Annotated in this window: 38 protein-coding genes and 1 pseudogene; 13 read left to right on the top strand and 26 right to left on the bottom strand. The window is 61.2% G+C overall.

The features are described from left to right. From Q0288_RS12875 to tsaE, 3 genes are all read right to left on the bottom strand, one after another. Positions 1-1,330, bottom strand: a 1,330-nt coding sequence (locus tag Q0288_RS12875; protein ID WP_299431044.1) for a metal-independent alpha-mannosidase, incomplete at its 3' end; no start/stop codon positions are given. A gap of 36 nt (positions 1,331-1,366) precedes the next feature. Next, on the bottom strand, positions 1,367-1,558 hold the full coding sequence (locus Q0288_RS12880; RefSeq protein WP_299431046.1) for a hypothetical protein: 192 nt from the start codon (positions 1,556-1,558) through the stop codon (positions 1,367-1,369). Between the two features lie 66 nt (positions 1,559-1,624). Next, positions 1,625-2,059 (bottom strand): tRNA (adenosine(37)-N6)-threonylcarbamoyltransferase complex ATPase subunit type 1 TsaE, encoded by a 435-nt coding sequence (tsaE, locus tag Q0288_RS12885; RefSeq protein ID WP_299431048.1) that lies wholly within the window; start codon positions 2,057-2,059, stop codon positions 1,625-1,627. An 80-nt stretch (positions 2,060-2,139) separates the two neighbouring features. Here tsaE and Q0288_RS12890 point away from each other — a divergent pair, with 80 nt between their 5' ends. Continuing rightward, positions 2,140-3,366 carry a TCR/Tet family MFS transporter gene (locus tag Q0288_RS12890; protein ID WP_299431050.1) on the top strand — a complete coding sequence of 409 codons (1,227 nt, stop codon included), beginning with the start codon at positions 2,140-2,142 and terminating at the stop codon, positions 3,364-3,366. Positions 3,367-3,577: 211 nt separating this feature from the next. Here Q0288_RS12890 and Q0288_RS12895 read toward each other — a convergent pair whose 3' ends face one another. Continuing rightward, positions 3,578-4,672 (bottom strand): C45 family peptidase, encoded by a 1,095-nt coding sequence (locus Q0288_RS12895; protein ID WP_299431052.1) that lies wholly within the window; start codon positions 4,670-4,672, stop codon positions 3,578-3,580. 497 nt (positions 4,673-5,169) lie between these two features. On the opposite strand from Q0288_RS12895, the gene Q0288_RS12900 reads away from it, so the two are divergent. Together Q0288_RS12900 and Q0288_RS12905 are read left to right on the top strand one after the other, a co-directional pair. Next, entirely contained in the window at positions 5,170-7,056 is a 1,887-nt protein-coding gene (locus Q0288_RS12900) for a S8 family serine peptidase (RefSeq protein ID WP_299431054.1), read from the top strand. 12 nt (positions 7,057-7,068) lie between these two features. Next, positions 7,069-7,437 carry a hypothetical protein gene (locus Q0288_RS12905; protein ID WP_299431056.1) on the top strand — a complete coding sequence of 123 codons (369 nt, stop codon included), beginning with the start codon at positions 7,069-7,071 and terminating at the stop codon, positions 7,435-7,437. A gap of 222 nt (positions 7,438-7,659) precedes the next feature. Here the strand turns inward: Q0288_RS12905 and Q0288_RS12910 are convergent, their stop codons facing one another. Further along, positions 7,660-8,451: a metallophosphoesterase family protein gene (locus Q0288_RS12910; RefSeq protein ID WP_299431058.1), complete on the bottom strand. Its 792-nt coding sequence runs from the start codon at positions 8,449-8,451 to the stop codon at positions 7,660-7,662. Positions 8,452-8,476: 25 nt separating this feature from the next. Here Q0288_RS12910 and Q0288_RS12915 point away from each other — a divergent pair, with 25 nt between their 5' ends. Together Q0288_RS12915 and Q0288_RS12920 are read left to right on the top strand one after the other, a co-directional pair. Next, positions 8,477-9,082 (top strand): chromate transporter, encoded by a 606-nt coding sequence (locus Q0288_RS12915; RefSeq protein ID WP_299431060.1) that lies wholly within the window; start codon positions 8,477-8,479, stop codon positions 9,080-9,082. After that, positions 9,075-9,596, top strand: coding sequence for a chromate transporter (locus Q0288_RS12920; protein ID WP_299431062.1), 522 nt, complete (start codon positions 9,075-9,077; stop codon positions 9,594-9,596). Before Q0288_RS12915 ends, Q0288_RS12920 begins: the two co-directional genes overlap by 8 nt. A gap of 29 nt (positions 9,597-9,625) precedes the next feature. Here Q0288_RS12920 and Q0288_RS12925 read toward each other — a convergent pair whose 3' ends face one another. The 6 genes from Q0288_RS12925 to Q0288_RS12950 are packed head-to-tail and all read right to left on the bottom strand — an operon-like array spanning position 9,626 to position 14,986. Next, a complete protein-coding gene (locus Q0288_RS12925) occupies positions 9,626-10,153 on the bottom strand; it encodes a hypothetical protein (RefSeq protein WP_299431064.1) in 528 nt (175 codons plus the stop codon). Between the two features lie 54 nt (positions 10,154-10,207). Beyond that, positions 10,208-11,173: a GNAT family N-acetyltransferase gene (locus Q0288_RS12930; protein ID WP_299431066.1), complete on the bottom strand. Its 966-nt coding sequence runs from the start codon at positions 11,171-11,173 to the stop codon at positions 10,208-10,210. Then, the gene (locus tag Q0288_RS12935; RefSeq protein ID WP_299431068.1) at positions 11,170-12,177 is read right to left on the bottom strand and encodes a GNAT family N-acetyltransferase; all 1,008 of its coding nucleotides are present in this window, start codon (positions 12,175-12,177) and stop codon (positions 11,170-11,172) included. Before Q0288_RS12935 ends, Q0288_RS12930 begins: the two co-directional genes overlap by 4 nt. Before the next feature lie 33 nt (positions 12,178-12,210). Further along, positions 12,211-13,146: a GNAT family N-acetyltransferase gene (locus Q0288_RS12940; RefSeq protein ID WP_299431070.1), complete on the bottom strand. Its 936-nt coding sequence runs from the start codon at positions 13,144-13,146 to the stop codon at positions 12,211-12,213. A gap of 2 nt (positions 13,147-13,148) precedes the next feature. Beyond that, positions 13,149-13,889: a class I SAM-dependent methyltransferase gene (locus Q0288_RS12945; protein ID WP_299431072.1), complete on the bottom strand. Its 741-nt coding sequence runs from the start codon at positions 13,887-13,889 to the stop codon at positions 13,149-13,151. Further along, positions 13,886-14,986: an RIO1 family regulatory kinase/ATPase gene (locus Q0288_RS12950; RefSeq protein ID WP_299431074.1), complete on the bottom strand. Its 1,101-nt coding sequence runs from the start codon at positions 14,984-14,986 to the stop codon at positions 13,886-13,888. The genes Q0288_RS12945 and Q0288_RS12950 overlap by 4 nt, the downstream gene beginning before the upstream one ends. 443 nt (positions 14,987-15,429) lie before the next feature. Here Q0288_RS12950 and Q0288_RS12955 point away from each other — a divergent pair, with 443 nt between their 5' ends. From Q0288_RS12955 to Q0288_RS12965, 3 genes are all read left to right on the top strand, one after another. Further along, entirely contained in the window at positions 15,430-16,149 is a 720-nt protein-coding gene (locus Q0288_RS12955) for an SDR family NAD(P)-dependent oxidoreductase (RefSeq protein WP_299431076.1), read from the top strand. Positions 16,150-16,217: 68 nt separating this feature from the next. Then, positions 16,218-16,742 (top strand): transcriptional regulator NrdR, encoded by a 525-nt coding sequence (gene nrdR / locus Q0288_RS12960; RefSeq protein ID WP_299431078.1) that lies wholly within the window; start codon positions 16,218-16,220, stop codon positions 16,740-16,742. Between the two features lie 202 nt (positions 16,743-16,944). After that, on the top strand, positions 16,945-18,309 hold the full coding sequence (locus tag Q0288_RS12965) for an FAD-dependent oxidoreductase (protein WP_299431080.1): 1,365 nt from the start codon (positions 16,945-16,947) through the stop codon (positions 18,307-18,309). Positions 18,310-18,337: 28 nt separating this feature from the next. Here the strand turns inward: Q0288_RS12965 and Q0288_RS12970 are convergent, their stop codons facing one another. The 3 genes from Q0288_RS12970 to Q0288_RS12980 form a co-directional block, all read right to left on the bottom strand. Further along, complete coding sequence (locus Q0288_RS12970; RefSeq protein ID WP_299431082.1) at positions 18,338-18,745, bottom strand: hypothetical protein; 408 nt, start codon at positions 18,743-18,745, stop codon at positions 18,338-18,340. 291 nt (positions 18,746-19,036) lie between these two features. Next, the gene (locus Q0288_RS12975; protein ID WP_299431083.1) at positions 19,037-23,485 is read right to left on the bottom strand and encodes an MG2 domain-containing protein; all 4,449 of its coding nucleotides are present in this window, start codon (positions 23,483-23,485) and stop codon (positions 19,037-19,039) included. A gap of 22 nt (positions 23,486-23,507) precedes the next feature. Beyond that, a complete protein-coding gene (locus Q0288_RS12980) occupies positions 23,508-24,275 on the bottom strand; it encodes a DUF1175 family protein (protein WP_299431085.1) in 768 nt (255 codons plus the stop codon). Between the two features lie 76 nt (positions 24,276-24,351). Here Q0288_RS12980 and Q0288_RS12985 point away from each other — a divergent pair, with 76 nt between their 5' ends. Further along, the gene (locus Q0288_RS12985) at positions 24,352-24,963 is read left to right on the top strand and encodes a lysoplasmalogenase (protein ID WP_299431087.1); all 612 of its coding nucleotides are present in this window, start codon (positions 24,352-24,354) and stop codon (positions 24,961-24,963) included. Positions 24,964-25,123: 160 nt separating this feature from the next. Continuing rightward, the gene (xylA, locus tag Q0288_RS12990) at positions 25,124-26,290 is read left to right on the top strand and encodes a xylose isomerase (RefSeq protein ID WP_299431089.1); all 1,167 of its coding nucleotides are present in this window, start codon (positions 25,124-25,126) and stop codon (positions 26,288-26,290) included. Between the two features lie 96 nt (positions 26,291-26,386). Here the strand turns inward: xylA and Q0288_RS12995 are convergent, their stop codons facing one another. From Q0288_RS12995 to Q0288_RS13040, 10 genes are all read right to left on the bottom strand, one after another. Beyond that, a complete protein-coding gene (locus tag Q0288_RS12995; protein WP_299431091.1) occupies positions 26,387-28,246 on the bottom strand; it encodes a glycoside hydrolase family 36 protein in 1,860 nt (619 codons plus the stop codon). Continuing rightward, positions 28,243-29,232, bottom strand: coding sequence for a Gfo/Idh/MocA family oxidoreductase (locus Q0288_RS13000; RefSeq protein WP_299431093.1), 990 nt, complete (start codon positions 29,230-29,232; stop codon positions 28,243-28,245). Before Q0288_RS13000 ends, Q0288_RS12995 begins: the two co-directional genes overlap by 4 nt. After that, on the bottom strand, positions 29,229-30,266 hold the full coding sequence (locus tag Q0288_RS13005) for a zinc-binding dehydrogenase (RefSeq protein WP_299431095.1): 1,038 nt from the start codon (positions 30,264-30,266) through the stop codon (positions 29,229-29,231). Before Q0288_RS13005 ends, Q0288_RS13000 begins: the two co-directional genes overlap by 4 nt. 10 nt (positions 30,267-30,276) lie before the next feature. Continuing rightward, complete coding sequence (locus Q0288_RS13010; RefSeq protein ID WP_299431097.1) at positions 30,277-31,947, bottom strand: sugar phosphorylase; 1,671 nt, start codon at positions 31,945-31,947, stop codon at positions 30,277-30,279. A 40-nt stretch (positions 31,948-31,987) separates the two neighbouring features. Then, on the bottom strand, positions 31,988-33,274 hold the full coding sequence (locus Q0288_RS13015; RefSeq protein WP_299431099.1) for a trehalase family glycosidase: 1,287 nt from the start codon (positions 33,272-33,274) through the stop codon (positions 31,988-31,990). Between the two features lie 2 nt (positions 33,275-33,276). Next, a complete protein-coding gene (locus Q0288_RS13020) occupies positions 33,277-34,338 on the bottom strand; it encodes an ABC transporter ATP-binding protein (RefSeq protein WP_299431101.1) in 1,062 nt (353 codons plus the stop codon). A 159-nt stretch (positions 34,339-34,497) separates the two neighbouring features. Next, positions 34,498-35,298 (bottom strand): carbohydrate ABC transporter permease, encoded by an 801-nt coding sequence (locus tag Q0288_RS13025; protein ID WP_299431103.1) that lies wholly within the window; start codon positions 35,296-35,298, stop codon positions 34,498-34,500. Next, positions 35,295-36,146, bottom strand: coding sequence for a carbohydrate ABC transporter permease (locus Q0288_RS13030; protein WP_299431105.1), 852 nt, complete (start codon positions 36,144-36,146; stop codon positions 35,295-35,297). Before Q0288_RS13030 ends, Q0288_RS13025 begins: the two co-directional genes overlap by 4 nt. A 183-nt stretch (positions 36,147-36,329) precedes the next feature. Further along, complete coding sequence (locus Q0288_RS13035; protein WP_299431107.1) at positions 36,330-37,619, bottom strand: ABC transporter substrate-binding protein; 1,290 nt, start codon at positions 37,617-37,619, stop codon at positions 36,330-36,332. 12 nt (positions 37,620-37,631) lie between these two features. After that, entirely contained in the window at positions 37,632-38,678 is a 1,047-nt protein-coding gene (locus tag Q0288_RS13040; protein ID WP_299431110.1) for a LacI family DNA-binding transcriptional regulator, read from the bottom strand. 222 nt (positions 38,679-38,900) lie between these two features. Here Q0288_RS13040 and Q0288_RS13045 point away from each other — a divergent pair, with 222 nt between their 5' ends. The 3 genes from Q0288_RS13045 to Q0288_RS13055 are packed head-to-tail and all read left to right on the top strand — an operon-like array spanning position 38,901 to position 40,994. Further along, positions 38,901-39,926: an aldo/keto reductase gene (locus Q0288_RS13045; RefSeq protein WP_299431112.1), complete on the top strand. Its 1,026-nt coding sequence runs from the start codon at positions 38,901-38,903 to the stop codon at positions 39,924-39,926. Positions 39,927-39,928: 2 nt separating this feature from the next. Beyond that, entirely contained in the window at positions 39,929-40,240 is a 312-nt protein-coding gene (locus tag Q0288_RS13050) for a hypothetical protein (RefSeq protein ID WP_299431114.1), read from the top strand. Between the two features lie 55 nt (positions 40,241-40,295). After that, positions 40,296-40,994, top strand: coding sequence for a DUF5995 family protein (locus Q0288_RS13055; RefSeq protein ID WP_299431116.1), 699 nt, complete (start codon positions 40,296-40,298; stop codon positions 40,992-40,994). A gap of 233 nt (positions 40,995-41,227) precedes the next feature. On the opposite strand, the gene Q0288_RS13060 is transcribed toward Q0288_RS13055, so the two are convergent. Continuing rightward, a complete protein-coding gene (locus Q0288_RS13060; RefSeq protein WP_299431118.1) occupies positions 41,228-41,503 on the bottom strand; it encodes a metal-sensitive transcriptional regulator in 276 nt (91 codons plus the stop codon). Positions 41,504-41,589: 86 nt separating this feature from the next. After that, positions 41,590-41,953 (bottom strand): annotated as a pseudogene (locus Q0288_RS13065) (DNA polymerase III subunit gamma/tau); the annotation flags it as partial.

Here is a 41,953-nt window from a genome sequence, read left to right on the forward strand (position 1 = left end):
CGGAGAAGGTATAACCGCCCCCTGGCTCAAAGCTGAAGACAAAACGCCCGTTGCGCTGGGCCTGGCGGTAGAGGGTCTCGCGCACCATGCGGGCCTCGAGCTTGAGGCTTTCGGGCTGGGGCCAGTAGGGTGCCAGGCGCTCGAGGGCCACACCCCACAGGGCGTTGTCGTAGGTCAGGTAGGGCTCTTTGACCGGGTCGTCGGTGGGGGAGAGGAAGGTGCGGTAGAGCGAGAGCGAAGGGTGTTTTTCCTCGGCAACCCGGGCAAACACCTCCTCCAGCAGATCGCGCAGCTCGGCCACTAGCTCGGGGTTGGGGCCGGTGGCCTCCAGATAACGGGCCAGGGCCAGCGGATAGGCGGCGGCCTGATCGAGCTCGAAGCCTGGATACAGGGGTGGCCCATTCAGGTACTGAGCGTGTTCCCCCGGCCAGCGGGCATGGCGGTGGAACACGGCCTTGAGCACTGCTTTGGCCCGCCTGTGGTCGGCTTTAAGCAGGGCCGGGAAAAACCACAAAAGCGCGTCGCGCGCCCAGTAGGCCCCCGAGACATAATAGTGCGGGCTGCGTGAGGTAAGCAGCACCGGTGGGCCTTCGAGGGTATCGGCCTGGGCGTAGAAGTAGCTGAAAATCAGGTGTCGCCGATAAACCTCGTAGAGCGGGCCAGTATAGTTGGTGGCAAGCAGGGCCAGCTTGTGCAACGTTTTTCGCAGCAGGTTTTCCCAACCCACCCGCCGCAGATGCAGGGCAGTAGTACGGGCGCCATCGCCTTCGGGGGCTAGCCCCAGGTACAGCGTGACTGGGCCAGCCGCCCACTCCAGCACAAACTGCTGGCCCCAGTCTATGCGGGTGGGTGGGGGGTCGGCCTGCCAGCCCAGGGCCAGCAGGGTGCGTTCGGCGCGGGCCTCGAGCACGTAGCTGCCAGTCCAGGCATCGTGGGCGGTGCGAAAACTGGCCTCGAGCCTCTCTTCCTTAAAACGCCGCAGGCCCAGGTATTCCAGATTGCCTGCTACTTGAATTGGCCCGGGTGCGCGGGGCTCGAGGCGCAGGGCCAGCCCCCGTTCACCGTAGGGGGCCAGCAGCGTGACCGTGAGGCGGTCGTTCTCCCAGACCGGAATCCAGTCCGAGAGGCGTGAAACCTTCCAGCCCTGGCCCGACACCTCCAGCAGCGGCTCACCCACCCAGTCCAGCAACCCATTCAGGGTAAGAGAGGCTACCCCAATACGTGAGATCGAGGGGGCCCTGGGGCTGGTTTCCACGTGAATATCGAGGTTCCCGGTGGGCAGGTGTTCTGGTGGGGAGTCCAGGATGGGGGCGGGGGTCATGAGTTCCATAATCGTGAGGTGAAAGAGGAAGCAAAGAGCCTGCTGCTACTGTTTCTTGAGGTTATCGAAGGAAATCCAGATGAAGTACATCGCAAATACCACCCCGGCAACCCCCAGTAGCGTTACCATACTCCGCAGCCAGTGGGCAAACATCACCCCCACCACGACCCCGGCGAAAAACCAGACCAAATGCCAGCGGTACTGCCGCCACACCAGGCTGCCCATGGTTTTGTTCACCAGGACAGCGTACCGCCTTTCTGGTTTTTAACCCAGTAAGCCCAGGGTTTTGTCCTTCCGATTCCATCAGTCCCGGTCCCGGTCGTTTAGAGGGGCGATACTGCGGTGGGGAATCATCTCCACGACGCGCCCTCGCTCGCTCGGGGTGAGGCGGATCTCCAGGCTATCGGGAAAAACTGCCGGCTGGCCCCACTCAATCAGCACCAGCCGGGCCTCGGGCAGGTAGTCTTCCAGGCCCAGGTGGTATAGCTCCTCCTGGTCGGCCATCCGGTAGGCATCAATGTGCACGATCAGGCCCTGCTCGGTAGGGTACTCGTGGATCAGGGTATAGGTGGGGCTGGTCACTTCACCGGCAAATCCCAGCGCCCCGACCAGGAACTTCACCAGGGTGGTTTTGCCCGCGCCCATCGGCCCGGTGAGCAGAACCAGGCTGCCCTGGGGGAGCGTCTGGGCTAGTTTTTGGGCGAAGCGACGGGTGGCCTCGAGGTCGGGTAGCAGCACGGATATAGCATACCGATCCCGAAAACCGCCCCCTCGAGGTTGCTTTTGCTTCGGGCGTATAGTGTCATAATGGCGCGGTTATGGCCTCTGCCAGAACTGCTTCCCTGGCTTTCATCCTGATCTCGGTGCTGATCAACGTGATGGGTCTGGGACTGATAATTCCGGTGCTGCCCAAACTGATCGCAACCCTGGCGGGAAGCGTGGAAGCCGGGGCCCAGATCAACGGCATCTTCTTTGCGGTCTATGCGCTGATGCAGTTTGTGTTTGGCCCCATTCTGGGCCTGCTCTCCGACCGCTACGGGCGTCGCCCGGTTCTGCTGGCCTCGAGCCTGGGAACCGCCCTTGATTATCTGATTGCGGCCCTGACGCAGTCCATCTGGATTTTGTTTCTGGCTCGAGTGGTCGCCGGAGCGCTGGGAGCCAGCCTTTCCACCGCCAATGCCTACATTGCCGATATCTCTAAACCCAACGAACGCGCCCGCAACTTTGGCCTGATCGGGGCCACCTTCGGGATGGGCTTCGTGCTGGGGCCAGTGGTGGGAGGGGTGCTGGGCAACATAGATCTGCGCCTACCCTTCTTTTTTGCGGCGGGACTGGCTTTTCTCAACTTTCTATACGGCTACTTTGTGTTGCCCGAGTCGCTCAGACCAGAAAACCGCAACCACAATGCCAGGTCGCTCAATCCCTTTACCGCCCTCAAAATTCTGGGCCAGACCCCCCTTCTGCGTGGACTGACCTCGAGCCTGGCCTTGATTTTTCTGGCCTTCGGGGTTTTGCAGAGCGTCTGGGTCTTGTATACCGCCTACAAGTTTGACTGGAAACCGCTCGAGGTCGGCTTTTCGCTATTCCTGGTGGGGCTCGGTGGGGTGGTGGTGCAGGCCGTGCTGATCCGACCGGTGGTAGCAGGCCTGGGCGAGCGTAGGGCCCTGATTCTGGGACAGAGTGTATCCATTTTCTCCTTCACCCTTTATGGGCTGGCCACCCAGGGCTGGATGATGTACGCCATCATTGTTCTGGCGGCCTTTAGCAACCTGGGCCAACCCCTGATTCAATCGTTTTTAACCCGCGAGGTCTCGCCCCAGGAACAAGGTGCTTTGCAGGGCGCCCTGGCAGGGGCCCAGAGTCTCACGGTAGCTGCGGGGGGCTTGCTGGGTGGCTTCATTTTTGCGATGGTGGTTGGGCTGGAACATGCCGAGTGGCTGGTGGGACTTCCCTTTTTTGTGGGGGCCTTGATGTATCTGCTGGCCGCCATCAATACCACCCGGCTGTTCCGTCGGACAGCCGAAGCCACGACGCGACCCAGCTGAAACGTGGAGACCCACGGCCGGTGCAGTGGCGGTATGCCCATCAAAAACCACGTTAATACCGGATTCAAAAAGATCATCCTCCAACCCGGAGACCCCGAGGCTCTCTTTTTGAATCCGGGAGCATACCCCTCCCGGACGGTCGGCGAAAAAAGCGTCTCCCTTCGGTCGGGTTCCGAGTCTGGTATAACCGGCCCAGGCTCGAGGTCAACCTTCATAACGGGTAGTGCGCATAAGGGTTCTGGTGGGGTGGGCCGTCGGAAACCCACAGTTCTAGCGTCCCCAAGTTCATAATTACCGAGGCCAGGGTGCGGTAGGGTTCGCCCAGTTCGTACTCTTCCTGGCTGGCGGTGCGGCAGACCGCATAGGGCGCACCCTCCCGGTCGGAGAGGGCGGCTTTCAGGTCTTCCAGGCCGGGTTTTTCTACTGCGCCCAGCCGGAGACTGAGGCGTCTGGCCCGGTGGTGGGAGCGATCCAGCCATTCGATGGGCGGAACCTCGATTCCAAAGCGCTCGGGTGCGATGTAGTGGTTGGCATGCACCAGCAGACGCGGGTCTTCCCAGACTCCAATTCCAGCAGGCGAGACCTCCAGATCCACCGCCTGCTCCCCCTGCCCAATCAGGAAGTTGCCCGAGGCGGTGCGCGGGCTTTCGACAATGGCTGCCCGGGCCTCCGGCAGGGTTTTCTGCCGCAGGGCTTCGTAGGTACGCAGATGGAAAGGTTTGCCCAGGCCCGCCCAGTCGTCGCCGACCGAGACCAGCCCGTTGATGCAGAGTCCCAGTCCGTGGGAGTTGAGGCCCATCTTCCCGCCGAAGATGCCGGCCTCGGTAAAGGCCAGCACCCGGGTTCCGTCGGGTTCGGTGATGTGTTGCAAAGCTCCCTGCACCCCTTCCATCCAGTCCCAGTTCTGGCCCATCCAGAGGTGGCCGTCGGAGCTATGGCCTGGCAACAGCGCAAAAGCTGTGCAGCCGTTGGGGGCCTCGCGGGCCAGATAAACCGGGGCGGTGTCCTGGGCGAACTGGTAGTAGACGATTTCGTAGCGCACGTTGAGGGTGGCGATGTCCACCAGGGGTTGCCCCGACCCTGCCGCGATGCCCTCGATCCCCAGAGCATAGGCTGGATTTTGTTGCTGGATGGCCCCAAAATACCGCTCGCCCCGGCTGCGGGCCTCGGCTGGGGACAGTTTGCACTCGACCTCGAAGCGATGGAAATAGACCTCGAGGTTATGGGCAATGCGGTCAGCCAGGGCGACTCCTTGCTCGAGGCCCTGGTCAAAGGGAGAACCCGAAAGTTGCAGGTAGGGCAGCATGTCTGCCCATTATGGCCTATGGCCGGAGCCTCTTCTACGGTCTCGCACCAGGACTGGCCCCTATCGTGAAATCGGAAAATGCGCGGCGCCACCTCGAACCCTTCGACTAAGCTCGGGGCAAGACTCAGGGCAGACTCAACAACGCTGAAAGTTTGAAGCGCCGTACTACGCCGAATTCGACGAACCGGAGCGCAGCCGTTGCTTCGCCTGGCGGCCTCAGCATGACCTTCGATAATTTTTGTACGGCCCCAGAGGCCAGCTCCACTTTTGTGATAAGAGCCAGCACCAGGATCTCGAAGCTGCAAACGGCGGGTCGAGCCCTTAATACAAGCCTGTATTTTGCTTAACAGCCATAACGGTAGCCGCAGAAATTGCGTCCAGGCGCCACATTCTACTTATGGCGTTACGGGCAGTTCTACGTAACGGTTCTATTCGCACTTGACGTGGGCGTTTTTGCCTAGGCTGGGAGTCGGCAGGAACACTACGGAGCATCCCATATGCCCAAAAAACGCCATTCCATTCCCATCTGGCTTCACCGAATCGTCGCATTGTCCATCGTTGTTTTGTTGGTGGCCTGCGGTGGCGTGAACAGGCCCGCCACCCTCCCGCCGAGCGACCAGGGCTACCTGCTCACGGTTCCCCTGACTTCCAGCGATACCCAGGAAAGCCTGGCCCAGCGATACGGCGGTGAGGTGATTGCCTGGCTGGACGGCCAGGCCATCCTGAAGTTGAGCAGCCAGGCGGCTGCGGCCTTGCAGGGCCGGGGGGTCTCGCTGCAAAACACTACCCTGGAGCCCAACTCCACTGTGCGTAGCCCGGCCATGGCCCTGAGCTTCCACACCTGGGCTGGGGGCTTCGGCTCCTGGGCAGGCGGCTGGAGTCACTGGGTAGGTGGTACCAGTACCATCCCAACCCTCCCCAGCGAGAACCGCTTCCAGTTTATGCTCACCAGAGTTCCGCAGGCCCAGGCCCTCAGCCGTAACTTTGGGCAGGGCATCAAGGTGGCGGTAATTGATACTGGCATTGACCTCAATCACCCCCAGTTCACCAACCGCCTGGCCCCTGCTGGTGAGCACTTTGACTTTGTGGGCATGGATGCCATTCCTCAGGAGGTAGCCGGCAGCATGTATGGGCACGGCACCGGGGTGGCCAGCCTGATCCTGCAAGTAGCCCCTCGGGCCACCATCCTGCCGATCCGGGTCTTGAACGGGGATGGGGCTGGTACGGTAGCCGACGTGGTCTCGGCCATCCAATGGGCCATGAACATGAATGCCCAGATTATCAACCTCTCGCTGGGCACCACCGTCAGCGATACGGCCCTACGAACCATCATCAATAGCGCGACCAACCAGGGCCGCTACATCGTCGCCTCAGCGGGCAACACCGGCAATGGCAACATCACCTTCCCGGCAGCCTGGGCCAACAACACCGTCAGCAATCACCAGTTCCTCATCAGCGTGGGCAGCGTCAGCAGTGCCCTGGCCCTATCAACCTTCTCCAGCAGGGGTACCGCGCTAGAATATGTGGCCCCCGGGGCCTCGATTGCGGGGGCCTATCCCGATCTTCGTTTCGCTTTCTACACCGGGACCTCCTTCGCGGCTCCACAGCTTGCGGGGGCGGTGGCCCTGGCGTTGGCCGATACGGAGAATGAAGGCAGCATCGGCGAGTACCTCAAGCTCTCTGCCATCAACCTGGGCATCTCGGGGGTGGAGTGGGGCCTGCTCAACGTGGCCGGCATGCTGCAACAGCCGGGAGATTTCCAGCGTAAGAGAGCCCTGCTGGTTGCTCGCTTAACTGGTGGTGTGCTGTCTAGCGCAGACAGTGTCCTCAGAACCCGTCTGGAAAGCCTGGGCTACACCGTGACCGTCCGGGGGGATGCAGCCAGCACAAGCTCCGATGCAAACCATCAGGATGTGGTGGTGATTTCGGGTAGCATCAGCCCCAGCAGCGTAAACACCAAGTTTAACAGCGTAGCCGTGCCGGTGGTGGTGATGCACTGGGATCTGTTCGACGAGATGCGGATGACGGGTGGTAGCTCGGGAAATCGCAGTGTGCAGACCAGCCAGACCCAGGTCAGGGTGCTGAACAACACCCATCCCCTGGCCGGTGGCCTGCCCGCCTTCCTCAACACCACGGTCTATAGCAGTTCGGACTCGCTCAACTGGGGCAGGGTGGGCTCGGGGGCAGTCAGTGTGGCCAGCCTGACTTCCGACACTGCCCGCTCTACCTTATTTGGCTACAACACTGGGGCCGCATTGCAGAGCGGGACCGCCCCCGCCCGCCGGGTAGGCTTCTTCCCGAATAGTTCGGGTACTGCCCGCCTTACTGCCAGTGGAATGCATTTGCTCGAGGCCGCCATCACCTGGGCTGCATCAGGAAACTAAGGAGCTGCCAAGATGGTTGAACCCAAGAAACCCAACCTCCAGGCCATCCTGGTCATGGACTCCCGCAAGACCTCGCTGGCAGTACGGCAGCAGAACTTCACCGGAGCCTGGTCGCAGCTCTACAAAGCCGGGGATTTCTATCTCGACCTGAGCCTGAAACCCGACACCCACAAAGCCTACCTGCAAGGCTATATCGTGGCCGATCCCAGTCTGCTTTCCTCAATCCAGGGCACCACTTTGCTGCACAACGACCAGACCCAATTGAGCACCCCGATTGGACGGATCGGTTCTTTCCGGCTGGAAGTGCCCGCCACCGGGGCCTACCGGCTGGAGATTGCCCTGCCAGATCAGGTCATTCGGCTGGATAGCATCGAAATCTAGCCCGGTTCCACCCAAGCCAAACCCCCAGGAATTTACCTGGGGGCTTTGGGGTCATGTGGCTTACCAGGGAAAACGCACGATGCTTGCCCGAGAATGGCCCCACTCGTCCTTTGGGAATACCTTTGTGCGGTTTTGCCAAGCCTGACAGAAGGAGCAGTGCTAGGCACCGACGCGTTTTCCAAGTCTGCCCTCGAGCCCAACCGTAACTTATACAAAATTGTACTACTGGCCTTCAGACAGACCAAACACAAACCCCGGCCCCCCGTTCCACAGGCAGTGATCCACGTTGAAGCAGAGGCCATCGTTATATTCCAGCGGGTAGAGCACCATCTGGGGTGCGTAGCCAATCAGGCTGTAGATGGGGGTGTGACCGTGCACCAAACGATTGGCCCCCAACTGTCGTAAAAATTCTTCGGTCAGGCCAGTGCCCCCATTGAGGAAAGAAAACCGGCTAGCGAATTGCTCGGCCAGTCCATCCCAGGATTCGACGTGGTCCGAGCGCAGGATATCGCGCAGGTTGTGGTTGATTTGCTCGAGGCCGTCACCCCATTCCAGGTAGAACAAACTATCGGCATGCATCAACAGGGTGCCTTCGACCAGGGCCAGGGCGGGGCGGTTTTGCAGCCAGCGAACGTGCGCATCGTTCAAGCGCTCAAAGTCGTGTTCTTTTCCTCCCACCCGCTGCCAGATTTCGTAGAAGGTCACGCTTTGCCCCTGGCGTTTAAAGCTGGGGATTTCTATATCGGTAAAACGATGCGCGGCCAGCAACATGGTGTCGTGGTTGCCCAGGAGCGCATGCACGGCGCCACCGGCAGCCTGTGCCGCGTGCTCGAGGCGCATCAAAAGCTCAATCACCCCAATGCCATTGGGGCCCCGGTCGGTATAGTCGCCCAGAAACCAGAGCTGGGCCTGTCCTCCTGTCCACTCGAGTCTATCGCCCACAAAACCCTCGCGCTGCAAGAGCCGGATGAGGGATTGAAGACAGCCGTGGGTATCACCGATGGCGTAATGCACCGCCGGACAGTGTATCATCCAGAACGTGAAAGTACCGCTTGGCAAGCTGTTTTCGGCCTTCGTTCACATCGGGTTGGTGGCTTTTGGCGGGGGCGGCAGTGCCCAGCTCTACCAGGCCATTGTGCTGAAGCGGCGCTGGATGGAGGAGCGGGAGTTTCTGGAAACCACCGCGCTGTGCCGTATCTTGCCGGGGCCAGTGTTTGCCAACACCGCAGCCCACATCGGGATGCGGCTGGGTGGGGTCGCGGGTGGGGCTCTGGCCCTGCTGGGGGTTTTGACCCCTGGGGCCATCCTGATGTTGTTGTTGAGCTTTGCGTATGTTCGCTTCGGAGCGGTTCCCGGCTCACTGGCCGAGAGTGCACTGAACGGCGTTGCGGCAGCCGCCATCGGGTTAATACTGGCCACCATGCTTCGCCAGGCTCCCATTGCGCTGGACTCGCTCAAGGCGGTGGGCCTGGCCCTGGTGGTGTTTGTGACCTATGGCCTGCTGCACTGGCAGTTGTTGCTGGTACTGCTGCTCTCGGTTCCGGTGGGGATGGGTCTGTACTGGCAGGAGGCGGCAATAATGCCCGCCGGAGAACCGACAAGTAGCCCGTCAGGCCAGGGGATGGAGGCCGTTGGTCGTGGGTGAAACCCTCGAGGTCTTCCTGGCCTTTTTGCGCTTTGGGGTACTCAGCTTTGGTGGGGGTATGGCCAACCTGCCCGAGATGGCCCGGGTGATCATCGGCAACGGCTGGGTCACCCGCCAGGAGTTTGCCGATGGGTTTGCGCTGGGGCAGTTTGTACCGGGACCAAACATGCTGGCGGTACTGTTCTACGGACTCGGCGCCGCCGGTCTGCCGGGGGCTTTGGCGGCCATGCTGGGCATGTTTTTGCCGGGTGCGGTAGGGGCCATGCTGCTGGTGCGGGGCTGGGAATGGATGGCAAAAGCCCAGTGGAGCCGGGCCCTGCGCAAGGCGCTGGTGCCCATCAGCATGGGCCTGAGCGCCAGCATGGTGCTGGTTTTGATACAACTGAGCGTGGACTCGCTCTTTTGGGGCGGGGTGCTGGTACTGGCCGGTCTGCTGATTTATCGCGGTGCGAGCGTGGTACTGGTGATTGCCGGTGGGGCCTTGCTGGGGCTCTTGATCGCTTTGGGTTCCTGAGCAACTTATTGCCATGCCTAAAGCAGTATTCAGGCCATTAGCCACAGCACCAGGGCAGCGCGGGGCGCCAACAGCACCAGTACCAGGAGAGCCGTCGGCAGCTTGGTAAGAAACCACATCCCAGAGAAATCTCCCCAGGCGTGACCCGTCCTCAGGGCCATGACCATATCCACCAGCAAATAGGAGGCATCCATTACCAGAGACAGGCTTAGAACTGCGAGGGCAAGTCCAGTCCAACCAAGCTGCACCAACGATACCGCTACTATGATGGTGAAAACTGTTTCCAGGAGTAGCCCACCGGCCACGAAAAGGTACACCCGCCGGGTAGTAGTCAGGTGCTTCCACACCGTCTCGGCATAGGGGTCATAATCGGTTGGGGAAACCCAGCGATCACCATACCGTAGCGCAACGTGCTGGGGAAAGGTAAACAAGCGAATCTGCATCTGATGCGCAGGAATTCCCAGTGCCAAACCTGCTAAATAGTGGCCAGACTCGTGTACAGCAATGAGCACGAAGATACACACGGCGTAGAAAAGAAAAGTGGCCAGGAACTCCATTATTAGAACGCTCCTTGCGACCCAGAATACCAGAGCGCCGCGTCGCTCCCGGGCTCATCCTCCGGCCCTGAGGACTTTTGCCAGGTCAATCCAGGCCGGCATCTTCTCGAAGCCGAGGGCCTCGTTGATGGCCAGCATCGAGCGGTTGACCTGGGCGTTCTCGGTACGCACTGCTGTCTTGCCCAGTTGCCTGGCGTGGGTGAGGGCGGTCACTTTGAGCGCCAGCGCCAGGCCCCGGTGGCGGTGTTCGCGCCGCACGGTAGTAAAGCCGGTGTTGAGGTCGTTGTCGGCGGGCCGCTTGAAGAGCATCGAGACCCCTGCATACTCACCGTCCTTGACTGCCAGAAACCACAGCGCAGGGTCGAAGTCGGGGTTGGAGCGGGTGTTCTCCCAGTAGCGTTCCTGGGTAGGAAAGGTAAACTGCTCTCCCGGCGGCAGCGGTACGTCGTGGCTGCCCGCGTGGTCAAGCTCATACATTTTGCGCTCGTAGTCGGGGTCGTCCAGCAAATCTGCCAGACTTTGGATCTGGTAGCCCAGATCCCGCACCTTTTGCAGATCACTGGCCCAGCGCACGGGCTCGAACCGGCTCAGTTCAACCCTGGACTCCCAGACCCGAAACTCCTCGTGATAGCCGCGTTTCTCGGCAAAGCGCAGCGCCTCTGGCTTGTCGGCACGGGTCGAGGCCAGCAGCTTGATGGGGTTGTGGGAGTGTAGCTCGATCATCATGTGCTCATACAGGGCCGCGCCGATTCCCTGTCTCTGGTGCTCGGGATGAACGGTCAGGCCCACCCAGAACTTCTGCGGGTGATAGAGCCACTCCATCTGAGAAAACAGCGCGTTTCCCAGCATCTCGCCGTTCTGCTCGGCCACCAGCCGGCGCAAGACCAGCCCAGGCTTGAGGCGCCGGTCACCCGCCTCGAGGGTCTCGGGCAGCACGGGGTTGTCGGGCCAGACGGCGTTGCGAACTCGAGCCAGCTCGGGATAATCGGCAGGGGTAAAGGCTCGAATGGTAAAACTCATGATTCCTCCCGTGCAGTAGCAAGTGTTGCTGCGGGCATCGCAGCTTCCTCCTTGATAGTCAGCACATAGTCGGCCCAGATGGGCTGCTTCACAAAACCCATGGCCTCGTTGATGGAAAGCATGGCCCGGTTGTTGGACTCGTTGCCGGTGCGAATTTCCTTGACCCCGCGTTCCCTGGCAAAGCGTATGCCCTTGAGTTTGAGGGCCAGGGCCAGGCCCAGGCGGCGGTAGGCCCGGCGGGTGCCGGTCAGACCGGTGCCCAGGTAGTCGCCATCGCTCTTCCAGAGGGTGCTCATGGCCACGTACTGGCCGGTCTTGGTGTCTACCGCAACAAAGTATGCTTCCGGCAGGTAGTAACTGCTGCCAAACACCCATTTGCAGTAGTCTTCGAAGCCAACCTCGCTAATGGCGTCGGGGCGGGGCACGTCCAGCCGGGCCTCGAGCCAGAGGTCGTAGGATTTCTGCTGGTACTCGGGGTCGCTTTCCAGTTCCTTCAGGCACTTAAGCTCGAAACCCGCCGCCTCCGCCGCCTCGATTTTTCCGGCATAGGGGGCAAAATCAAAAGCCTGCACATCCAGGCGCGACTCCCAGTATTTCATCTTCTCGAGGTAGCCGAGCTTGTGCAGCCAGGCGATAGCCGCAGTCTGATCCTCACGGGTGCTGCTCAAAATCGAAATAGGGTCGTGGGGTTCAAGGGCCGCCACCACCTGCCGGTAGAGCGCCTTGCCAATCCCCTGGCTGCGGAACTCCGGCCTCACCGTCACCCAGGCTGCAAACCTTTGGGGGTGATACATGCCCTCAAACTGGGTGTACTCGCCCACCCCCACGATCCGGTGGTCAATTTCAGCCACAAAGCGCCCCCACTTGATCTGGGGGGCATGATCGTCGTCTTCACGCAGGGCGGTTTCGGTATGCGCCTGGTCGGGCCAGGCGGCGTTGAACACCTCGGCAATTGCGGCATAGTCACGTTCTTCAAATGGGCGAACTACAAGGTTGATGGTCATAGGCTCCTCCCGAACGTTTGAGGGATACTGGACTTAGCACATAAACTCCCTGCGCAAGAATACGGTGGCGGCTTCTCTGACAAAGCCCAGTGATTCGTTGATGGAAAGCATGGGCCGGTTGATCTGGTGGTTGCTGGTACGGATGTAGCGGGCCCCATAGGCCCTGGCAAATTTCGCGGCTCGCAACTTGAGCGCCAGCGCAATTCCCTGGCGGCGGTGGCCTGGCAGAACGCCGGTTAGCCCGGTTTGCAGGGTTTGGGGGCGGCTGGACTTGAACAGCATGGTCAGGCCCAGCATTTTTTCCCCCTCGAGCGCCATAAAGTAGCCCTCGGGCAGCAGGTTGGGGTCTTCCACATGGCGCTGCTGCCAGACCTCAAAGGCCCAGGGCACCAGGGGCTCACTAAAGGGCACATCGCGCAGCAGTTTTAGCTCGAGGTCGTACCAGGCCCGCTGAAAGATGTCCTGGGTATAGGGCAGTTCGCTCAAAGGTTTGAGCTCGATGCCCCTGGCCAGTGGGCGGCTGAGGGGAGTCGGGTCGAAGTCTGCCAGATCCAGCACCGAGTCCCACCTGCGGTCTACCTCGACAAAGCCCTGGCTCAGATAAAAGCCATACTCGGGCCAGTTCTCACGGGCCTGGGTCTGCAATTCTTTGGGTTTTAGCCGGGACACTTGTTCCATCAACAAGGCCCAGAGCGCCGGAACCATACCCTCGAGGCCGGGTTGCACACCGTAGCGCACTTCGTAGGCATGGGCCTTGGGAGCGTTGCGCGGGCTTTCATACTCCGCCACCCCCACTGCCTGCCCCTCCAGTTCAACCATGAACCTTCCCAGCACTTCGTCCCTGGCCCGGGTCTTGTCCAGGTGCTGCACCTCGCCTACCGACCGCAAAACCTCGGGATGGGTTTGGTTGAGCACCTCCACATAAGCCTGGTAGTCGGCCTCGGAAAAGTCGAATGGGCGGAAATTCATCTCTACTCCTTGCGGGCTACAGCCATGTACTCGGTCTCGTCCAGCTCAATCGGGCGTTTACCCCAGTTGCCCGCCGTGCCGCCCCAGACGTGAAGTTGTTTGAGCCCTACCTCGCGCATCAGCCACTTGAGTTCGCTGGGAAAGAGGCGGCGGTCTCTGTACTGAAGCCGCATGGTCTTGCCCCCGGCAACCTCCATCGTTTCGTCTTCTATCTCGACCATGCTTACCGGGTCAAAGCGCCCGCGGTGTATGTCGTCCTGGGTGTACTGGCGGATTTTCGAGTAGGGGTTGAGGGTGGTGAGCACCAACAGCGCACCCGGCTTTAGCGCGGCACTCACGTTGGCAAGGATGGCGCGGCTGTGTTCCTCGGGGTCGTCGCCCAGGTTGAACAGACCCAAAGCACCTTCGCACAAGCAGATTGCCGCGTCGAAGGTTTTATTGGCTCTGAACAGCGTTGCATCGCTATGCACCCACTCAACTTCTACACCTGCCGCCTTGGCGTTTTTGCGGGCCTGGGCCAACATTCCCGACGAAATATCCACGCCGGTCACCTGGTGGCCGCGCCTGGCGAGTTCAATCGCATGCCGCCCGACGCCGCAGCCAGTGTCGAGGATGGTAGAAGCTGGAGGGAGCTGGAACAGCTCGAGTAAAAAATCTACTTCTGCCACGGTGTTCCGGGTAAAACCGTTGTTCAGGTATTCGGGTGCGTGTTGGTCGAAGAATTCCTGCCAGATGTGACTCATAACAACTCTCCCATGGGGGTGAACGGGGTAGCGTTTTCGCGGGCAGTCTGCCAGACCCTGCGCAGTACCTCAGAGCCTTTAGGGTGTAAGCCCAGGTGACCAAAGGTGCGGCAGAGGCCGTTCACATCGCGCTCCAGAATCTCCTTGGCGCGGGGGTTCTTATCCCATTCCACCACCTGCGGGAAGTCAATCACAACTGCCTTGCCTTCCCACCACAACAGGTTGAAGGTGGAGTAGTCGCCATGCACTTTGCCGTGGGCCAGCATTAAGCCCAGGTTGTGGATGGCCTGCTCCAGTGCATCCTGGGCCTCTTCTTTGTTCAGCCCAGCTTCACTCAGGCGGGGTGCAGGGCCTTCATCATCGCCAATAAACTCCATCAAGATCACGTTGCCAGCATGGGCGATGGGTCTGGGCACGGCCATGCCAGCCTGGTGCAGGGCGTGCAGTTGGCGGTATTCCTCCTCTACCCACAGGATGTTCTGCGCACTGACGCCGAACTGGCTGCGCTGGTCAATGGCCTTCTCGACGCGCTTGTCGCTGATGTAGCGGCCCTGGCGGTAAAGGGCGTCGTTTTTGAAGCTGCGAACGCGGCTATCCACGTAGAGCTTGGCCGCCAACAGGGGAAAACCCTCAACCACCCCCTCTCCCTTTTGGGGGAGGGGGCCGGGGGGTAGGGGAAGACTCTCAGCCGCTCGCCCCTCCCCTGGCGGGAGATGGCAGTAGTTGGAGGGGCGGGGGCGAACCAGAGGAGCTGTCTTGGCCGAGGCCCGCACTACGTACAGGGTGGCTTCCTTCCCGCTGCGCAGTTGCCACAGCAACTCGCTAAAGTACTCCTTCTCGTACAGCTCTTGCAGGCCGGGGTCGCCAAAGGCGCGGCCCTGTTCCTGGCCGGACTCGAGCAGTTTCTTAACCGACTGGCGGCGCGGGGGCTTGCGGGCCTTGCGGTGGGCGCGGTCGGCGAAATACTCGTGGTTATCGGCTTCATTCGAAAGCCAGTCGAAGCTGGAAGCTCTCAGCTCCTCGTCGAACCAGGTTGCGGCCTCGGAATCGGAAGGGGGTGCCTGGAGAGGGTGCAGACGGGGATTGTTGATAGACATTGGAACCTCAGAAATACCAGTAAAGGGGGGCCTGGGATCGGAAGCATGGTTGGTTGAGTTCTGGGCAATTCCCATTGCAGACTCCTTTCGGAAGCCAACCAGAAAGCCGGGGGCTTTTTGGTTGCCCCCAGCTCGGATATACGTCGGCGCTTTATGGCATTAACGTAACCGTATGGCGGCAAACCACCGATGCGACTCCAAGGGCGGGCAGAAAGTGGGAGATCATCATGGGTTCACCTCCTTTACGGCGGACACTTCAACTGGAGGAGTCTAGCATATCCGGGGTCGGCCCCGCAAGAAGGGTCGCGTTTCTAAAGGCCGATCGCGATCTGGTCTAAAACAGCGACCGGGCGTACCCTGCAGGCCGGACGACTAGAAGGGCAAAAACCATACTGGTCGACGCATTACGCCCCACACGGCTTTTTGCGCTATGATGGGATTCAATGGTCGATTTTTCACGAGATTTGCTGGGCCTGGAGCAGCGCATCGTCATGGTAACGGGGGCCGGACGGGGGTTTGGGCGTTCGATGGCCCGCTCCTACGCCCGCAATGGGGCCACCGTCATCACCGTAGACCCCGATGTGGAAATGGCCACCGCGATTGCCTCCGAGGTCGAACAACTGGGGGCCACCGCCATCCCCATCCGGGGCGACATGTCGGTGGTGCTGGACGTGATGAACACCTTCGAGAAGATCGAAGAGTTGTTTGGGATGCTCGACGGGATTGTGCATGTCACCAGTGCCGAGAGCAAGACCCCCTTTGTTGAGTTGCTCGAGGGGGAGTGGTACGACCTGCTCAACGCCGATGTGAAGTCCAGCCTGTACGTGTTGCAGCAGGGCCTGCGCTACCTGAGCGGGGGCGGCTTCGTGACCCTGGTGTTGCCGCCCTTGCAGCGCGACCAGCCCCATGTGGCCTCCGTACGTGGAGCGGTGGCGGGTCTGATAGAGGGCGCGACCCGTATCTTCCCCACCAATGTGCGCGTCAATGGGGTTATCCCCAGCCGTGATCCGACGAGCGAGGAGCACGACCGGCCTCTGGTGCGGGTAGCGGTAGCCCTGGGTTCGATGGTCTCGGAGGGTGTGCGGGGACAGTTGCTCGAGGTTCTGCTCCCCGAGCCACCGAACCAACCGGAAATCTACGACTTGCTGAGGGAGTTACCATGAAAGGAGCGTCTAAGGTCGAAAGAGATCTCCAGGCCCTCGGCCTTCTTCCTTAGACCTTCGACCAAATTATGAACTGCCCCTTCTGCGGAAACCCCGACAGCCGTGTGCTGGATTCTCGCCCTTCGGACGAGGGCTCGGTGATTCGCCGTCGTCGGGAGTGCCCAGGCTGCAAGCGTCGTTTTACCACCTACGAGCGGGCCCAGGTGGAGCCCTTGCTGGTGGTCAAGCGCTCGGGGCGCAAGGAGACTTTCGATCCCAACAAGCTGTTGCGCGGTCTCAGCCTGGCAGCCCAGAAGCGCCCGATAGACCCCGAAGAGTTGCAGGATTTTGCTTTTGGCTTCGAGGACACCGTCAAGGAAATGGAGATCACCTCCGAGGAAATTGGCTTACGCTCGCTGGCTTTCCTGAAGAACCTCGACCCGGTGGCCTATATCCGCTTTGCCTCGGTCTACCGCGAGTTCGACAGCCTGGAAAACTTTATCGAGGAAGTGCGCAAGCTTGACCGCAAACCCGGCAAGGGCAGAAGAGCCCCAAAGGCGGAGGAAGAGGACGAGCTCAGTCTGGCCGACGAAGCTCGCCTGGGCACGGTTTGAGCAGTGGACACCCGGCAGGAAGAAAGCCTGGCCGGCATGTTCTCGTCCCCGACCTTCCCAGGCTGGTTTGGCCATTACAGCCACAGAAGTAAAAACCTCCCGATAGGTACGCTCATCCCTCCGGTCATGGGATATGATTTGCGCTGTCTGTGCGCGGCTGACCCGCGACCGTATTCCCAAAACAGGCTGGAGGATGTTGAAAATGGCAAACCAGTTTGACACAAACCGCCCCCTGCGGGTAGCAGTCATCGGCTCGGGGCCTTCAGGCATCTATGCTGCCGAAGCCCTGATCAAACAGAGTGCGACCGTGGTCTCGGTGGATGTGTTTGACCGGCTGCCCACCCCCTATGGGCTGGTGCGCTATGGGGTGGCGCCCGATCACCAGACCATCAAGTCGGTCACTAAGGTCATGCAGAAGGTGTTGCAAGACCCACGGGTGCGGTTTCTGGGCAGCGTCGAGTATGGCCGTGACCTGACCCGCGCCGACCTGCGATACCACTATGATGCCGTGGTCTACGCGGTGGGGGCTTCCAGCGACCGCAACCTGGGCATCCCTGGCGAAGACCTGCCCGGTAGCCTCTCGGCCACCGAGTTTGTGGCCTGGTACAATGGCCACCCCGATTACGAAACCCACCAGATGAACCTCGATATGCGCGGGGTAGCGGTGGTGGGGGTGGGCAACGTGGCGGTGGATGTGACCCGGGTTCTGGCCAAATCGGTAGAGGAGATGACCCAGACCGATATTGCCGATCACGCGCTGCCGGTGCTGGCCCAGAGCCAGGTGACCGATGTGTACATGCTGGGCCGCCGGGGCCCGGCCCAGGCCAAGTTCACCACCAAGGAACTGCGCGAACTGGGCGAGTTGCACAATGCCGATATTGTGGTCAGGCCGGAGGAACTCGAGCTCGACGAGAAGAGTGCAGCTTCGATTGCCGACCAGCCGGCCATGCTCAAAAACCTGGAAATTCTGCGGGGGTTTGCTGCCAAACCCCTGGAGGGCAAACCGCGCCGGGTGCATCTTCGCTTCCTGGTCTCGCCGGTGGCGATTCTGGGCGAGGGCCGGGTACAGAAGATTCGCCTCGAGCGCAATCGCCTTGACGAAAACCTGAACGCGGTGGGCACCGGCGAGTTCGAAGAATTGGAAGTGGGCCTGGTGCTGCGCTCGGTGGGTTACAAGGGCCTGCCTTTGCCCGAGGTGCCCTTCGATGGCCGCAAAAGCGTAATTCCCAACCAGGGCGGGCGGGTGATGCGGGACGGTCAGATAGCGCCCGGCGAGTATACCGCTGGCTGGATCAAGCGCGGCCCCAGCGGGGTGATCGGCACCAACAAGGCCGATGCTGTCGAGACCATCAAGCTGCTCTTGGAGGACGCGCCCAGTTTACCTCTCGCGGCTGAACCGGATTCGCAAGCCGTAATGCGGCTGCTGCAAGAGCGGGGTGCAAAGGTGGTGGGCTTCGACCACTGGCTCAAGCTCGATGCACTCGAGACCGAGCAAGGCCAGGCCCAGGGCCGCCCACGGGTTAAGGTCACCAGCGTGAAAAAGATGCTCGAGCTGAGCAGGGATTGAGCAGGAGGCAGGGGAGACAAGCGGTCGGTCATGGTCTTGAACCCTCCACCTCCGACCCCCGGTTACTTGTTTGCAGGCGCCCTACCCACAAAAAAGCGGTTGCCATTGCCCGGTTCAAGGTCTCTTGATTGGGTGGGTTTGTCAGCAAACGTTCTAACTCGGCCTCGCTGATGTTTTCCAACGGCCTTGCGCTGGGTTGGTCGCCGGCAAAGCGCATGGCCATTCCTTCGGCTTTCCAGCGTGGCCAGCCCTCGGGCTGGGCCAGATGGAATAACTCGTGGCGCAGGGTGCGCTCGAGGCTTTTCCGCTCGAGGAGAACGCGTAAACGCTGGCTGTCAATCTGGTTTTTAATTCGGTTGGCAGCAGATAGGACGAACCAGGGCAGCCGGGTTGCGGTGGTATAGGACTTTAGGTTGGGATGAACAACCACCCGCACCAAAGCAGGTGGGTGGTAGCCCGCTACGATCAAATCTCGGCGGGTCCTTTGAAGAATTCCAAAGACTTCAGACAGGTGTCGGGCGTCCTCTGCCGAGGCGGTCTGTAGGACGAAGCCCGGCGCACGGGTGGTCTGCCAGCTCTGGGCAAGGGCAGTGGTTAGGAAGGCCAGCAGAACTATGGCGAGTAGGGCAGGGCAGCAGGGTTTGGGAGAGAAAGGCCGACCGGCTTCTGAAGTTGCCCCCCTGCCCCCTAGCCCGAAGGGCGATGCACCCCTGCCCCCCCTCACGCCTTACTCCGTCACCCGCACCGTCCGCACCGTTCCGACCCCGCGCACTTCCGGCTCATACATCATCCAGGCCAGGGTGGGCAGCGCGGTGAAGTTACCCGGGGTCTCGGCCCGCAGCACGTAGGTGAAGGTTACGGGGCCACTCAGGTAGCTGAAAAAGAACTCTACCTGCCGATCCCGGATTTCGCGCCCGTCGAACCAGTAGTTCCAGCCGTAGTAGTCGTCACCGAACCGGGAGCGCACTCCAGCAATGCGGAACGAGTCGTCGTTCTCCACCACACTCAGGCCAGCCGGAGTGGGTTCCTCCACCACCACATACCGCATAGCGCCCTGCTCGGGGCGCAGGGTGAGGGTCACGACCACCAACTCCCCCATTTTCAGTGAGCCAGTGAGGGGGCTACGGTCGTAGACAAAACGCTCGGCCCTGGCATCGTAGCGGGGTGTGAGCTTCTCGTAGGTGCGGGCCACCCGCAGGCCGCTGGACTCCGGGCGCAGATACTCCCGCTCCTCGAAATAGCCTACGCTGCCGCCGGCATACACCCGATGGTTGCTGGTGAACTGCACTACGTTCTCGCCTGGCTTCAAACCCTCCAGGGCCAGCTCGCCACCCCAGGCCGGAACCCGCAGGGTCTGCTCCTGCCCATTTACCCTGACCTGCACTTCCTGTTCGCCGGGTTGCTCGCCAGTAGCCCCGGCCAGGGCCAGCGCCGCTACCACCACTGCGGCGGTGTCCTTGGTGGAAGTCCAGCGCGCCCCTCTGCGTTCCTGCATCAGCCAGTTCACGATTTTGGGAATGACCGGGTGGGCTGGGTGCAGCCGGGCCAGGGCTTCCAGACCCCGCGCGGTGGCTTCAATGCGGTCGTCGTTCCAGGCCCAGCGGGGAGCCCGCACCTCCCAGTAGGCGCTGCGCTCGCGCTCGGTCAGCTTCTGTAGCAGGCCATCCAGCGCCCGCTCGGCCTGTGCCCGATCCCCGTTTTGCTGGAAGGCCAGCACAATCAAGGCATGACCGTAGGGGGTGAGGTCGGGCCGGGTCAGGTAGTCTTGCAGGTAGCCAAAATTCAGAGGTTGAGATGGTTGGAGAGCGGTGCGGTTCAGCAGGGGAGGGCCTGCATGCAGTACGCCGGGCTGCCAGCCCTGGGGCACGTATTTTGGCCCGGCCAGGGCAAAGGCATAGGCGGCGTAGGCCACCGCATCGGCGGCATAGGTGTTGGCGTCGGGCCGGTTCAGGGTCTTGAGCAGATACGCCACACCCCGTTTGAGTACGTCCTCGCGCACGGTGTAACCCGCCTCCTGGGCCTGCAACAGTCCGGTCAATACATACGAGGAGATGTAGACCGAAGAGGCGTCGTTTTGCCAGAAGCCCCAGCCGCCGTCCTCGAGCTGGAAGTCGTAGAGGCGGCGCAGCCCTACAGCCACAAAATCGTCGAGGTTGGCCGAAAGGTTCTCGGGCAACCGGACAAAGCCACCGGCTTGCCTGGCCAGCACACTGGGCAGGAAGCGGCTCATGGTCTGCTCGGAACAGCCATAGGGATAGCCTGCCAGATAACCCAGGGCGGGGGTGACGGCAGCGGCCAGCGAGGGGGTGAGGTAGAGCTTGCCTCGGGTCTGCGAGAGGTCGGTGTTTGGGGGTAGGTCAAACCGCCAAATATCGCCAGACTGTCCGGCCCAGCCCAGTTCTCCCTTCAAGCCCTTGGGCAGAATCGGCAGGCGGATCCGCAGGGCATCCGAAGCGGCGGGTGTGAGGGCCGAGGCCTCCAGAGTGGCGGTGCCGCTCTGGTCGGCCCGCACCCGGTAACGGGTCGAGGTACGGCCCCCTGCCGGGAACTGGGCCAGGGTGGTGGGCGGCGCGAGCAGGTTGAGGCCGGTGGGCTCGAGCCTCAGTTGACCCTGCCGGTTTTCGCCCAGGTTGTTCTGCCCGATTACCCGCAGGACTGCCTCGTCGCCCCGAATCAGGAAGCGCGGGGTGCTAAGGCGGGCAATCACCGGCAGGGTGGTGGTGACGGTCTGGGTAGCCTGCCCCACGGTATCCGAGAGCGAGATGGCCCTGGCCGTCAGGCGCCACTGGGTCAGGTTGTCGGGGAAGGCGGCCTCTACGCTGGTCTCGCCCAACTCGTTGGTCTCGACCGTAGGGAGCCAGAGGAGGGTATCGCGGAAATCCTGGCGCACCTGAGGGTCGGCCAGCTTGGATTCTTTGGCCTGCCCAAAGACGGCTTTGTCCAGGGGCGCCCGGGCCGCTATGCTGGGTGCGGGTGCCACATTGCCGAAGTAGTAGCCTCCGGCGGTCTGGGTGCCCACCACGTTGCTCCGGAAGGCCCAGAAGAAGCCGCGAATGTCCGTGGCTTTCTCGGGGCGTACCAGATAGATGGCCTCGTCCACCAGTCCGAGCGTGACCTGGCTGCGCACTGGACGCCCATTCGCGTCGGTCACTTTCAGGCGATAGGTAGCGGTCTCGCCTGGTTTGTAGGTGGTTTTGTCGGAGGCCACGGCCACGTTCAGGAATTTCTCTACTGGCGGCAGCAAAAAGCCCGCCACGTCGGAGTAATATTCGCCGCCTCCCAGCACCGTAACCGACAGGTAGCCATTGGGGGCCATCTCGGACGTAAGTTTGAGGTCGTAGGTGAAGGTGGAACCCTGGAAGCGCACAATTTCTGGTTTGGAAATGGTCTGACCCTCCAGATTGACCAGCGCCCAGCCATCGGCGATCGGCGACTGCACCACGAACCGGGCGGTCTCGCCAGCCCTGTACTCGGGTTTGTCCACGGTAATCTTCAGGCTCTTGTAGTCCCAGAACCAGTACGAACCATCCGAGACCCAGACCCAGTCCTCGGCGCGGGTGGCCCGCCCGGCTCCATCGCGGGCCTGCACGACCAGGGCATAGGAGCCTTGTTGGGGTAGTCGCAGGCGGACGCTGGCCTGGCCTCTGGCGTCGGTGCGACCCTGCAGGCTGACCCCGCGCTCGCGCTGTTCGCCCCTGCCGCGCAGCCAGTACGAGCGCTGGGCTACCACCGTAAAGGGTACTGAGACCGGGTTGCCCTCCAGGTCCTGCGCCCGCACCGTAGCGGTGATGGCGTCGCTGGTCTGATAGGCGTAGCCCTCGGTGCGGATGTCCAGCACAATCCCGGAGCGATACGCGGTAATAAATTCACTGCTGCTGACTTCGCGCCCCGCTTCGTCGGTCACGCCGGCCTCGAGGGTCAGCCGGTAGTCCTGCGGGTCGGCCTTGAGCGGCGCTTCCACCACCAGCTCGCCTTTGTCGTTCAGCCGCCCCTCGCCGCGCTGGATGATCCTGCCCTCGTAGCTATCCTCAAACTCGTAGTTCTGGTAGAAGCCGTAGCTCGAGACATACGCAAAGCGATGGTAGGGTCGCTGGATAATTGAGTAATTCACTTTTCCGCCCGAGACCGGCCCGCCAAACAGGTACTCGCCCTTCACCACAAAACGGGCCCGCTCCCCCTGCACGGCTACTTTTTTCTCTGCCGTGACGCTGACGCGGTACTCGGGCTTAACAAACTCCTGCACTTCAAACTCGCCCGAATGAGCCTCGCCCTGTAAACGCGCCACGACCGTATAACCCCCCAGCCGGGCATCCAATCCGACACGAAACTGCCCCCCAAAGCTGCCGTAGGCATCGCTGGTGAGGCGGGCGGAGAAAACCTCGGAGTCGTCAAGGTCGCGCACCACCACCTCGACCGGTTGATGGGCTACCGGGCGCAGACCCAGTGCGGTGCGGGCGGTGCCCTTGAAAAACACCGTATGGCCGGGGCGATAGACCGGGCGATCGGTGACCAGATAGACCCGGTTTTTCTCCAGGTTCCAGCTTTCCCAGTAGGCGTTGCTAAAAGCCCAGGAAGTGCCTGAGCGGGCAGCCATAAAGAGGTTGTCGGTGTTGTGCAAATTGCTGCGAAACTGGGCCAGCCCGCCTTCGGCCCGTAGCTGCTGTACCACCCGCATGTCCTTGGACACAAAAATTTGGGCGGTTCGGGGCTGCCCGTTGCTCAGGCTGGCGGTATAGGCCAGTATTCTTTGCGGGTCGGACTTGACCACCAGCCCCAGGCTGGTCACCAGGATCAGCGTGGCCGAGGTCGGACGAGGGGTGCCAATCTGGGCCAGATACAGGCCTTCAGGCAAGCGCCCAAGGCTCACGTTGCCATAGGGGTTGTTGCGCAGCCGAAAAACCGGCACCGTACGCACTGGAGATAAATCCAGCTCTCGGGTGCGCTGAAATTCGCGCGGGCCACCGAGTTCAACCACCTTTTCGGGGTTGCGAATGCGCAGGATGCGGATCTGGCTGCTGCCACCCCCTGGCAGGTAGTACTCCAGCCGCACCTGCTGGGCGGGGCTGTAAGTTCCGCCACCGTACAACTGGGGTTCCTGGCGCTGGGCCGAGCCCGGTATCAACCCAATCAAGAAAAGTCCCAGTAAACCAGTCCCTGTTCTCCAAAAACGCTTCATATACATAGCCTCCCGACAGTATTCAAGGAGCACGCAGGCTCTGGTTGCTAACGATTTTCCAGCGATAGAATCCCAAAAAATAGGGGTTATCGGGCCGGGGATGCCAGTATTTCTGGGGGTGTTTATTCAGGGTTTGCAGGGTTACCAACCGCACCTCGCCGCCTTCCTGGGGCGCATAGCCGGTGTGGTAGACCACCCGCCCACTGCCCAGATACACCATGCTGTGATAGGCCGAACCCCGGGCCAGCGGGTGAATAAAAAACAGCAGGTCGCCCCGCCGGGCCCGGTCTTCGGTGCGACCCAGGAATTCGCTCGAGTACCGCATCAGATACATCGCGCTGGTGCGCCCTACCAGGCGGCCCTCCTGCACGTCGTCGGGCCGATAGGCCCCTGGGGCCACCCGGAAGACCGAACGACCGATCCGGGGTAGGGGGTAGGCGCTCTGTGGCGGAGTGTTGATTGCCGGCAGATAGGCGAACTGTTTGAACCAGGCCTGGGTCTTGGGTTTGAGGGCTTGCACAAAAGCGAACCGCAGTAGCCCGGCGCAGTCCTGGTCTGCGGGCTTCCAGGTGGACGAGAGGGCGGTGAACTGGGCCTCGGCAACGGCGGCAAACCAGTGCAAAAAAGCCTCGCGCTGGGCTGCGCTATGGAACTCGGCTATATCTGGATAGCCGTCCAGGTCATGGTCAATCCAGTTTCTGGGTTCCTGGGCCAGGGCCGCATGTACGCTGCCCAGAATCAAAAAACCCAGGACTCCCCCTACCAGCAAACCTCTTACCCAGGGTTTCATGCTCAAGTCCGATTGTAGCGCGAGCTAAGGTACACTAGGGTCGTCTAAAGGCTGGCTCAAGGCTGTGTGGAACGCCATGAACGATTGGAACGGGTGGGTGCTCGGACTGGGTGGTCTCAGCCTGCTGGGGTTGTTGTGGGCCGAGGGGCAGAGCCGGCGGGGGGCTCGAGCGGTGTTCAAGACGCTCTGCTCGCTGGGGTTCTTGCTCTTCGCGCTCGGTCTGGGCCTGGATAGCTTATTTGCACAGCTCATCTTTGCTGGGCTGCTGCTATCGGCGCTGGGCGATGTGTTGCTGCTGTTCAGCTCAAGCCGGGCCTTTCTGGCCGGGTTGGTGGCCTTTTTGCTGGCCCACCTGGCTTATCTGGGGGCCTTTGTCCAGATGGGTGCGCCGACCCTGTGGGGTTTGCTGCTGGTGCTGGGGGCAGGGTATTTCTGGTTTCGCTGGCTGTGGCCCCATCTGGGGAACTGGAAAGCCCCGGTGCTGGCCTACGGGGTGGTGATCAGCCTGATGCTCTGGGCTGGTCTGGGGGTGCAGCGCAGTGAAATCTGGCTGGGAGCAGTGTTGTTTTACCTCTCCGACCTGTTTGTGGCCCGCCAGCGCTTTGTGGTGCAGGCTCCGCTGAACCCGCGGTTGGGCCTGCCGCTTTACTACGCAGCCCAGTATCTACTGGCCTGGGCAGTGCGGTGAAACCAGCATCTCAACGCTCAACCCTCGACCCGACGTGCGACCGGTGACCTGCGACATTCCTTACGGGTGTACGTCCATCAAAAATCCACTTGGCTTTGGAAAGTACAAAGCCCCGGCCCGTATGGGATATTCTGAGTGCCGAAAAACTCTGGAGAACCGTATGAGCGCATACACCCCCCAACTCGAGCACAAGTTCACCTTCGGCCTGTGGACGGTGGGCAACATCGGGCGCGACCCCTTTGGCAACCCCACCCGCAGAACCCTCAGCCCCGAGTACATCGTGCACAAACTGGCCGAACTGGGGGCGTATGGGGTCAACCTGCATGATAACGACCTGATTCCCCTTGATGCTACCAGGGCCCAGCGCGACAAAATCCTGAAGAGCTTTAAGAAGGCCCTGCGAGACTCGAGCCTGGTGGTGCCCATGGCGACTACCAACCTTTTCGCCGATCCGGTGTTCAAGGATGGAGCCTTCACCAACGCCAACGCCAAAATTCGGGCCTATGCCATCCACAAGACCCTGCACGCGATGGATCTGGGTGCCGAGCTAGGCGCCAGAACCTATGTGTTCTGGGGTGGGCGCGAGGGGGCCGAGGTAGACGCCGGGATGAACACCCTGGATGCTCTGGCCTACTACCGTGAGGCCCTCAACTTCCTGGCCGAGTACAGCGAGTCCCAGGGTTATGGCTACCAGTTTGCTTTAGAGCCCAAACCCAACGAACCCAGGGGTGATATCTACCTGCCAGTGGTGGGGGCTGCGCTGGGCTTTATCGCCACCCTCGACAAGCCCCACCTGTTCGGCCTCAACCCCGAGGTAGCCCACGAGACCATGGCCGGACTCAACTTCGTCCATGCGGTGGCCCAGGCCATTGACGCGGGCAAACTCTTCCACATAGACCTTAACGACCAGAAGATGGGCCGCTTCGACCAGGACTTGCGCTTTGGGGCCGAGAACCTCAAACTGGCTTTCCTGCTGGTCAAGCTCCTGGAAGACAGCCAGTACGACGGGCCCCGCCACTTCGATGCCCACGCCCTGCGTACCGAGGACGAGGCCGGGGTCTGGGAGTTTGCCAGGGGCTGCATGCGCACCTACCTGATCCTCAAGGAGAAAGCCCGGCAGTTCAACCAGGATAAGGAGATCCAGGCCCTGATTAAAGCCTACAAGGTGCAAGACACCGAGCTTTCCAGGCTGACCAGGAAGTTTAGCCAGAAAAATGCCAAAACCCTTAAGGCCAGGAAGTTTAAGCGGATAGCCCTGGCCGAGCGCGGGCCGGGGTTGGAGCGGCTCGACCAGCTTACCGTTGAGTTGTTGATGGGGGTGCGGTAAGGGCGGTTACCGTAGAAGGCGCACCCACTCATGCAGCCCGGAGGCGGTTTTCAAAACATGCCGTGTGTCCCGGCTGAATAGATAGCCCAGAGGTTTTTATGGAAGCTGTACCGGGGCTTGCTGGATCGGTTTTGCATCCAGAAACACCAGAGCCCCCTGGTGCGGAGCAAGCTTAAAAGCGATCTGCTCAGCCTTTGGCAGTTCCTCTTTCTGATTCCAATGGTAGCCATAGAGGGCTGCTGGCAAGCCAAGCTCATGCAGCATATAGGTGTGCTCCACCGACTGCTCGCTCAGGTTGAGGGCAAACACGGCGGCGGGGCTCTCCCCTCTGACCTGCACCAGCAGGCGCTCGTCGTTGCCCAGCAGGGGGTAGCGGCAGGAACCCTTGGCAGAACGCAGCAGCATCCGCCACAAAGTCAGGCGTTCGGTGGAAAGTTCATCCAGCGCGTCGCTGGTGAGCATGGCTCCACCCATCATCCCGGCAAATAACGCCAGGCTGGTCTGCTCTTCGTGGCTCAGGTGATGAAAATGCTGGCGCAAGAGCAGACAGTCGGGGTCGGCTTCCCAGAGCAGATGGTTGCCGAAGTTGCGCAGGGCTAGCCCATACAGGCGCTCGTAAGCATCGGGGAGCCAGTCGGCCCCCACGTCGCGCCCAGTGCGGATGCCGTCCACCAGACCTACCGAGGCCCACAGGGGCATCCCACAGCCCATCCAGAGGGCATCGCCGATCTCGGCACGGATCATCTGGGCCACCTGGTGCCAGACCTCGATTCTGCTCGAGCCAGGGGTGTGGTAAGCCACGCGATCCGGGCCGTATTCCGCCCCAAAAAACATGAAATCGGTCTTGAAATACTCACAACCCCAGAGGTGTCGCCAGGTATGAAAAACGCTGCGCAGGAATTCAAATGCCTCCGGATGGGTGGCATCGAGAATGTAGTATTCCTCGCTGCGCTTGTGCCAGCGAAACTCGCCATAAAAACGCATCTGCACCAGAGGCTGGCCAGTCTGGCGTTCGTGCAGCACCCAGTCGGGGTGCTGCTGGAAGAGCTTGCTGCGGTTGCCCACCACAAAAGGGGCAATCCACAATCCGGGAATGAAGCCTGCGGCACGAATCTCGTCCAGCAGAGGCTTGATGCCTCTGGGGAACTGGGGCTTGACCCGGAGCCAGTCGCCCATCTCGGGGGTGAAGCCATCATCAAGCTGGAAGACCCGCATCGGCAGGTCATCCCGCCTCGAGACCCTCTTCACGCCATGCAGGTGCTCCAGAATGTTTTCCTCGCTGATGGCGGCGTACAGACTGTACCAGGAACACCAGCCGGTGATGGACTGGGCGGGAATGCGTGGGGGCTGTGGGGCGGCTTTTGCGACCTGCCGCGCCCACTCGCGCAGGGCTTCCTCGACCCCGCCGTGCTCAAAAATCAGCAGGCTTTCCGATTCGATGGGCGATGATTCTTTGCGATCCCAAAGCGTTTGAAGGGTGAGGGACGCGCCTGCAAACCCGAAGGTGTGCTGGAAGCAATGGTGGCGGTCGAAACCCAGCACCACACTGCCAGCGGCGGAGCCGGGGAGAAGCTGGGTGTGGGCCTGGCCGGTCTGGTCGGCTTCGCCCAGGGTCACATACTCGGCCCCGTCCCAACTGTGGTAGCCCTGGCGCAGATACTTTTGGGCGCCCTCAACCTGTTCAAAGCGCAGCCCGAAAGAGTCCAGCGCGAAATCGTTGGCAAGGCTATCCAGCCCAAATCGAAGCCTCCAGATAGGGCCTTCGTGCCCAGCCTTCACCCAGAAGGTGCCCAGCGCGGTGTGATAGCTTACCCACCAGTTGTCTGGGCCGTTTTGTTCCACGGTGGCACGGTTGATCTCAACTAAACTCCCATTCACCACCGGTCGGGCCCGCAGTAGCCGGATCGAGCTTCCCAGCAGGCTCAGGGTCTGGTCGGGGTTGAGCGTAAGCTTCACGACAACCTGACCTCGGCGCCGCGTTCGGCAGACTCGCGGGCTGCCAGAACCAGTTCCAGCGACCTCGCGCCTTCGCGCAGGGGGGTGCGGGTGGGGCCATCGGTGCGGATGGCCTGGATGAGGTCTTGCATCTGGGCCAGGTAGAAGTCGCGACTGGACTGGATGGTATGGGTGGTGAGTTCCAGCCCAGCAGTGAAGAAGAGCTGGGCCTGGTTGGTATCGCCGAATTCGGCGGTCAGGTTCTGGGCGACCAGTTTGAAATCTTTAATCCACTTGCCGGGAATGGCCCCATTGCTGGCGTAGACCACCCCGAGGCCGCCATTGGGAAAGGTGGTGATGGTGGCACTTACATCCTCGGCGGTGTAGCCGGGGGTCTCTTGGTGGAAAAGATTGGCCTGCCTGGCATAGACCGTGAGAGGCTCGCCCATCAGGTAGCGCATCAGATCGAACAGGTGAATGACCTGCTCGACCAACTGGCCCCCGGATTTTTCCTTGTCGCGCCACCAGGGGGCGTGCAGCGCGTTGCAGAAGTAGCGTGCACTAAAGAGGCCAATGGGGCCGGTGTCCAGGGTACGCAGGTATTCGAGTGCCTCTCCAAAGCGATACATGAAGCCCACCTGGGTCTTGATGCCGGCTTTTTCGCTGGCCTCTACCATCTGCCAGGCCCTGTCCCGGCTGAGTGCGATGGGTTTCTCCATCAGCAAGTGAATGCCGTGCCGGGCGGCTTGTTCGACTTCGTCGGTGTGGCCGTAGGGCGGCAGGCAGATGATCAAAATATCCAGGTCGGTCTCCCCCAGCATGGTGGCGTGGTCGGTGAAGACCTGGGCCTGGCCTGCGCTGTACTGGGCGGATAATTCCTGGGCTTTCCAGGCGTTGCGGTCACAGCAGGCCACCCATTCAACCTCGCCGGGGAGTTGTTGCAGCACCTGTGCATGGCGCTTGGCGAAGCCGCCGCAGCCGAGGATGGCGGTTTTAAGGGGTTTCATGGGAACTCCAGAATCACCTGCACGGCCTCGCTGGCCTGTTGATCCAGCAGCTTGAAGGCCGCCTCGACTTCGGCAAACGGGAAGGCATGGGTGATGAGGGGAAGCAGTTGCAGCCGTCCTTGGGCTGCCAGTCGTACGATGGTTTGTTCCTGCCGCAGCCGATCCCAGCGGTGGGACAGGCGAGGGCCAATGCCCTGGGTCTGGGAGGAGACCAGCTCGATACGGTTGTGGTGGAACTCCTCTCCCAGCCGCAGACCCACCCCTTCCCCTTGCAAGAAGCCCGCCACCACCACCCTCGAGTTGTACGCGGTGGCCCGAATAGCCTCGTGCAGCGCAGCATACGAGCCGCTCAGCTCCAAACTGACATCGGCCCCACGCCCCTGGGTCAGGGCTTTAATGGTCTCGCCAGGGTTGGCCCGATGAAAGTCCACGGTGTGTTCCGCACCGAGCTGGCGGGCCAGCTCGAGTCTTTTCGCAATTCCGTCCACTGCGATCACCGTTGCCCCACTCAGCCGGGCCAGTTGCAGGGCAATTAGCCCCAGTACACCCAGGCCGAAGACCGCCACGGTCTCGCCCAGGTGAGTCCCGGCATCGTGCACGGGGCCCAGCGCGATGGCCCCGATGCGGGCAAACACCCCCAGGCGGGGGTCGGCTCCCTCGGGCATGACCCTGGGTGCGGCTATGGATTCTGCCAGAACCACATGGCTGCGGTGGCCCCAGGAGCCCCAAATCTTTTGTCCGATCTGAAGGTTCGTGACCTCCGGGCCAACCTCCACCACCTCGCCCATCTGTTCGTAGCCCACGCCCTTGAGCGGGTAGGCCAGCCCTGGCCGATCCGCTACAAACAGCCGCCGCAGGGAGTCGAAGCGCTGGTGCAAATAGGGGTTGCTGCCCCGGTACTGGGTCAGCTCGGTGCCCGCCGAAATGCCCGAGAACATGGTGCGAACGCGCACCTCGCTGGGTTTCAAGGGCAGGTCGGGGGTGTCCTCGAGGGTAACTTGTCGCGGCGCAGGAAAGACGATTTGTGTTCCCATGGAATCCTTCTCACACCAGCCACAACACCCCATAGGGCGGAAGACTGCCGGAAAAATATTTCCCGCTAATCAGGTCGCGCCCCACCCGGTTGATGGGCTGGGGTTGAGGGGTCACATTGATGTAGCAGCCCACCTGCCGATCCCGGTAGCCTCGGAGGATGCGCAACACCTCCCTGGACTCCATCACGAGCTGGGGTGCATTGGGATGAAAGGCCGGGTAAGAGGCCCGTACTTTGAGGAGGTGAGCATAACGCGCTAGCACTTTGTGGGCGCGGGAACTTGGGCTCCCCAGCAGTCCTTCCAGCTCAGGCCCGGTGAACTTGTGCCGATTAAGGCGGCGGTTAATCCCGCTTTCTTGCAGGCCCGCATGGTCGGAGGGGGAACCCAAGATGCTGTGGATGTAGACGCCCGGCACCCCTTGCAGGCTCAGCAGAATAGCGTTGGCCGCCATAAAGCGGGCAACCTTGAGGTCTTCGCCCTCGTCGCCGTGGGGATGGCTCAGGGCGTCGAACAGCGTCAGGCACAGCTCATAGGGCACCGGGCCTTCCGGGGTGTCTTTGTAGTTGACCCGGCCGCCGTGGTCCAGGGCTTGCTGCACGATGGCGGCAATTTCTGCAGGTTCCAGAATGCCACTGGCGGGCACCACCCCCAGCCCATCGTGGGAGGCCAGGAAGTTGAAGAAGGTGGTCTGTTTGGTGGGGGGTTGCAGGCCCGCAGCCCAGGCAGCAATTTTGCGGGCATCGCCGGTGCGGAAGGTGTGCAGTACCAGAGGGGGCAGCGGGAACTGGTAGACCATCTGGGCCTCATCGCTCCCGTTGCCAAAATAAGCGATGTTGTCCTGATGGGGTACGTTGGTCTCGGTGATCAGAATGACCTGGGGGGCTACGGCATCCAGGGCCAGCCGCATCAGCTTGATGATGCGGTGGGCGCCTTCAAGGTGTATGCACGGGGTTCCGATCACCTTCCAGATGAAGCCCACTGCATCGAGGCGAATCAGTTGCGCCCCGTTTTGCACGTAGAACAAAAGGGCATCCAGCACTTCCAGCAGCACCTGGGGGTGGGCGAAATTGAGGTCAATCTGGTCGGTAGAGAAGGTGGTCCAGACCAGCTTCTCGCCACCGGGCGTCTGGAAGGGGGTGAGCACGGGCAGGGCCCGGGGCCGGAAGACCCCCTCGAGGTCGGTGCCCGGCTCCACCACGCTAAAATAGTTCTGGTACGGGGGCTCGTCGCGCAGGAAAGCCTGGAACCACGGCGACGAGGCCGAGACGTGGTTGCAGACCAGATCGGCCATCAGGCGGAAGTCCTGGGCGATGGCCTGGATGTGCTGCCAGCGGCCCCATTCCGGCTTGACCTGCTTGAAGTCCACCACGCTAAAACCATCGTCTGAGGTATAGGGATAGAAGGGCAGAATATGCACCCCGGAGAACACCCCTTGCAGGTGCTGGCGCAGAAAGCGGTGCAGGGTTTGCAGCGGGGCTTCACCGGCCTGGGTAATCTGATCGCCATAGGTAATGAGGATGGCGTCTTTTTCACTCCAGCCGGGCTGGGGTCTGGTGGGGGCGAGGTTTGGGTAGCGGGCCAGCAGGGCCTCGAGCTCCAGCCAGACTTCCATAGCCCGGCCCGGGTAGAGGAACTCGAGGTGCTCGCACATCTTTTGCTGTAGGTCGGCAGTAAGGGTCATGGTGATAGAGGAGGCAAGGGATCTGGCCCCAGGGCCTGTGTTAGCGCATTATGGCAGAAGTCTGACCCCAGGCCAGGTAGATGGCAGCCGACCAGGAGAACGCACCGCCGCCCAACCCCTGGCCGGTCAGGGGATGGAAGTACTCGCTAAAACCGGTGCCTTCGGCTAGCTCGAGGGTATCCTGACGGATGCGCCTGGCCATCTCGGCGTAGCCATACTCGCTGAAGCCCAGAGCGATTAGATAGTTGACCACCGCCCACACCGGGCCCCGCCAGTAGCGCTGCGGCTCAAACCGAGGGCTGCTGGGGTCGGTGCTGGGTATCAGGTAGCGCACCTGGCGGGCCCAGCCCTCGAGGGTGCCCAGCAAGCGCTTGGCCCTGGCCGGGCTGGCCGTTCCAGCGTACAGAGGCATAAACGAGGCCGAGACCCCCACCTGAATGGGAGCACCTTTGATGAGGTCGCGGTTGAAATACAGACCGGCTTCCTCGTCCCACAGGCTTTCGATACCGTGCTGGCTGGCCTCGAGCCACCCCGCGATCTCGGCCTCGTCCCCAAACCCAAACCGTTCGGAAAGCCAGAGCAGATCGCGGTTGGCCCGGTGCAGCACACCATCAATCAGCAGGCTGACCACCCGGAAAGGGCATTCTTGCAGCAGGCGAAGCTGATCGAAGCCAGCCCGTTTGTAGACCTCGAGCAGGGTCAGGAAGCGATCGTACTCGGCCTGGTGGGGGCGCTGGCTGGGGTCTACGTGGGAGGTATCGCGGCGGGTATAGGGGGGCAGACCGGGGTCTACCTCCACCCGCGCGAGGGCCTCGTCCCAGGCCGGGCTGTTGTCGGCCCCGCTTTCCCACGGATGAAACGAAGTGATTAAGCCGGTGTGGTGGGGGTCGCGCTCGCGCTTGAACCAGCGGTGGTAGGCCAGTATTTTGGGGTAAAGGCTTCGGGCCTTGGCCTCGGCCAGGGCCTGATCCTGGGCCTGCTCGAGCATCCAGCGCACAAAACTGGCCACCACCGGCGGCTGGGAGATGGCGGAAGTAGGTGGGGTGCGGGCCACCCCCCAGCGCTCGGGGCCGGGGAAGTAGGTGGGCTCGGGTTTGTGGAAGATGATGTGCGGCAGCATGCCACTGGGCCACTGCCCCTGAAAGAGCAATTCAAACTCCTGCCAGGCCCGCTTTTCGTCGAACCGCATCCAGCCCAGTGCGGTAAAACCTGCATCCCATAGCCACTGAAATGGATAGAGACCGGCTGTTGGAATGGTGAAGCCCCCCCGGTCGTTGGCTTGCAGGATGCGGCGGGCTTCTTGTGCGAGGGATTCCTGGATCTGCATACCTACCTCATAGGGATGGCCTGACCGTTGCTGGGGTCAAGCCAGCGCAGGCGATCGGGCTGGGGTCTGAGCCAGAGGGTTTGCCCCGCTCTGACATCGAAGTCGGGTGGTACGGTGGCTTTGATGTGCTGTTTCCCAAAGCTTAAGGTCAGCAGGAGATGGGGCCCCAGGGGTTCCACCACCAGCACCTCGGCGGGGAAGCTTTGCGGTTGCTGCTGGGTATGGGCTTCCAGGTCTTCGGGCCGCACCCCCAGCAAGACTTCCTGGCTGGATACGCCGGTGGGCAGATCCAGGGCCAGCGACTGAATTCTTGCCTGCCTGCCTTCGACCGGGAGCCTCAAGAAATTCATGGGTGGGCTGCCAATAAAGCCGCCTACAAAAGTATTGGCTGGCTCCTGATAGACCTTCATCGGTTCGTCGAATTGCACCAGGTATCCGGTGTTCATCACCGCGATACGGTCGGCCAGGCTCATCGCTTCCACCTGGTCGTGGGTTACGTACAGGGTAGTGGTTCGGCTCTCGATCAGAAGGCGCTTGAGTTCGGCCCGCATCTCCAGGCGCAACAGGGCATCCAGGTTGGACAGGGGTTCGTCCATCAGCAGCACCTCGGGTTCTACCGCCAGGGCCCGGGCTACTGCCACCCGTTGGCGCTGCCCGCCAGAAAGTTGGGCCGGATAGCGCTCGAGCAGGTTCTCGATGTGCATCAGGGTAGCGGCCCGTTCCACGCCGGCCCCCAGTTTTTCGGCGGAGACTTTCTGCATCCTCAGGCCAAAAGCGATATTCTCAAAAACCGTGAGGTGCGGAAAAACCGCATAGTTCTGGAACACCATGGCAATCTTGCGCGCACGCGGCGGGAGCTGGGTTACGTCCCGATCCCCAATCCAGACCCGCCCCCTTTCGGCATATTCGAGGCCCGCAATGATCCGCAGCAGGGTGGTCTTGCCACAGCCCGAGGGCCCCAGCAACACCACAAATTCCTGGTCACGCACTTCCAGCGAAACCCCACTCAAAGCCTTGAACTTACCAAAAGTCTTCTCGATGCTCTCAACGCGGATTCCAGCCATAAACCTCCTGAAGGGCCCAAAGCGGATTGCCTGATGCCAAAAGCTGGGGGAGTTTAAGCACAGTGGGTTTGCAAAACCGAGTACCGGGCGCCGTTCCTGCGTTCCCCTCAACCCCGCCGAACGCCAATTCCCAACGTCAAACTACCTCTCTGGGCTGTCTCACCGGTTAGCGATGCCCCACAAGGTAAACAGATAGCGCCGGATGATGAAGATGAAGATCAGGGCTGGCACGATCAGGAAGAAGCCACCAGCAAAGCGAAAAGGCAAGGGGGAGTCGTTGAGCGAGGTTAGCAAAAAAGCTGGCAGGGTGCGCTCGCGCAGGGTAAGCAGGGTGGCTGCAAACACCTCGTTCCACGAGATCACAAAAGCAAAAATAGCCGTGGCCGCAAGCCCCGGAATAGCCAACGGGAGTACCACCCGTAAAAAGGCCTGGATGCGGTTGCAGCCCAGGGTCCAGGCAGCTTCTTCCAGCTCTTTGGGGATGCCCAGAAACAGGCTGCTGGTCACCAGAACCGCAAAAGGCAGGGCCAGCGCGGTGTGTACCAGCGCAACCCCAAAGGGGGTATCGTAGATGCCCAGGTTGATGAACTGAACCGCCAGCGGGATGGCCAGAATCGCCAGGGGAAAGGCCCGTGTGAGCAGGATCAGCACCCGGTAAGAGTCCGCTCCGGCAAAACGGTAACGGGCCAGGGCGTAACCAGCGGGCGCACCCAGCAAAATTGAAAATGCCAGGGTCATGGCGGCCACGACCAGGCTATTACGGATAGCCTTCCAGACCCCCTCCACACCAAAGAAGAAGGTGATGGTCTCCAACGAAAACTGCTGGGGCAGGAACCCCTTGGGCCAGGCAAATACCGAGGCGCGATCACTGAAGGCCAGGGTGGTAATCAGGAAGATGGGAGTCAGCACCCACAAGACCAGCACGACTGCCAAAAGCAGATAAAGCAGACGCAGATTCATGCCACACCATCCTGCCTTGAGCGCAACAGCCGCAAATAGAGCAACGTGGCAACCACCGAGATACCCAGAATAATGACCGCGTACGCGGCGGCCACCCCCGGATTTTGATAGGTGTTGTACCAGAAATAGGCTTCGCCGGCCAGCACCGGCAGGTTGCGTCCACCCAGCACGACCACCACCGCAAACACCTCGAGGGCCAGAATGGTTCGCAGGATCAGGGCCACTTGCAGGCTGGGCATAAGCAGGGGCAGGGTGACTTTTCGGAAGCGTTGCCAGGGCGTGGCCCCAAACACCTCGGCGGCCTCGCTGTATTCTTTGGGAATAAGCTGTAATCCAGCAACCAGAATCACAAACACGATGGCGGTAGCCCGCCAGACTTCAGCGGCCACCACGGCCACGAAAATCATCATGGGGGTCTCGTAGCTAAGCCACAACTGCGGCTGCTGAATCACCCCAATGCCCTGCAAGAAGCTGTTGAGATAACCCCGCTCGGTAAAAATTGCCAGCCACACGATGCCTGCGGCCAGATCGGAAATTCCCAGCGGGATGGTCCAGACATACAAGAACAGATCACGGCCCTTGGAAATGCTTCCCAGCAACAGGGCCATCCCTAAGGCCATCACCACCTGTAAAGGAACAATCACCACGGTCAGCAGCAGGGTGTACTTGAGGGCATCCCTGAAGTAGAGGTCGGCGGCCATCCGTTGGAAATTCTCGAGTGTCCACCCCCCCCCGCTTCCCCGCACCGACAGCAGCAGGGCCTCTACCAGCGGCCAGGCGAACAGGAGCAACAAAAACAGCACGCTCGGCAAGATGAGCACGTAGGGGATATACCGTTCACTACGCATCTGACCCTTCCACTTTCCTCCCAAATGGGGTGAGTTTTCCTGGATGGAAAGAGGCCGGTGATCCAACCGCCGACCCCTTTCGCCAGGTTCAGTTGCACCGATGGCTATTGCGGTTTGCCAGCACACAACCCGTGTCGAGGTCCAACGTCAAAGGTCGGTGCCTTTAGCTTTCAGCCTTCCGCTTTAGTTCACCGGGCAGGGCCCGCTGCTAGCAGGGTCGGGCGACCAGCAAGGGGCTCTGGTTTCGTTCATGATGCGGCGCAGATTGCCGGCCTCGCTATCGAGCACCCGGCGAACATCTTCGTTGCGAAGGATGATCCGCGCAAAGGTATCCTGGAAGACCTTGTTGTACTCACCGCCCCTGGCACCCAGACCCACCGGCAGCAGGCTGGGCAGGGCCACGTTGCTCTGGGCCTGCCGCGCGATGGCATCGGCGCCCATGCGAATGCCCTGGGGCAGGTTCTCAGGCAACCGAACCTGGATGACCGGGAAGAAGCCGTTTTGTACCAGGGTGGCAATCTGCACGTCGGGTCGGGTCAGGTACTCGATGGCGGCTACCGCAGCGGCCCGGTTGGGGCTGCCTTTGGGGATGGCCAGGCCGGCCAGCACCGGCATGAAGCCACGGCCATACGGCCCGATGGGTGCAGGGAAAGCCACAAAGTCGTTGGGGCGCTGGTTAAGCGCATCGCGCAAACGGGCGATGTGATCCCAGGCGATCCAGACCTCACCGGACAGCAAGGGCTCTTGCATAAAATCGTAGCTGGTAGACTGGGGGTTCACGTGCTGCCAGAGGCTCCTGAACTCGAGCCACATGCTCTCGGCCTCGTCGCTTCTAAACCGGGTGACCGCGCTCTTGGTGTACGAGGGATACAAGTAACCCTGGGTGAAGCGGTGCATCAAGCCCCTGGGACCAGCAGGGAAACCCAGCATCCGCCGACCGGTGGCCCGCTGGATGCTGGCAGCCCACTCTCTGAGCTGCGAGTAGGTGAGGGTGTTAACGCTGGCTCCTGCCGGTAGATACTGCAAGGCCTGTCGGCTGGCCACCATGATGTAGGTGGCTTGCATCCAGGGGATGTAGAGCTGGTTGGCCGTGCCCATCCTGCCCAGGTTCACAAAGGTCTGGGAGAACCGGCGATCCCTGAGCTGGGCCAGCACATCGTCTACATTGTCCAGCGCACCCGCTGCGATCAGCGGAGGGAAGTCGCCGTGCAGGCCCCCGGCCAGGCCCACGTTCACCCGGCCTGCCCGGACCTCGGAGAGAATACGGTTGGTGAAGGGGGCGTTGTCCTCGGGGATGAACTCCACCCGCCCCTGGAAGTCTTTCAGGATCACCTGCCGCATCCGCTGGGCTTCCTCGATGGGGGTGAACTGGGTGGAGACAAACAGCAGCGATGCGGTCTGTTGCGCTAGCACCCCCGACAGCACCAGCAAGGTGCTCAAGAGACCCAACCACAACCACTTGCTCTTCTTCATGCCTTCCTCCTTTTACGTTTGCGGTGGGCCATCCGACCCCCGCAGAACCAACTCGGGAACCCAGACCTCCTGTAACCGTGAAACCGCCACCCCCCCCAGCCGCGCCAGCAACATCTCCACCAGCCGCTTACCGGTATCGCGAAAAGGCTGGTGTACGGTGGAGAGGGGTGGGTCGGTGTACTGTGCCTGGGGGATATCGTCGTAGCCAATAACCGAGACCTCCTGGCCCCCTTTGAGCCCTCGCTCCCGCAAAGCCCGCAGAACCCCCAGGGCCATCAGGTCGTTGGCGCACAAAATGGCGCTGGGAAACTCGGGCGGTTCCAGCAAAACCTGGGACAACTGGTAACCGCTTTTCTCACTGAGATCACCCTCCAGCAACCACTCGGGTCGGATGGGGATTCTGGCTTCACTCATGGCCTGCCGATAGCCTGCCAGGCGGTGAGCAGCGAAGTTGAGTTCGTGCGGAGCCCCAATAAAGGCGATATCGCGGTGGCCCAGATGGAGCAGATGCTGCGTGGCTATATAGAAGCCCTGTTGTCCGTCCACATCCAGATAGGGATAGGGGGTGGTGATGAGGTCGCAGCGCCCATGCGACACGAATGGAATGTTTTGCTCGAGCAGATAGGTGATGCGCTCGTCCTGGCGGCGGGTGCGGGCCACGACCAGGCCCTCCACCCGTCTGCCCTCCACCAGACGCCGGTAACAGGCCAGCTCTTCCGAGCCGGGCGGGCAGGTGGCCACCAGCAAATCCAGTCCGGCATCCGATAGCCCCTCGCCCAACCCGGCCAGCAGCTCCAGAAAAAACGAGTCGGCAAAACGCCCCGGCGGAGAGGGAATGACCAGGCCGATGGTCTCGGCGCGGCCCTTGCGCAGGCGCTTTCCATTCGGGTTGGGACGGTATCCCAGGCGGGTAGCAGTCTCGAGCACCCGCTCGCGGGTTTGGGGGCTGACCCGATCGGGGTTGTTGAGCACCCTCGAGACCGTCGCGATAGATACCTCAGCCTCCGCTGCCACGCGGCGGATATCAACTGCCAGGGAGGAGGGTTTGATGCCAGACATAGGAAAACTTGTTGTAGCAAGAGCTACTCCAGCACACGATGTAAACGTTTTCCATAAACTATCACCGCCGCACGATTTGCGCAAGCCCCCCGGCCTAAAGGCCGAGACAGGGAAGTGGGCCCTGCGATACAATCGCCTGGCAGGGGTGCGAAAAAACGGATGACCCAGTACGTTGAGGCATCGAGGCGATGCGTCCATTGCGGATGAGGGAGAGGGGAGAAGATGCGCTACAAACTTCTGGGGAGGAGTGGACTGCGGGTATCTGAACTGGCCCTGGGCACCATGACCTTTGGCGAGGACTGGGGCTGGGGGGCCAGCAAGGAAGAAAGCCAAAAAATATTCGAAGCTTACGCTGAGGCGGGCGGCAACTTTATTGACACTGCCTGCAACTACACCAACGGAACCAGCGAGAGGTTTGTAGGGGAGTTTGTGGCAGCCGACCGGGATCGCTTTGTGGTGGCGACCAAGTTTACCCTTTCGGAACGGCAGGCTGACCTGAACTTTGGCGGCAACCACCGCAAGAACCTGATGCGTACCCTGGAATCCAGCCTGCAAAAGCTGAATACCGACTACATTGACCTGCTCTGGCTGCATGTTTGGGACTTCACCGCCCCGGTGGAAGAAGTGATGCGGGCCCTGGACGATGCGGTGCGCAGTGGGCGGGTGCACTATGTAGGCATTTCCGACTCGCCCGCCTGGATAGTGGCCCAGGCCAACACCCTGGCCGATTTGCGCGGCTGGAGCCCCTTTGTGGCCTTGCAGGTGCCCTACAGCATTGCCTCGAGGGACATAGAGCGCGACCTGCTGCCGATGGCCCGTGCTTTTGGCCTGGCAGTCACGCCCTGGGCGGTCATGGGTGGCGGGGTGCTGAGCGGAAAGTACACTCGCGAACCCGACCAACCCACCCGGCAAAGACGAGAGAATATCGCTCCGGAGCGGCTGCAACTGGCCGAATCCGTTGCTTCCATCGCCCACGAATTGGGGCGAAGCCCAGCCCAGGTAGCGATCAACTGGGTGCGCCAGCAACAGCATCGCGCCCAGATTATTCCCATTCTGGGAGCCCGCACGGAGGCCCAGATCCGGGACAACCTGGACTGCCTCGAGTTCACCCTGGGTGAGGCCCATCTTGTACGGCTGGAAGAAGCCAGTCCCATCAAACTGGGTTTCCCCCACGAGTTCTTCGGTAGCGAAAACGTTCAGAGTCTAATCTTTGGAACCAGGCGGGATCTGCTCGACCGCCGGAGGTGACGATGGCCTACTACCTGGTGAGCGCCAGAGCCAAAAAAAGCAAGCTCGAGGAACTCAAAACCCGCCTTCTGTCCGGTGAAATCCGGGCCATGCGTCCCTTTGGTACCGCGCTGGATTCCTCATTGCGGGGGGCCAGGGTGCGGGAGGATGGGCTGCTGTTATGGGAGGAGCAAGACTACTGCGTACCTCCCCTGGCTATGGAGCGTACCGCTGTACTGGACGATTATTTCCATGAAATTGCAGTCGAGCCAGTGCAGAAAGGCCAGGGCTGGAAACGAATCGCCAAACTGCCGCATTTGTGGCCGTTGTCTTAGCGGGGGCATTTGCGCTTTACTTTTTGCTGCCCCCACCCCAAGATGAGAAAACCGGATGAATACCATGTCCTCCACACCCGTAGTCGAACGCATGCAAGACCACATTCGCCGGTGGGAGCAGACCGGTGACCGCCGCGCGGTGTTTCTGAGTTGTTATTCGATGATGACCCAGAATATGCTGGCAGCAATTGCCAGGGACGAGTTTCAAGACCCGGTGTGGGTGGATCACCTTCTGCACCACTTTGCCGACTACTACTTTGTGGCTCTAGAGGCCTACGAACAAAACCCGGCTACCGCTCCTGCGGTATGGCAGATTGCCCACGGCTGCTGTCGCAGCCCCCACCTGAAAGCCTTACAAAACCTGCTGTTGGGGGTTAATGCCCACATCAACTACGACCTGGTGCTGGCAGTGTGCGATGTGTTGCAAAACGAGTGGGAAGCCCTGAGCCCCCAGCAGCGCGAGATGCGCTATGCTGATCACTGCAAGGTGAACGTGATTATTGCTCAGACCGTGGATCGCGTGCAGGATCAGGTGATCGAACGCTACAACCCCGAAATGGATCTGGTGGACAGGCTGATGGGTTCGCTAGACGAGTGGCTGATTTCACGCCTCATTGCCAGTTGGCGTGATCAGGTCTGGCGAAACGCAATTGACCGGGTTATGGCCCCTCAGGCCGAACGCGGGCTGCTAACCCAGAAGGTCGAAAAGGCCTGCCTGGAGATTGCCGAATCCATCTTGCTCAAACGCCCATAAACCTCGCTGCAATTTCACCCGCAATTTCACCTGCTCCGGTGGCGAAAATTGCGCTCTACACTCTAGAGCTCGAGAAGAGTGCAGGCTTTTTTTTGGAGAACCGCTCTAAGCGCGCCCACCATAGCAATCTCGGTTATGGCGTATTTACGAGGTGCAATTTTGGGGTTGCTTCGGCCCGGCCTCTGTGCGTATCGCAAATTCCCGACCTGGAGATCCTTAGTCAAGCAGGGGTACTACCCTGCAAACTTACGCAGCATCGCGGCAATTTGGGCGGGTTTTTGACTGTTGCCCTTTGCGATATCGCTGGCGCAGATGGTCAGAAATTCCTGAAGAATCAGGGTAGAGGCCGACTCCATGGCTTTCTTGGTGGCGGTCATCTGGGTGAGTACCTCCTCGCAGGGGCGACCCTCCTCGACCATTTTTTGCAAACCCCGCACCTGCCCCTCGATACGGCGCAGGCGCTTGAGGATGCCATCCAGGGTTTCCCCACTGAGATCGGTGGTGTTCATAGGGCCATAGTCTATACCAGTATTTTCTGGGCGTGGGCAGTCCGGTGTTCTTCAGAGGAGGCCTCGAGACCCATCTTTCGGGAACGTCACTCCGACTCTCCCTCCGTTTCGGGGGAAGGCGCCTCGAGGGGGGCTTCGCGTGAGGCATCGGGATAGAATTTGCGCAGTCTTCCGCCAAATACCTTGACCAGTTGTTGAAAACGCGGGTCTTCCAGCAGGCTGGCCTCGAAGGCAGGCCTGGCCTCGGGTTCATCCGAGGCCAGATCGGGTGGGTTCGGGTCAAAAAGCGAGACTTCAGGGTTCCAGGGCTCCGGTTCGGGGGGCCCAGCAGCAGGGGGGTGTAACAGCGATAAATTGGGTTCTTCCCAGGGGGTGTCGGCAGGGGCAGGCTCGACAGGAGCAGCGCTGCTCGGTGAGAGAAGCGGCAGACTTTCCGGGGGCGGCGGCTGT

This window comes from uncultured Meiothermus sp., assembly GCF_937863175.1.
Classification (GTDB): domain Bacteria; phylum Deinococcota; class Deinococci; order Deinococcales; family Thermaceae; genus Meiothermus.

What these genes read in the sequence shown, in the direction of transcription:
- Q0288_RS12945 (WP_299431072.1), bottom strand. Translation starts at nt 13,889, where the DNA reads ATGAGTCACATCTGGCAGGAATTCTTCGACCAACACGCACCCGAATAC.
- Q0288_RS12900 (WP_299431054.1), top strand. Translation starts at nt 5,170, where the DNA reads ATGCCCAAAAAACGCCATTCCATTCCCATCTGGCTTCACCGAATCGTC.
- Q0288_RS13050 (WP_299431114.1), top strand. Translation starts at nt 39,929, where the DNA reads ATGGCCTACTACCTGGTGAGCGCCAGAGCCAAAAAAAGCAAGCTCGAG.
- Q0288_RS13025 (WP_299431103.1), bottom strand. Translation starts at nt 35,298, where the DNA reads ATGAATCTGCGTCTGCTTTATCTGCTTTTGGCAGTCGTGCTGGTCTTG.
- Q0288_RS12955 (WP_299431076.1), top strand. Translation starts at nt 15,430, where the DNA reads ATGGTCGATTTTTCACGAGATTTGCTGGGCCTGGAGCAGCGCATCGTC.
- Q0288_RS12905 (WP_299431056.1), top strand. Translation starts at nt 7,069, where the DNA reads ATGGTTGAACCCAAGAAACCCAACCTCCAGGCCATCCTGGTCATGGAC.
- Q0288_RS13040 (WP_299431110.1), bottom strand. Translation starts at nt 38,678, where the DNA reads ATGTCTGGCATCAAACCCTCCTCCCTGGCAGTTGATATCCGCCGCGTG.
- Q0288_RS13020 (WP_299431101.1), bottom strand. Translation starts at nt 34,338, where the DNA reads ATGGCTGGAATCCGCGTTGAGAGCATCGAGAAGACTTTTGGTAAGTTC.
- Q0288_RS13010 (WP_299431097.1), bottom strand. Translation starts at nt 31,947, where the DNA reads ATGACCCTTACTGCCGACCTACAGCAAAAGATGTGCGAGCACCTCGAG.
- Q0288_RS12930 (WP_299431066.1), bottom strand. Translation starts at nt 11,173, where the DNA reads ATGAGTTTTACCATTCGAGCCTTTACCCCTGCCGATTATCCCGAGCTG.
- Q0288_RS12975 (WP_299431083.1), bottom strand. Translation starts at nt 23,485, where the DNA reads ATGAAGCGTTTTTGGAGAACAGGGACTGGTTTACTGGGACTTTTCTTG.
- Q0288_RS13060 (WP_299431118.1), bottom strand. Translation starts at nt 41,503, where the DNA reads ATGAACACCACCGATCTCAGTGGGGAAACCCTGGATGGCATCCTCAAG.
- Q0288_RS12980 (WP_299431085.1), bottom strand. Translation starts at nt 24,275, where the DNA reads ATGAAACCCTGGGTAAGAGGTTTGCTGGTAGGGGGAGTCCTGGGTTTT.
- Q0288_RS13000 (WP_299431093.1), bottom strand. Translation starts at nt 29,232, where the DNA reads ATGAAACCCCTTAAAACCGCCATCCTCGGCTGCGGCGGCTTCGCCAAG.
- Q0288_RS12895 (WP_299431052.1), bottom strand. Translation starts at nt 4,672, where the DNA reads ATGCTGCCCTACCTGCAACTTTCGGGTTCTCCCTTTGACCAGGGCCTC.
- Q0288_RS13045 (WP_299431112.1), top strand. Translation starts at nt 38,901, where the DNA reads ATGCGCTACAAACTTCTGGGGAGGAGTGGACTGCGGGTATCTGAACTG.
- Q0288_RS12950 (WP_299431074.1), bottom strand. Translation starts at nt 14,986, where the DNA reads ATGTCTATCAACAATCCCCGTCTGCACCCTCTCCAGGCACCCCCTTCC.
- Q0288_RS12965 (WP_299431080.1), top strand. Translation starts at nt 16,945, where the DNA reads ATGGCAAACCAGTTTGACACAAACCGCCCCCTGCGGGTAGCAGTCATC.
- Q0288_RS12935 (WP_299431068.1), bottom strand. Translation starts at nt 12,177, where the DNA reads ATGACCATCAACCTTGTAGTTCGCCCATTTGAAGAACGTGACTATGCC.
- Q0288_RS12925 (WP_299431064.1), bottom strand. Translation starts at nt 10,153, where the DNA reads ATGGAGTTCCTGGCCACTTTTCTTTTCTACGCCGTGTGTATCTTCGTG.
- Q0288_RS12890 (WP_299431050.1), top strand. Translation starts at nt 2,140, where the DNA reads ATGGCCTCTGCCAGAACTGCTTCCCTGGCTTTCATCCTGATCTCGGTG.
- nrdR (WP_299431078.1), top strand. Translation starts at nt 16,218, where the DNA reads ATGAACTGCCCCTTCTGCGGAAACCCCGACAGCCGTGTGCTGGATTCT.
- Q0288_RS13030 (WP_299431105.1), bottom strand. Translation starts at nt 36,146, where the DNA reads ATGCGTAGTGAACGGTATATCCCCTACGTGCTCATCTTGCCGAGCGTG.
- Q0288_RS13055 (WP_299431116.1), top strand. Translation starts at nt 40,296, where the DNA reads ATGAATACCATGTCCTCCACACCCGTAGTCGAACGCATGCAAGACCAC.
- Q0288_RS12940 (WP_299431070.1), bottom strand. Translation starts at nt 13,146, where the DNA reads ATGAATTTCCGCCCATTCGACTTTTCCGAGGCCGACTACCAGGCTTAT.
- Q0288_RS12985 (WP_299431087.1), top strand. Translation starts at nt 24,352, where the DNA reads ATGAACGATTGGAACGGGTGGGTGCTCGGACTGGGTGGTCTCAGCCTG.
- Q0288_RS13005 (WP_299431095.1), bottom strand. Translation starts at nt 30,266, where the DNA reads ATGGGAACACAAATCGTCTTTCCTGCGCCGCGACAAGTTACCCTCGAG.
- xylA (WP_299431089.1), top strand. Translation starts at nt 25,124, where the DNA reads ATGAGCGCATACACCCCCCAACTCGAGCACAAGTTCACCTTCGGCCTG.
- Q0288_RS13035 (WP_299431107.1), bottom strand. Translation starts at nt 37,619, where the DNA reads ATGAAGAAGAGCAAGTGGTTGTGGTTGGGTCTCTTGAGCACCTTGCTG.
- Q0288_RS13015 (WP_299431099.1), bottom strand. Translation starts at nt 33,274, where the DNA reads ATGCAGATCCAGGAATCCCTCGCACAAGAAGCCCGCCGCATCCTGCAA.